54 protein-coding genes are annotated in these 57,671 nt (G+C 52.6%); 27 read left to right on the top strand and 27 right to left on the bottom strand.

The window, feature by feature from the left end:
• Positions 1 to 17 precede the first annotated feature (17 nt).
• Positions 18 to 413 (bottom strand): hypothetical protein, encoded by a 396-nt coding sequence (locus CFLAV_RS13040; protein WP_007415200.1) that lies wholly within the window; start codon positions 411 to 413, stop codon positions 18 to 20.
• Positions 414 to 498: 85 nt separating this feature from the next.
• On the bottom strand, positions 499 to 1,275 hold the full coding sequence (locus CFLAV_RS13035) for a dienelactone hydrolase family protein (protein WP_040548525.1): 777 nt from the start codon (positions 1,273 to 1,275) through the stop codon (positions 499 to 501).
• 94 nt (positions 1,276 to 1,369) lie between these two features.
• Here CFLAV_RS13035 and CFLAV_RS13030 point away from each other — a divergent pair, with 94 nt between their 5' ends.
• Together CFLAV_RS13030 and CFLAV_RS13025 are read left to right on the top strand one after the other, a co-directional pair.
• Positions 1,370 to 1,873: a hypothetical protein gene (locus CFLAV_RS13030; RefSeq protein WP_007415198.1), complete on the top strand. Its 504-nt coding sequence runs from the start codon at positions 1,370 to 1,372 to the stop codon at positions 1,871 to 1,873.
• Between the two features lie 86 nt (positions 1,874 to 1,959).
• Complete coding sequence (locus tag CFLAV_RS13025) at positions 1,960 to 3,087, top strand: sulfite oxidase (protein ID WP_007415197.1); 1,128 nt, start codon at positions 1,960 to 1,962, stop codon at positions 3,085 to 3,087.
• Between the two features lie 66 nt (positions 3,088 to 3,153).
• On the opposite strand, the gene CFLAV_RS13020 is transcribed toward CFLAV_RS13025, so the two are convergent.
• Genes CFLAV_RS13020 through CFLAV_RS13010 form a run of 3 tightly spaced genes read right to left on the bottom strand, consistent with a single transcriptional unit; the run spans position 3,154 to position 4,982 of the window.
• Entirely contained in the window at positions 3,154 to 4,161 is a 1,008-nt protein-coding gene (locus tag CFLAV_RS13020) for a methyltransferase (protein WP_040548519.1), read from the bottom strand.
• Between the two features lie 22 nt (positions 4,162 to 4,183).
• Complete coding sequence (locus tag CFLAV_RS13015; protein ID WP_007415195.1) at positions 4,184 to 4,768, bottom strand: c-type cytochrome; 585 nt, start codon at positions 4,766 to 4,768, stop codon at positions 4,184 to 4,186.
• 34 nt (positions 4,769 to 4,802) lie between these two features.
• Positions 4,803 to 4,982 carry a hypothetical protein gene (locus tag CFLAV_RS13010; protein ID WP_007415194.1) on the bottom strand — a complete coding sequence of 60 codons (180 nt, stop codon included), beginning with the start codon at positions 4,980 to 4,982 and terminating at the stop codon, positions 4,803 to 4,805.
• A gap of 221 nt (positions 4,983 to 5,203) precedes the next feature.
• Between CFLAV_RS13010 and CFLAV_RS35515 the strand changes: the two genes are divergently transcribed.
• Together CFLAV_RS35515 and CFLAV_RS12995 are read left to right on the top strand one after the other, a co-directional pair.
• Entirely contained in the window at positions 5,204 to 5,494 is a 291-nt protein-coding gene (locus CFLAV_RS35515) for a histidine kinase (protein WP_040548510.1), read from the top strand.
• Positions 5,491 to 6,144, top strand: a complete 654-nt coding sequence (locus tag CFLAV_RS12995) for a response regulator transcription factor (protein WP_007415192.1) — start codon at positions 5,491 to 5,493, stop codon at positions 6,142 to 6,144. Before CFLAV_RS35515 ends, CFLAV_RS12995 begins: the two co-directional genes overlap by 4 nt.
• A gap of 1 nt (position 6,145) precedes the next feature.
• On the opposite strand, the gene CFLAV_RS12990 is transcribed toward CFLAV_RS12995, so the two are convergent.
• Entirely contained in the window at positions 6,146 to 6,895 is a 750-nt protein-coding gene (locus CFLAV_RS12990) for a 3-keto-disaccharide hydrolase (protein ID WP_202796895.1), read from the bottom strand.
• A gap of 182 nt (positions 6,896 to 7,077) precedes the next feature.
• On the opposite strand from CFLAV_RS12990, the gene CFLAV_RS12985 reads away from it, so the two are divergent.
• The gene (locus CFLAV_RS12985) at positions 7,078 to 7,890 is read left to right on the top strand and encodes an ABC transporter ATP-binding protein (protein WP_007415190.1); all 813 of its coding nucleotides are present in this window, start codon (positions 7,078 to 7,080) and stop codon (positions 7,888 to 7,890) included.
• On the opposite strand, the gene CFLAV_RS12980 is transcribed toward CFLAV_RS12985, so the two are convergent.
• Entirely contained in the window at positions 7,887 to 9,314 is a 1,428-nt protein-coding gene (locus CFLAV_RS12980; protein WP_007415189.1) for a hypothetical protein, read from the bottom strand. The genes CFLAV_RS12985 and CFLAV_RS12980 overlap by 4 nt on opposite strands.
• Positions 9,315 to 9,524: 210 nt before the next feature.
• Here CFLAV_RS12980 and CFLAV_RS12975 point away from each other — a divergent pair, with 210 nt between their 5' ends.
• Entirely contained in the window at positions 9,525 to 10,862 is a 1,338-nt protein-coding gene (locus tag CFLAV_RS12975; protein WP_007415188.1) for a PQQ-binding-like beta-propeller repeat protein, read from the top strand.
• A gap of 787 nt (positions 10,863 to 11,649) precedes the next feature.
• Here the strand turns inward: CFLAV_RS12975 and CFLAV_RS12970 are convergent.
• The gene (locus tag CFLAV_RS12970) at positions 11,650 to 15,153 is read right to left on the bottom strand and encodes a pyruvate carboxylase (RefSeq protein WP_007415187.1); all 3,504 of its coding nucleotides are present in this window, start codon (positions 15,151 to 15,153) and stop codon (positions 11,650 to 11,652) included.
• Positions 15,154 to 15,313: 160 nt separating this feature from the next.
• Positions 15,314 to 15,544, bottom strand: coding sequence for a hypothetical protein (locus CFLAV_RS12965; RefSeq protein WP_083808900.1), 231 nt, complete (start codon positions 15,542 to 15,544; stop codon positions 15,314 to 15,316).
• Positions 15,545 to 15,659: 115 nt separating this feature from the next.
• On the opposite strand from CFLAV_RS12965, the gene CFLAV_RS12960 reads away from it, so the two are divergent.
• The 3 genes from CFLAV_RS12960 (at position 15,660) to lepB (ending at position 18,028) form a co-directional block, all read left to right on the top strand.
• A complete protein-coding gene (locus CFLAV_RS12960) occupies positions 15,660 to 16,427 on the top strand; it encodes a DUF72 domain-containing protein (protein ID WP_007415186.1) in 768 nt (255 codons plus the stop codon).
• Complete coding sequence (locus CFLAV_RS12955) at positions 16,424 to 17,200, top strand: SDR family NAD(P)-dependent oxidoreductase (RefSeq protein WP_007415185.1); 777 nt, start codon at positions 16,424 to 16,426, stop codon at positions 17,198 to 17,200. Before CFLAV_RS12960 ends, CFLAV_RS12955 begins: the two co-directional genes overlap by 4 nt.
• 126 nt (positions 17,201 to 17,326) lie before the next feature.
• Positions 17,327 to 18,028 (top strand): signal peptidase I, encoded by a 702-nt coding sequence (gene lepB, locus CFLAV_RS12950; RefSeq protein ID WP_007415184.1) that lies wholly within the window; start codon positions 17,327 to 17,329, stop codon positions 18,026 to 18,028.
• Positions 18,029 to 18,148: 120 nt separating this feature from the next.
• Here the strand turns inward: lepB and rpoD are convergent, their stop codons facing one another.
• On the bottom strand, positions 18,149 to 19,993 hold the full coding sequence (gene rpoD, locus CFLAV_RS37135; RefSeq protein WP_007415183.1) for an RNA polymerase sigma factor RpoD: 1,845 nt from the start codon (positions 19,991 to 19,993) through the stop codon (positions 18,149 to 18,151).
• Positions 19,994 to 20,379: 386 nt separating this feature from the next.
• On the opposite strand from rpoD, the gene CFLAV_RS12940 reads away from it, so the two are divergent.
• The 4 genes from CFLAV_RS12940 to CFLAV_RS12930 all read left to right on the top strand — a co-directional run bounded on the left by CFLAV_RS12940 (position 20,380) and on the right by CFLAV_RS12930 (position 22,803).
• A complete protein-coding gene (locus tag CFLAV_RS12940; protein WP_040548570.1) occupies positions 20,380 to 20,565 on the top strand; it encodes a CsbD family protein in 186 nt (61 codons plus the stop codon).
• Positions 20,566 to 20,769: 204 nt separating this feature from the next.
• Positions 20,770 to 21,456, top strand: a complete 687-nt coding sequence (locus tag CFLAV_RS12935; RefSeq protein WP_007415181.1) for a hypothetical protein — start codon at positions 20,770 to 20,772, stop codon at positions 21,454 to 21,456.
• A gap of 122 nt (positions 21,457 to 21,578) precedes the next feature.
• Entirely contained in the window at positions 21,579 to 21,713 is a 135-nt protein-coding gene (locus CFLAV_RS36925) for a hypothetical protein (RefSeq protein WP_272941462.1), read from the top strand.
• 412 nt (positions 21,714 to 22,125) lie between these two features.
• On the top strand, positions 22,126 to 22,803 hold the full coding sequence (locus tag CFLAV_RS12930; RefSeq protein ID WP_160164571.1) for a glycosyltransferase: 678 nt from the start codon (positions 22,126 to 22,128) through the stop codon (positions 22,801 to 22,803).
• A gap of 66 nt (positions 22,804 to 22,869) precedes the next feature.
• Here the strand turns inward: CFLAV_RS12930 and CFLAV_RS12925 are convergent, their stop codons facing one another.
• The 4 genes from CFLAV_RS12925 to clpS all read right to left on the bottom strand — a co-directional run bounded on the left by CFLAV_RS12925 (position 22,870) and on the right by clpS (position 25,423).
• Positions 22,870 to 23,835 carry an MBL fold metallo-hydrolase gene (locus tag CFLAV_RS12925; protein WP_007415179.1) on the bottom strand — a complete coding sequence of 322 codons (966 nt, stop codon included), beginning with the start codon at positions 23,833 to 23,835 and terminating at the stop codon, positions 22,870 to 22,872.
• Positions 23,836 to 23,946: 111 nt separating this feature from the next.
• Positions 23,947 to 24,600, bottom strand: coding sequence for a leucyl/phenylalanyl-tRNA--protein transferase (aat, locus tag CFLAV_RS12920; protein ID WP_007415178.1), 654 nt, complete (start codon positions 24,598 to 24,600; stop codon positions 23,947 to 23,949).
• 34 nt (positions 24,601 to 24,634) lie between these two features.
• Positions 24,635 to 25,117, bottom strand: coding sequence for a hypothetical protein (locus tag CFLAV_RS12915; RefSeq protein WP_040548498.1), 483 nt, complete (start codon positions 25,115 to 25,117; stop codon positions 24,635 to 24,637).
• A complete protein-coding gene (clpS, locus tag CFLAV_RS12910) occupies positions 25,118 to 25,423 on the bottom strand; it encodes an ATP-dependent Clp protease adapter ClpS (protein WP_007415176.1) in 306 nt (101 codons plus the stop codon). It lies immediately after the preceding gene.
• A 920-nt stretch (positions 25,424 to 26,343) separates the two neighbouring features.
• Between clpS and CFLAV_RS12895 the strand changes: the two genes are divergently transcribed.
• Both CFLAV_RS12895 and CFLAV_RS12890 read left to right on the top strand, forming a co-directional pair.
• Positions 26,344 to 26,661 (top strand): transposase, encoded by a 318-nt coding sequence (locus CFLAV_RS12895; RefSeq protein WP_007414157.1) that lies wholly within the window; start codon positions 26,344 to 26,346, stop codon positions 26,659 to 26,661.
• Entirely contained in the window at positions 26,658 to 27,500 is an 843-nt protein-coding gene (locus CFLAV_RS12890) for an IS3 family transposase (RefSeq protein WP_007414158.1), read from the top strand. Before CFLAV_RS12895 ends, CFLAV_RS12890 begins: the two co-directional genes overlap by 4 nt.
• A 271-nt stretch (positions 27,501 to 27,771) precedes the next feature.
• Here the strand turns inward: CFLAV_RS12890 and CFLAV_RS12885 are convergent, their stop codons facing one another.
• Both CFLAV_RS12885 and CFLAV_RS12880 read right to left on the bottom strand, forming a co-directional pair.
• Positions 27,772 to 28,215 carry a hypothetical protein gene (locus CFLAV_RS12885; protein ID WP_007415173.1) on the bottom strand — a complete coding sequence of 148 codons (444 nt, stop codon included), beginning with the start codon at positions 28,213 to 28,215 and terminating at the stop codon, positions 27,772 to 27,774.
• A gap of 77 nt (positions 28,216 to 28,292) precedes the next feature.
• Positions 28,293 to 29,225: an LURP-one-related/scramblase family protein gene (locus CFLAV_RS12880; protein ID WP_007415172.1), complete on the bottom strand. Its 933-nt coding sequence runs from the start codon at positions 29,223 to 29,225 to the stop codon at positions 28,293 to 28,295.
• Positions 29,226 to 30,027: 802 nt separating this feature from the next.
• On the opposite strand from CFLAV_RS12880, the gene CFLAV_RS12875 reads away from it, so the two are divergent.
• The 4 genes from CFLAV_RS12875 (at position 30,028) to CFLAV_RS12855 (ending at position 32,786) form a co-directional block, all read left to right on the top strand.
• Positions 30,028 to 30,303 (top strand): hypothetical protein, encoded by a 276-nt coding sequence (locus CFLAV_RS12875; protein ID WP_007415171.1) that lies wholly within the window; start codon positions 30,028 to 30,030, stop codon positions 30,301 to 30,303.
• A gap of 117 nt (positions 30,304 to 30,420) precedes the next feature.
• Positions 30,421 to 30,837, top strand: coding sequence for a DUF4019 domain-containing protein (locus CFLAV_RS12870; protein WP_150107403.1), 417 nt, complete (start codon positions 30,421 to 30,423; stop codon positions 30,835 to 30,837).
• 174 nt (positions 30,838 to 31,011) lie between these two features.
• Positions 31,012 to 31,671: a hypothetical protein gene (locus CFLAV_RS32270; RefSeq protein ID WP_007415168.1), complete on the top strand. Its 660-nt coding sequence runs from the start codon at positions 31,012 to 31,014 to the stop codon at positions 31,669 to 31,671.
• Between the two features lie 26 nt (positions 31,672 to 31,697).
• Entirely contained in the window at positions 31,698 to 32,786 is a 1,089-nt protein-coding gene (locus CFLAV_RS12855; protein ID WP_150107402.1) for a P1 family peptidase, read from the top strand.
• On the opposite strand, the gene CFLAV_RS12850 is transcribed toward CFLAV_RS12855, so the two are convergent.
• Positions 32,770 to 33,702 carry an aminotransferase class IV gene (locus CFLAV_RS12850; protein ID WP_007415166.1) on the bottom strand — a complete coding sequence of 311 codons (933 nt, stop codon included), beginning with the start codon at positions 33,700 to 33,702 and terminating at the stop codon, positions 32,770 to 32,772. The genes CFLAV_RS12855 and CFLAV_RS12850 overlap by 17 nt on opposite strands.
• Before the next feature lie 494 nt (positions 33,703 to 34,196).
• Here CFLAV_RS12850 and CFLAV_RS12845 point away from each other — a divergent pair, with 494 nt between their 5' ends.
• From CFLAV_RS12845 to CFLAV_RS12830, 4 genes are read left to right on the top strand one after another with little or no spacing between them, the layout of a single operon-like run.
• The gene (locus CFLAV_RS12845) at positions 34,197 to 35,570 is read left to right on the top strand and encodes a DUF1501 domain-containing protein (protein WP_007415165.1); all 1,374 of its coding nucleotides are present in this window, start codon (positions 34,197 to 34,199) and stop codon (positions 35,568 to 35,570) included.
• A gap of 3 nt (positions 35,571 to 35,573) precedes the next feature.
• Positions 35,574 to 38,006, top strand: a complete 2,433-nt coding sequence (locus CFLAV_RS12840) for a DUF1549 domain-containing protein (protein ID WP_007415164.1) — start codon at positions 35,574 to 35,576, stop codon at positions 38,004 to 38,006.
• 18 nt (positions 38,007 to 38,024) lie between these two features.
• A complete protein-coding gene (locus CFLAV_RS12835; protein ID WP_007415163.1) occupies positions 38,025 to 39,446 on the top strand; it encodes a c-type cytochrome domain-containing protein in 1,422 nt (473 codons plus the stop codon).
• A 2-nt stretch (positions 39,447 to 39,448) separates the two neighbouring features.
• On the top strand, positions 39,449 to 41,827 hold the full coding sequence (locus tag CFLAV_RS12830; RefSeq protein WP_007415162.1) for a PPC domain-containing protein: 2,379 nt from the start codon (positions 39,449 to 39,451) through the stop codon (positions 41,825 to 41,827).
• Positions 41,828 to 41,861: 34 nt separating this feature from the next.
• On the opposite strand, the gene bamJ is transcribed toward CFLAV_RS12830, so the two are convergent.
• Entirely contained in the window at positions 41,862 to 42,716 is an 855-nt protein-coding gene (bamJ, locus tag CFLAV_RS12825) for a BamJ family beta-barrel-assembly machinery protein (protein ID WP_040548491.1), read from the bottom strand.
• 185 nt (positions 42,717 to 42,901) lie between these two features.
• On the opposite strand from bamJ, the gene CFLAV_RS12820 reads away from it, so the two are divergent.
• Both CFLAV_RS12820 and CFLAV_RS12815 read left to right on the top strand, forming a co-directional pair.
• Entirely contained in the window at positions 42,902 to 45,376 is a 2,475-nt protein-coding gene (locus tag CFLAV_RS12820) for a carboxy terminal-processing peptidase (protein ID WP_150107401.1), read from the top strand.
• A 411-nt stretch (positions 45,377 to 45,787) separates the two neighbouring features.
• Entirely contained in the window at positions 45,788 to 46,405 is a 618-nt protein-coding gene (locus CFLAV_RS12815; protein ID WP_007415159.1) for a hypothetical protein, read from the top strand.
• 79 nt (positions 46,406 to 46,484) lie between these two features.
• Here the strand turns inward: CFLAV_RS12815 and gap are convergent, their stop codons facing one another.
• The 8 genes from gap to CFLAV_RS12775 form a co-directional block, all read right to left on the bottom strand.
• On the bottom strand, positions 46,485 to 47,534 hold the full coding sequence (gene gap / locus CFLAV_RS12810; RefSeq protein ID WP_007415158.1) for a type I glyceraldehyde-3-phosphate dehydrogenase: 1,050 nt from the start codon (positions 47,532 to 47,534) through the stop codon (positions 46,485 to 46,487).
• A 175-nt stretch (positions 47,535 to 47,709) separates the two neighbouring features.
• Positions 47,710 to 48,789 carry an ABC transporter permease gene (locus CFLAV_RS12805; protein ID WP_007415157.1) on the bottom strand — a complete coding sequence of 360 codons (1,080 nt, stop codon included), beginning with the start codon at positions 48,787 to 48,789 and terminating at the stop codon, positions 47,710 to 47,712.
• Positions 48,782 to 49,717, bottom strand: a complete 936-nt coding sequence (locus CFLAV_RS12800) for an ABC transporter permease (RefSeq protein ID WP_202796894.1) — start codon at positions 49,715 to 49,717, stop codon at positions 48,782 to 48,784. Before CFLAV_RS12800 ends, CFLAV_RS12805 begins: the two co-directional genes overlap by 8 nt.
• Before the next feature lie 29 nt (positions 49,718 to 49,746).
• On the bottom strand, positions 49,747 to 49,935 hold the full coding sequence (locus tag CFLAV_RS12795) for a hypothetical protein (protein WP_150107400.1): 189 nt from the start codon (positions 49,933 to 49,935) through the stop codon (positions 49,747 to 49,749).
• 109 nt (positions 49,936 to 50,044) lie between these two features.
• Positions 50,045 to 51,466 carry a peptide ABC transporter substrate-binding protein gene (locus CFLAV_RS12790; protein WP_007415154.1) on the bottom strand — a complete coding sequence of 474 codons (1,422 nt, stop codon included), beginning with the start codon at positions 51,464 to 51,466 and terminating at the stop codon, positions 50,045 to 50,047.
• Between the two features lie 9 nt (positions 51,467 to 51,475).
• On the bottom strand, positions 51,476 to 51,901 hold the full coding sequence (secG, locus tag CFLAV_RS32265; protein WP_007415153.1) for a preprotein translocase subunit SecG: 426 nt from the start codon (positions 51,899 to 51,901) through the stop codon (positions 51,476 to 51,478).
• A gap of 12 nt (positions 51,902 to 51,913) precedes the next feature.
• Positions 51,914 to 52,678: a triose-phosphate isomerase gene (tpiA, locus tag CFLAV_RS12780; RefSeq protein WP_007415152.1), complete on the bottom strand. Its 765-nt coding sequence runs from the start codon at positions 52,676 to 52,678 to the stop codon at positions 51,914 to 51,916.
• Between the two features lie 67 nt (positions 52,679 to 52,745).
• On the bottom strand, positions 52,746 to 54,002 hold the full coding sequence (locus CFLAV_RS12775; RefSeq protein WP_007415151.1) for a phosphoglycerate kinase: 1,257 nt from the start codon (positions 54,000 to 54,002) through the stop codon (positions 52,746 to 52,748).
• A gap of 627 nt (positions 54,003 to 54,629) precedes the next feature.
• Here CFLAV_RS12775 and CFLAV_RS12770 point away from each other — a divergent pair.
• Positions 54,630 to 55,739 (top strand): hypothetical protein, encoded by a 1,110-nt coding sequence (locus CFLAV_RS12770; protein WP_007415150.1) that lies wholly within the window; start codon positions 54,630 to 54,632, stop codon positions 55,737 to 55,739.
• Between the two features lie 293 nt (positions 55,740 to 56,032).
• Here CFLAV_RS12770 and CFLAV_RS12765 read toward each other — a convergent pair whose 3' ends face one another.
• A complete protein-coding gene (locus CFLAV_RS12765; protein WP_040548487.1) occupies positions 56,033 to 56,245 on the bottom strand; it encodes a hypothetical protein in 213 nt (70 codons plus the stop codon).
• Between the two features lie 479 nt (positions 56,246 to 56,724).
• On the opposite strand from CFLAV_RS12765, the gene CFLAV_RS12755 reads away from it, so the two are divergent.
• A complete protein-coding gene (locus CFLAV_RS12755) occupies positions 56,725 to 57,390 on the top strand; it encodes a hypothetical protein (protein ID WP_007415148.1) in 666 nt (221 codons plus the stop codon).
• The last annotated feature ends 281 nt before the right edge of the window (positions 57,391 to 57,671 follow it).

Genomic DNA, 57,671 nt, shown 5'->3' with positions numbered 1-57,671 from the left:
CCGCAGGACCACTTTGATTATCCTCCGACCAAAGGCATGAGTTTAACAAAGCTCACCTCGGTTTCCACTTTGACTTCGAATTCCTCATCCAGACTCTCGGCCTGCCGGTCACCTATCAGAATGAAGAATCCATTCCGCTGAAACGCCTCCAGGGCTTTTTGATATTGCTCTTCCCAATCAATTTTCCGCCGCCGTTTCAGCTTATACCCATTTAAAACCTTCTCAGCTTCTGCAGGTTCCACCAGTCCCTGGAAATATTCTGGAGCCTTGAGATTGTAGTCCTGCACCTCCTCATAAATCCTTCCCCGGATCAATTCCCGAACAGTAATTCGTTCGGTAAGGAAATCGAGTGTAAGACTGTTGGTCCGCTTTCCGGACGTGGTCTCGTCATGAATTGTTAATGTCGTCGGCATAAACTCTCCTGTTGTTGGACGCAGGAGAGTATTAGCCTTTGCCGGCCACGAGGTCAATCATTGCATGGCGCAATGCAGAACCAGCTTACTTGAATAGCTCGTTGAAAAAGTCCTGCATATACTGCCACGAACGCTTGTCAGCCTTCTCATTGTATGCAGCGCCTTTGGAGTTGTCAGTGCCTGCCGTCCAATCTGTGAAGCTGTGCACCGCACCACCGAACTTCACCAACTGCCAATCCACCTTGGCGTCGCGCATCTCATCTTCAAATGCCGCCACATCCTTTGCCGGCACATACGGATCATCCGCTCCGTGCAACGCAAGCACCTTGCACTTGATGTTCTTTCCATCTTCAGGCTTCGGCGAATCCAGTGCACCATGGAAGCTCACCACACCTTTGACATCCGCCCCGCTCCGTGCGAGCTCGATCACCGTAGTCCCACCGAAACAGTATCCAATCGCCGCAACGTTCTTTGTGTCGGTAAATTTTTGTTTCTTCAAGGCTTCCAGTCCGGCATTCACACGCTGACGCAAGAGCTGGCGATCCGATTTATATTTTCCCGCCAGTGCACCGGCTTCCTTTGTATCTTGCGGCCTTATGCCTTTGCCATAGATGTCGCACGCAAAAACGCTATACCCGAGTTTAGCCAGCATCTCCGCCCGCTTTTTCTCATAATCACTCAGCCCCTTCCATTGGTGCACAATCAACACCGCTGGACGCTTGCCCTGAATGGAATCATCATAGGCTGAAAAACCTTCCAGCACGGTGTCCCCGTCCTTGTATTCGACAGCTTGGGTATGAATTTCTGCATGCATAGATAATGCGCAACAGAGTGAAAGCAAGACCGGTAACAATCGTTTCATAGTTGCAATCCATCATAGCGCGACTTTTCCAAAATTCCAGTTCACATATTCATTATCTATTGCTTGATTGACATACAGTTTATCATCTCTCTCAATGCAAAAGCTTGAGCCACCTGATTCACACTTCCTTTCCGCTGCGGAAGGTTGGATCGAATTGGGTAATTTGGCCGAGGCCAGATCTGAGCTGGACCAAATCTCGGCTGCCAACCAAAACCATCCTCTCGTTCTGGAAGTGTATTGGATGCTTCACGCCCAGGAACAGGACTGGATGAAAGCCCTACAGATTGCCCGCACGATTCTGCACATTGCGCCAGAGGAATGCTTCGGCTGGCTGCACCAGGCCTACGCCCTGCGCCGCACTCCCGCCGGCGGTCTCCAGGCCGCGTGGGATGCCTTGCTCCCAGCTATGGAGCGTTTCCCTAAAGTCCCCACCATTCCCTACAACCTCGCCTGTTATGCCTGCCAGATGCAGCGTCTCGACGAAGCCCGCCTCCTCTTAAAACGCGCCATCGAGGTGGCTGGCCAGGAACAAATCAAAACCATGGCTCTGCGCGATCCCGATCTGAAACCACTCTGGCCTGAGATTCGCGAATATTAATAATCCCGCGCCGCTCGGATTTGGTTTGAGTTTCTCCTCTTTTTTTGCATCATTCTCTTGTGTCCAATCCCCTTTCTCGTCGTGCTATGATTAAAGGCAGCGTGGCCACGGCTGCGCTTGCCCTCTCACAGTTTCCGCTGCGCAGCTTCGGCCTGCCGGAGCCGGAGGAAAACGAAATCCTGATTCCTTTTACCGACAAACTCCCGGCCACGCCTAACCGCCCCATGATCCAGTGGGAGCAGCTCACGGAATGGATGACGCCGGAAAAGGATTTCTTTGCCGTCAGTCATTACGGCCCCGCCAAGGTAGATGCTGAGAAGTGGAACCTGGAGGTTTCCGGCCTCGTCAAACATCCCAAAACTTTTTCCCTAGCCGGAATCAAAGCCCGCAAGCGTCGCGAAATCACCGCCACGCTGGAGTGTTCCGGCAATGGCTCTTCCCCTACTTTCATGGGTGCGGTAGGCAACACGAAATGGGCTGGCACGCCCCTTGGCCCTTTGCTCAAGGAGTGTGGTTTTCAAAAGGGCGCAATCGAAGTTGCCTTCTTCGGCACCGACGAAAAGAAGGAGAAAATTAAGGACAACGAATATCTGCAAAACTTCGGACGAAGCCTGACCATCGCCGATGCCCTTGATGACCGGATTCTCCTGGCTTACGAGATGAATGGCAAGCCGTTGCCCCCCGAACACGGCTTCCCGTTGCGGCTCATTGTTCCCGGTTGGTACGGTGTCGCCTGGGTGAAATGGCTCAAGCGCATCGAAGTGTTGGACCACCGTTTCATGGGACGCTTCATGGCGCGGGACTATGTCACCATTCGCGGCGAGGAACGCCCGGATTGCACCATCTGGCGCGAAACCAGCGTGACAAAAATGAACGTAAAATCCGTCGTCGCCCGCGTGGTTCGCCGGTCAGACGGTTCACTGCGGATTTCGGGCGCAGCCTGGACCGATGGCACGCCACTGGAGCGAGTGGAACTCAAAATCGACGATGGCTCCTGGATCGAAACGCATACTGATAAGCGGAATCAATCGAAATACGCCTGGACTTTCTGGCACTACGATTGGCAGCACCCCCTTTCAGGCGAGCATACCCTCGTCTCCCGCGCCACCGATGCCAATGGTGTCATTCAACCCTCCGCTGATGACCCGCGCATCAAATTGAAGAAAACTTACTACGAAGCCAATCAGCAATACCCCCGCAAGTTCAGTATTTAAAAGCAAAGGGAGACGAGGACCGCCCCGTCTCCCGCACGTATCAACCACCCACCTAAAAACGAATGGCTATTTGATGCCGATCACCATCGAGTCCGGCCCGATGAGGTGCTCCACCCGCGTTTCACGAAATCCCGCTTCACGCATCCACTGACAACACTCAGCACCGGTGTAATCGAAACCTCCGGTTGTCTCAATCAACATATTCAAGCTCATGATCAAGCCAAACACGTTGTTGCGGCGTTCATCATCGATAATGGCTTCGTAAATCAAAACTGCACCGCCCGGCTGCAAGGCATCATAGGCTTTTTTCAACAACATCTTTTTCTCTTCCAGATTCCAATCGTGAAGAATATGCCCCATCACGAGGACATCGGTTTTAGGCAGGGGATCCTTGAAGAAATCGCCTGGCGCAAACTTCAACCGATCACTTAATCCATTAGTGCGAATATAGCGCTCGTAAATCGGCCCCACACACTCCAGGTCGTAACCCAGGCCGGTCAGATGTCCATGTTTCAAGGCCACCTGCACCGGTAGCGCACCCTGCGCGCAGCCCACATCCACAAAGGTCTTATAATTATCCCACGGAAACTTTTCCGCGATCGCCCTGCCGGTTCCGAGGCTGATTCCGGTCATGGCTTTAAGAAAAGCCTCCAACCGCTCAGGATTGCTATAAAGAACCTCGAAAGCATTTCCACCAGCCTTTATTTCGTTTTGTGGTTTTCCCGTCCGCAACGCTTCCGTGAGTGAGCCCCAAAAGGCGTACAACCTGGCATTCATCATTTCCAGCAGGCCGCCCATGTAGGTTGGCTTCGCCCGATCGAGATACAAGTCCGCCTCGGGCGTGTTGGAATAAAAACCACCTTTTCGATCCAGCATTCCCAAGGCTACCAGAGTATCAAAAAAATCCCGCGCAGCTCGCTCATTCAAACCTAACTTCGCCGTGAGGGATGCGGCGTCTCCGGGCGACTTGGCCAATTCGGTGAAGAGCCCAAGTTCAACCGCGCTCAGCAACGCCTTTGATGACGCAAAGCCAAATGCGATTTGACCAATCTTATCTGGAGTAATGTGAGGCATAAAAATGTATTTGGAATTATGATCAATCAAATTTGTTCTTCGCGGAAGCCACCTCACCCGGCGCTTGCGGTTCCGGAACATGGTTCTTCACTGCCGGTACTGATTTCAAATAAGCAAAAATCGCTTTAAGATCTTCGTCCGAAAGCTTCGCCACACTCTGCCATGGCATTGGCGGCAAAATATCCCGCGAGGTGCCATAATGCTTTCCGGTCCTGATCGTTTTGACGAAGATATCTTCGGTCCAAATGCCCAGAGCAGTATTTTCGTCGGAGGTGATATTGGCACTATAACTGATGCCCCATGGCCCCGACCAGGCTGTGCTGCCGGTCGTGACTGCCATCCAGGGTCCCGGTGCAAGTTTTGGAGGCGGCGGCAACTTTGCATTCTCAGGATGGCCCGCGAGATAAAAGGCCATATCCGGTTCCGGTCCCTTTGGTCCCATCTTCATCGGCGTATGGCAATCCGTGCAACCGCCCGCTTCCACCAAATACTTGCCCCGTTTGATTTTTTCATTATGCGCCTCTTTCGAAGGCTTGCCCGCCAATGTCAGGCCAAGCACCGGCATCAGAACCAACGGCATCACAATCCATTTTGTTGAACTTTTCATAAATTATATTCTCCTCTTGCTTTTAAGATCAGGGTCAAATTCCCAATGTTGCTGCCTTCGGTTTGATCAGGCTTGTGGCTTGCCCCCTCCAGGTGATAACCAGGGACGCGATACGTCTCTTTTCCTTCGCCAGCGAGGCCGCAATCAATTGATCGTATTCCGAAGCTCTCCAAGGCGTGAGTCTGGCTCTGGAAGTCTGAAAACTCGCTCTCATAAAAATCTCTCAATCCACAAAGGTTCGTGCTGCACCCGCATCAATTTGCCAGCGGACAATCCTTGACGCCGTGTCGACTCCAAGGAAAATAGCCTGCGAGACCATGCCAGCTTTTCCTCCGCCATGCGCGCTGGCTTCTGCGACCCTGCTTGTCGCAGTTGCCGCGGGTGTCGCCTTTCTGGCTGGAATTCGCCCTTGCACGGTCATGAAGCTATGAGCAGATGCCCAAACCAACAATGGAACGAAAGGTCCACTGTTTCCGCGAATTCAGGGCGAAGCGGCCTGCCCGGTTTGCCGACGAGGGAATTGGCATTCACGAACCGGATTTGGCATGGTCGATCAAGGCTTTCCATCGTGCTCGAAATGTGGGTAATATTGCGGGAACCAGTTTGGATGGGCGATTTTGCAGCGTTGCATGGCAGTACAGGTGTCAAATCATGGTCGAGAGTGCTGTAGACAAAGGCACCACCCTAACTGTGAAATTCGGCATTTTGGCCGGGAATACATTATGAAAAAAATTTTGGTCATTGAAGACGAGCCCGAGATGCGCCGAAACCTGGTAACCATCTTGCGCCTCGAACAATATCAACCGCTCGGCGCTGAGAACGGCCGACTGGGTCTCGAACTCGCCGCAAAGGAAAAACCTGACCTCATTCTCTGCGACGTCATGATGCCGGAATTGGATGGCTACGGGGTCCTCAAAGCTCTCCGGGAAAATGCGGCAACAGAATCCATCCCCTTCATTTTCCTGTCTGCCAAGGGAGAAAAAATTGACCAACGCAACGGCATGAATCTGGGTGCGGATGATTATTTGACCAAGCCCGTGGCCAGGGCGGAATTGCTGGAGGCCATCGTCGCCCGGTTTCGTCGGCAGGAACAGCAGGCCAGGCCTGAATTCAAGCCCAACTTTTCCTCGCACGAACCATTACTCTCGCTTGGCCTAACACCACGCGCCGCAGAAACCCTTCTCTGGGTCGCTCAGGGCAAGACCAACCTGGATATTGCCACCATTTTAGGCATCAGCGAGTCCACCGTAAAAAAGCACCTGCTCGAAATCTTCGACAAACTGAATATTGAGACGCGTAGTGCAGCCACACTGCGCGCCCTGGAAGTTCTGAATTCGCCTTTGCCGAAGGTGAACAACAACCCTGCCAAGTCTTAAATTACAGTTCGCGGATCCAAATATTGCGATAGCGAACTGGATTATGGTGATCTTGCAACGCCAGTGGCTCCTTCAAGGCATGCGCCGCATATTTGGGAGCGCCAATATGGCTGGTACCACCTAAAATTTCAGCGTTGTCCTGCACCAACACACCATTCTGTAAAACCGTCACGGTGCCAGGTTTCGTCAACTTGCCATCCGCATCAAATCTCGGCGCATGATAAATAATATCATAAGCCTGCCATTCACCCGGCTTGCGGCAGCAGTTCACCAGCGGGGCATGTTGCTTGTAAACGGACCCGGCCTGCCCATGGAAATACGTCTTGTTGTTATAGGAATCGAGCACCTGGATTTCATAGCGACTCTGCAGGAAAATCCCGCTGTTGCCGCGCCCCTGCCCCTCGCCTTTTACTTCAGCCGGTGTTGCCCACTCGACATGCAGTTGGCAATCACCAAAGCTTTGGGTCGTGTGGATACCACCAGTTCCGTTAATGGTCACCACTCCATCCTCAACCTTCCACTTGGCAGGACCGCCCTTGTCACCCTCCCACTTGGACAGGTCTTTGCCATCAAACAGAACAATCGCATCGGAAGGCGGCGGTCCGGCATCAATCACCTTCGGCTCCTCTTTTGGCGGCGGCAGCTCTTTTCCTTCATCCGCCGCGGAACCGGTCAAGGTCAACATAGAAAGGCCAACCATCACACTCACCATGCGGGTCGCAAAACAATTTGGGAGAGAACAAACTTTCATAGATAAGTTATTGCATTTGCCGTTAGTTGGGTCAGACGCGGACTTGTATATCGAAATTCGAACAAATCGCAATCCCAAAGCCAATCCCTTGCCCACGATTCTTTCATTCATGGCTTGCGCTGAAGTCCCATGCCGATTTACAAACTCCCAGTCGTATCAACAACCAGCGTCGGCTCATACACATGCCATCGAAGTCATCAATAATTCTGGAAGTTTCCAACCTGCGCATTCAGCGTGACGGCACGGTTATTCTGAACGAAGTGTTCTGGCGCGTCGAACGCGGCCAGCACTGGACCATTCTCGGGGCCAACGGTTCCGGCAAAACCTCCCTGTTGAGCACCTTGACCGGCTATCTCATGCCTACCGCAGGCGAAGTTGCTGTGTTGGGCCAGCGTTACGGTGAGTCGGACTGGCGCGAACTCCGCAAGCAAATCGGCCTCGTGAGCTCTTCCATTCGACAACTCATGGCGGACAGCGAACCCGCCCTCGATACCGTGGTCAGTGGCAAATACGCCATGATTGATTTCTGGGGAACACCCAGCAAGGCAGATCGCGCGCGCGCGATGCGCATCCTCAATCAAATTGAATGTGCCTACCTCGCCGACCGCCCGTGGCTTTATCTCTCGCAAGGCGAACGCCAACGAATTCTCATCGGCCGGGCGTTGATGGGCAATCCGCGCCTCCTGATTCTAGACGAACCCTGCGCCGGCCTCGATCCCGCGGCACGCGAACATTTCCTCCAATTTCTACAACGCCTCGGTCGCAACAAAAAAGCTCCCACGCTGGTTTTGGTGACTCACCATGTGGAGGAAATCATGCCGGTGTTTTCACACGCCCTCGTTATTAAAGAAGGACACATTTTGGCGGAAGGCCTCAAGGAATCTGTGCTCAACGCAGAAATTCTCACCAACGCCTTCAACACCCCGGTGAAGCTCACCCGGGCTGCCGGGCGCTATCACCTGACCGTCACCGGCAAATCGCAGTCCGTAATTTAAATCTGATCGCAATCCATCGAGGAGGACTGGTAGCCAAACAGCCGGTTCTTCTTGATGATTTCAACGATGGGCGGCGGCACCATGCTTTCCCAGGTGCAATTGCCGGTCTGGATCCTCGCCAGCACATCACGCGAGAAAATCGGCAGATACTCCACGTTATGCTTGGTGATCGACTCGATGCATTGGTTCTCCAGCAGATAAGCGTAAAGATGTTTCAAATGCGGTGCCACCTGCATGTTCTCGGCCGTAACCACCTGCCCGTTGGACGGATCTTTCCATGGATAAACGTAAAGCTTCACTTCGGCTTTAAAGAGCCTGCCCAGCGATTCCAGCAACCCGCCTTCCAGGTCCGTGTAAAACTTCTCATCAAAAATCTCCTTCAAACTCGGCACACCCAGCACGATGCCAGTCTGCTTGTGCGTATAGCGCGAGAGATAGGATACCAGGCGGTAATAGCGGCCGAAATTGGAAATCATCACCGTCTTCCCCAGCGCACTGAGAATATCCACGCGCGCCAGAAAGTCCTTGTGATCAATCCCGCTCTCGGAGAGTAAATTGCGCAAGGTCATTTCCATTAACACCAGCGGCTGCTCCCCTTTCATGCTCGGCTCCGCCATGAATTGCTCCTGCGCCCGTTCCAACATGTCCAGCGTGGTATTGATGATCGGACGAAAACTGCCACGCTCGACCAACACTGCTCTTTTATAAAGCACGTCGGATGGTTGCACGACTTCGCCCTCGGCCGTGAACATCGCGGCATCGGTCAACCCCTGCTGCACCAATTGCAAGCTCATCAATCGGTTGTCAATCTTGGCAAAGCACGGCCCGGAAAACCGGATCATGTCCACCTCGATCCGCTCACGACTCAAATCGTCCAGCAGCGAAGCGATCAATATTTCAGGCTGATCATGATAATAAAAAGCACCGTAAATCAGGTTCACCCCCATGATTCCCAACGCCTCCTGCTCGCGCACATTCTGCGTATCCAACATCCGCACATGAATGATGATCTCCGATGGCGCACCATGGCACTCAGTTTGGAAACGAATGCCCATCCAGCCATGTCCCTCTTCCTTGCGGGTAAAACTATGGGTGGCAACGGTATCCGCAAAAGCGAAAAATGTGCAACGGTCGCCACGTTTGGTGTTCAACCGCTCGAGCAACAGGTTGAATTCATAATCCAACATCGATTGCAGGCGTTTCCCGCTGACATACCGATCAATGGGACCGTAAATGGCGTCGCTCACTCCCATGTCATACGCAGAGATGGTCTTGGCCACTGTTCCGGCGGCGCCACCCACGTGAAAAAACCAGCGTGCCACCTCCTGGCCCGCGCCGATTTCTGCGAAAGTTCCATACTTCTTCGCATCCAGATTGATCTGGAGCGCCTTCTGGTGGGTATCCAATTTCTCAGTATTGTTCATGTCTCAAGCCGCCGCATCGTGGCAGCACTGCTGCTGAAAAGATACATAAAAAAACCCAATCACTCCAGCCCCCTTCTGTTTTTAGAAATAATTATAATCCATGATTAGTCACGTTGAACTCATAGGCATCAAGGTAATCCTCCGGATTCTCAATTCATTCCCCAATTCAACAGGCTGGCCCTCGCCCAGTCCCCCGTGTATGCTCCCGGCATGAGCCCAAACTGGAGACCAATCCTCGCCCTGACGCTCTCACTGATTTCCGCACCGCTCTTTGCCGATGATTGGCCGCAATGGCTCGGCCCCGAACGCGATGCCGTCTGGCGCGAAAAGGGCATCATTGAAAAATTTCCTGCCGAAGGTCCCTCCGTTCGTTGGCGCACACCCATCGGCGCAGGCTATTCGGGGCCGGCGGTCGCCAAAGGTCGCGTGTACGTCATCGATCGCCAACTCGCCAAGGATGCCGCCAACCCCAGCAATCCCTTTCAACGTGGCGAAATCCCCGGCACCGAACGCATCCTCTGTCTCGACGAATCCAACGGCAAAATTCTTTGGCAACACGAATACGATTGTCCTTACACCGTAAGTTATCCCGCCGGACCGCGTGCCACACCGCTCGTCAGCGATGGCAAGGTCTACACGCTCGGCACCGAAGGCCACTTGTTCTGCTTCAATGCGAAGGATGGAAAAGTCCTTTGGGCACACGACTTCAAAAAGGATTACAACATCCCCACGCCACTCTGGGGATTTTCCGCCAATCCGTTGCTTGATGGCAAAAAGCTGATTTGCCTCGTCGGCGGTTCGAATACCACCGCCGTCGCCTTCAACACGGACAGCGGCAAGGAAATCTGGCACGCCCTCACCTCCAAGGAACCCGGCTATTGCCCGCCCACGCTCATCACTGCTGGCGGCAAGCGCCAACTCATCATCTGGCATCCGCAGGCAGTGAATTCGCTTAACCCAGAAACTGGCAACGTTTATTGGTCACATCCTTGCAACATCCAATCCGGCATGACCATCCCTACTCCGCGCAAAATGAATGACCTGCTTTTCTTCACCTGCTTCTACAACGGCTCCATGATGTTTCGTCTCGCGCCGGATAAACCCGACGCCACGCTCCTCTGGCAAAGCAAAAAGGTAAGTGAAAAAAATACCGACGCCCTGCATTGCACCATGAGCACTCCATTTCTTGAAGACGGCTACATCTACGGCCCCTGCAGCTACGGCCAATTCCGCTGCCTGAAAGCCGACACCGGTGAGCGCATCTGGGAAACCATGAAAGTCACCACCCACGACGAAAAAGAAATGCGTTGGGCCAATGCCTTCATCGTAAAAAACGGCGACCGCTTCTTCCTCTTCAACGAAAAAGGCGACCTCATCATCGCAAAGCTCAGCCCCAAAGGTTACGAAGAAATCAGCCGCGCCCACATCCTCGACCCCACCAACACCGCCGCCGGCCGCGACGTCGTCTGGACCCACCCCGCCTTCGCCAACCGCTCCGCGTATATCCGTAACGACAAGGAGATTGTCTGCGTCAAACTCACCCAGTAGAACCTCACTCCCTCACACAACGTGAAAACGTATCTTATTACCACTGGCACACTCTTCGGCCTCATGGCGTTGGTGCATGTTTGGAGAGCTATCGCTGAATGGCCATCACAAGGCGTGAGCATCGGGTTTCTTCTGGGTATGACAGCCTTGGTTGGAATACCAGGAGTCATGTCGTGGTGGGCTTGGCAATTGCTGCGTAAATTGTCGAGCAATCACTTAAAGTGTGTGGCAGAAGAGAAGTGAAAATAGTTGGTATTTTGACGGAGTTTAGCGATTAAAAATTTTGCAGTATTTAACAAGATGGATAGACTGAGAAAGGTTAGGCGTCATCGAATGTATGGAACACCATCCCTATCCCCGCCGCAAGATGCGCCCCATTTGGCACTGGCTCAATACGGTGTGCGTCATCTCCTGTTTATCGTTTTTCGCGTTCTTAGCATGGCGAGATTACAAGCAACTTTCTGTGCCATACTGGCCTTGGATCATTCTCTTTATAGTCGTTGGACTTGTCAGATTATACTTAATTCGATTTGTTTGTTGCCCGGTCTGCAAGCGAAGGGTCCGATCACGGATAGTAGAGAGAGCGGATTCTCGGCGCTATTACTATGACTGTGCGGACTGCCGAATCACATGGGACTCCGGGTATGATGAAGACACTTCACCTTCATCAAGCTAAAGAATAAACTAAGATACGGTCTTCAAAAGAGGTTTGCGTCGCCACATCCTCCTGCATTCGCTGTGTGACGGGAAAGAGTAAACCTTTCCCGTCTTGCCGTAATTGCCTGCCTTACGCCTTGATCAATATCAGCAAATCCTTACTCTCCACCGTATCGCCCACTTTCACATGGACGTCCTGCACGGTGCCGTCGCAGGGAGCATAGATGGTGGTCTGCATCTTCATCGCTTCGAGGACAAGGAGCTTGTCGCCTTTGGCCACTTTCGTGCCGACTCCGACGGCGAGTGAGGTGATCAAGCCAGGAATGGGCGCGCCGACCTGCGTGGGCACAGCTGGATCGGCTTTGATGCGGGCTTTCACGGCGGATTTCACCGAGCGATCCTGCACGATGGTTTGACGCGGCATGCCGTTCAATTCAAAGAGAATCGTGCGGCGTCCCTCGGCATCCACCAGACTGACGTTCACGAGCCGGATGAACAGCGTCTTGCCCTCTTCAATGTTCACCGCAATTTCTTCGCCGAGCTTAAGTCCGTAGAAAAATGCACCCGTGGGCAGGACCGACAAATCGCTATAACTATTCACCTTCTTGGCGAACTCCTGGAAAACTTCGGGATACATCAGCGAACTGTACAGATCGTCATCAGTGACGTCCCGCTTGAGCTTGGCCGCCAGTTCCGTCTTTGCTTTCTTGAAATTAAGCGGTGGAATGTCTTCACCGGGACGGCCCTTCAACGGCTTGCGGTCGCCCAGCACCACTTTCTGCACCTGCTTCGGCCAACCGCCTACAGGTTGCCCCAATCCTCCCATCAACATGTCGATGACGGACTCAGGAAACGGCGTTGCGCCAGGTTCCAGATTCACCACATCCACCGGCTTGATGCCGCGCGTGATGAGGAACATGGTCATGTCACCCACCACCTTGCTGCTCGGCGTCACCTTCACGATGTCGCCAAACAATTGATTTACTTCAGCGTAAGTGCGGGCAATTTCCGGCCAACGATTTCCCAGGCCCATACTCGCCGCTTGTTCCTTTAAATTCGTATACTGGCCACCGGGCATCTCGTGCAAATACACTTCTGCCGTACCGGATTTCGGTGCGGTATCAAATGGAGCATAAGCCGCGCGCACCTGTTCCCAATAATCCGAAAACTCGTTCAACGCATCGAGGTCCAATCCGGTATCACGCGGCCCATTCTGCAACGCGGCGACGATGGAATTCAGGTTCGGCTGACTGGTGGAACCGGACATTGAAGCCAGCGCCAAATCAACCACGTCCACCCCAGCATCGTTCGCTTCCATGATCGAAGCCGACGCCACACCGCTGGTGTCGTGCGTGTGATAATGAATCGGAATACCGATCTCTTCCTTCAACGCTTTCACCAACTGATAGGCGGCATAAGGACGGCACAAGCCGGCCATATCTTTGATCGCGAGGAAATGCGCCCCCATCTTCTCCAGTTCCTTCGCCATCTTGACATAATATTTGAGCGAATACTTGGTGCGCTTCGGATCAATGATGTCTCCGGTGTAGCAAATAGCCGCTTCACAAATCGCATGCGTCTCCTGCACCGCTTCCATCGCCACCTTGAGGTTCGGCGTATAGTTCAGCGAATCAAAGATGCGGAAGATATCGATGCCTTGTGCCGCTGCATGCTTAATAAAACCTGCAACGACGTTATCCGGATAATTGCTGTAGCCAACCGCATTGGAACCGCGGAACAACATTTGGAAACAAATATTGGGAATCTTTTCGCGCAATAAACGCAAACGCAGCCATGGGTCTTCATGCAGGAAGCGCATGGCGGTGTCGAACGTCGCGCCGCCCCACATTTCCATGCTGAACAACTGCGGCGTTCTTCGCGCGACCGCATTGGCCACGGCCAACATGTCGAAGGAACGCACCCGTGTGGCCAGCAGGGATTGATGCCCGTCACGGAAGGTTGTGTCGGTAATCAGCAAACGCTTCTGCTTCGCAGTCCATTCCGCAAATTTCTTCGCTCCCATTCCCAGCAACAATTGGCGTGTGCCGGATGGGGGCACCTGCTTCTGATCGTAACTCGGCGAAGTGACTGTGGGCAGCGCCGACTTTAAAACATAGCCCTTGGATTGCGGGTTGCCATTGATGACCACATCTCCAAGAAATGCCAGCAGCTTGGTCGCCCGATCCCGGCGCGGCTTGAACAGGAACAACTCCGGCGTGGTATCGATCAACGTCGTCGTCGCCTTGCCGGAACGAAAAGTCTCGTTGTGAATGACGTTTTCCAGAAACGGGATGTTTGTCTTCACGCCCCGAATACGAAACTCCCTTAAGGCGCGGTCCGTCCGCTGCAACGCAATATCAAAACTCCGCCCGGAAGCCGTGACCTTGACCAGCAACGAGTCATAAAATGGTGTGATAACATTTCCCGCCACACCCATGCCGCCATCCAATCGAATGCCAAAACCACCGGCGGAACGGTAGGTATAAATTTTCCCGTAATCCGGCGTAAACTTGTTTTCCGGATCTTCCGTGGTAATGCGGCATTGCACGGCATAACCGTTGCGCGGAATGTCCGCCTGCTTGGGCATGTCTATTTCGGGTCCAAACAGATTAAAACCTTGTGCCACTAAAATCTGTGCCCGGACCAGGTCGATGCCGGTGATGACTTCCGTAACAGTATGTTCCACCTGAATACGCGGATTCATCTCAATGAAGAACCACTGGTTGGTATCCAAATCCAGGAGGAATTCGACTGTGCCCGCGTTATCATAACCAATTTCACGCGCAATTTTGGAAGCAGCTTCACAGAGCTCTTCGCGAACCTTGACATCCAGCCCAACTGATGGCGCGATTTCAATGACTTTTTGGTGCCGACGTTGCACGGAGCAATCGCGCTCGTGCAAATGCAGGACGTTCCCAAAACGGTCACCCATCACCTGCACTTCGATGTGTTTGGCGCGGGGAATATATTTTTCGAGGAAGACGGCGGGATTACCAAAAGCACGCCCGGCTTCGTTGCGCGCTTCATCCAAAAGATCCACCAGATCAGCAGACTTCGTCACCACCCGCATGCCGCGACCACCACCACCGAAAGCCGCCTTGATGATCAACGGGAAACCAATGTCCTTGGCGATCTTTAAAGCTTCGGTCCTATCTTCGACCGGATTCTCAGTTCCCGGCAAAGTGGGCACACCTACTTTATCTGCCAAAGCCCGCGCAGCCGTCTTATCACCCATCAACGCGAGTAACTCAGGTCGCGGACCAACAAAAGTAATTCCCGCCTCCTTGCAAGCCTTGGCGAATTCCGCATTTTCGGAAAGAAAACCATAGCCGGGATGGATCATATCCACGCCCTTTTCCTTGGCTAGGGCCACGATGCTGGGGATATCGAGGTAAGCGCCAACCGGCCCCTTGCCTTCACCTACAAGATAGGCTTCGTCGGCCTTAAACCGATGGACCGATAGCTTGTCCTCCTGCGCGTAGATCGCCACGGTTCGCAGGCCCAGTTCAGTGGCCGCACGAAAGACACGAATGGCAATTTCACTGCGGTTGGCCACCAGCAGTTTTTTGAATTGCTTCGCTGGTGAATTGACGGTTTCTGACGGTGCCGATGATTTAGCTTTGCCTGAACTCATATTGATTGTCGCGCGGTGTTTATAAACGACCAGCCTGAGAATGGCAAAGAAATGATAACACCCGTTTTGAAGTTCAGCACTCCGGACCGCCCCTGATCAGGAGATAAAACCAAACTTTCCGCAGTGAGGTTGCGGTATTAACCAAAAAATGCTCGCCTGCTTACAATCTCGAGGGAGGCGTATCAAAAACATCCGGGGTCGCTGGGTCGCCGGGAGCAATCGTCACGCTGGGACCGCGCTTCCTGGGAGGTGGTGTTCGCAAGGCCTTTCGCCTTTCCTCTTCGGTTTGAACAGCTTGGGTTTTGGCAGCAGGTTGTCCAGACAGGGCTTGCAGTTCTTCAGCTTGGTCCGGCGCAATTCCTTCCGCCGTTTGTGGCTGTTTCTCGTTCATAAATAAAAATAAGTGCGAACCACCGAAGTGCCAAACGCAATTTGCTTTTTTCAGAATGGAGTTACTTTTTATCAGCGTCTGGATCACCTTCCGACTGCTCAGGAGGAAAAGAAGCATGAAACCAGTGTACATCGGCACCAGCGTCTGGTCTTACAAGGATTGGGGAAGCGCATTTTATCCTGGGAACCTTCCCCAAACCCACCATTTCGCCTATTACGCCACCCAGTTCCCCACAGTGGAGATCAACAATAGTTTTTACCGGCTGCCCACCCCCAAGACCGTTGCTGGTTGGCGTGATAGTGCTCCTGAAGCATTCATGTACGCCGTCAAAGGCAGCCGTTTTATTACGCACATGAAAAAGTTGGCCAATCTGGGTGGCGCCTTGGACACCTTTTTCGAACGGATCGAGCCCTTGCAGCAAAAGATTAGCATCATCCTGTGGCAATTACCCCGCCTCCTTCACAAAGACGTTTCCCGCCTGGATGATTTTCTAGGCCAGTTGCCAAACCATTACCGGTACGCCGTCGAATTCCGGCATGTCTCCTGGGAGGATGAGGCCGTTTTCAAGGTTCTGAAAAAGCATGAAGTTACACACGTTAATTTGAGCTCCGCCGGAATGCCTAAAAACCTGACCGTAACATCTAATATAATCTATATCCGCTTCCACGGACTTGCCGGGGGTGCCGCGCATAACTATACCCGACATGAGCTCGAACCTTGGGCGGAGTTTATCCAGGACCACCCGCATCATAAGGTCTATGCCTACTTCAACAATGACGTCTGCAGCCGGGCGCCAAACAACGCCAAATTGCTCATGGCCATGGTCGGAGAACGAGCTGAACGCGCAATTTCCCACGATTATGCTAATATGAATTCCAGATGAAACAATGGGCTTTGATTACGGGTGCATCGCAAGGTATTGGCTACGAGTTCACGATGCTTTTTGCCGCCAATGGCTACAATCTCATATTGGTTGCCCGAGACCAAAAACGGTTGGAAGAAGTGGCAGACGAGGTGAGTTCAAAATACAAAGTGACTGTAAAGGTGATCCCCAAGGACCTGTCGCAACCCGCTGCAGCACTGGACATATTTAATGAAATCAAAGGCGATGGCCTCGAAGTCGAGGTGCTCATCAACAACGCCGGCTTCGGGTTGCAAGGTCCTTTCACCGAAATTGAACTCTCAAAGCACCTGGCTTTGATCCAGGTAAACATTACTGCCTTGGTGGAACTCACGCACCTTCTTGCCAGGCCCATGGTAAAACGCGGTTCAGGCCGCATCCTGAATGTTGCCAGCACTGCCGCCTTTCAACCGGGACCGTTCATGGCTATGTATTATGCCAGCAAGGCCTTTGTTTATTCCTTCTCGTGTGCGCTCGCCAGGGAGTTGAAGGGAACCGGCGTCACCGTCACCACTCTGAATCCCGGCATTACCCGCTCGCAATTTCACAGCCGCGCCCACTTAAAACGGGATGTGGGCATGGTGATGATGGAGGCGGATCAGGTGGCAAGGATTGGATATGACGCGCTCATGCACGGCAAACCCAACATCACCGCCGGTTTCATTAACAAGCTGAGTTCCAGCGTATCCAAGGCGCTGCCAACCCGTTTCACTACGAACATTGCCGCCAGGTTGAACAGGCAAAATGGCGGCTAAAGTTGCGTCTATACCGATAACCAGCGGCCATAAGCCAAGTTTTATTTGGACGACCACGGCATCAAGCCAAAGCCGGTCTGCCGTATTTCATTGAACGCGAAGCGCACCCCTTGTATCCAAGACCCCATGGATAAGACTGCAATGAGGGAAAAGGTCGTAAAATTCTGGCGGAAAGAGGCAAAACCGCTGCTCATCATGGTGATAGTGCTATTCGCATTTCGGTCGGCCATCGCCGATTGGAACGACGTTCCGACCGGTTCCATGAAACCTACCATCATCGAAGGGGACCGGGTGTTCGTGAATAAGCTGGCCTACGATTTAAAGTTCCCTTTCACCAGTTGGCACATGGTCCAGTGGGACAATCCGAAACGCGGCGAAATTGTTGTTTTTTTCTCCCCTGCTGACGGAATCCGCCTGGTGAAGCGCGTCATCGGTGTGCCCGGAGACAAAATTGAACTGAAAAAAAACAAGCTCTTCGTGAATGACAAGGAAGCGAATTACGACGGGCTCGATCAAAAGGTGATTGATGAAATTCCCGCCACTGAACAACCAGCTCACAGCTTTGCCCGGGAAACCGTCCAGGATAAATCCCACGCTGTAATGAGCACTTTCGGACTTTCTGGCGCTCCAAACTTTGGCCCAATCACCATTCTTGAAGGGCAATATTTTATGATGGGTGACAATCGCGACAACAGCTTCGACTCACGCTTTTATGGTTGTGTTAGTCGCAAAGCAATCGTTGGCCGCGCCAGTGCCGTAGTCATTTCTTTGAATCATCAAGCCCACTACTCCCCTCGCTGGCATCGCTTCTTCAGCAAGTTGCTTTAACCCTCGTTTTCGAGACGGAAGGATTCGCAATCCAGCTTTGGATTGTAAAAATCCTCTTCAATGCAACAAAAAACGGAGCAAGCTTTCGCCTGCTCCGTTTTGTAATCGTTGTTAAACAGCTTACGCCGCTTCTTCCATTTCAAGGAAGCCCTTGAGGTGGCGGACACGTGTCGGGTGACGCAGTTTGCGCAATGCCTTCGCCTCGATTTGGCGAATACGTTCGCGGGTCACCTTATACTGCTTGCCCACTTCTTCCAAAGTGCGGGCATAACCATCCACCAAACCGAAACGCAATTCTACGATGCGACGTTCGCGTTCAGTCAAGGTCGCCAGCACATCATTCAGCTTGTCTTTCAACAGGCTGTAGCTGGTCATATCAGAAGGATTCTCCGCAGACTTGTCTTCGATGAAATCACCGAAGGTCGCATCATCGCTGTCGCCAACACTGGCCTGCATCGAGATGGGCTGCTGCGCCATCTTGAGAATCGACTTCACACGCTCAACGGAAATCTGCATTTCATCCGCAATTTCCTCAGGCGTGGCTTCACGGCCAAACTCCTGCAGCAACTGCTTCTGTGCGCGCATCAACTTGCCGATGATTTCGATCATGTGCACCGGGATGCGGATCGTGCGGGCCTGATCAGCAATCGCGCGAGTGATGGCCTGGCGAATCCACCAAGTGGCATAAGTCGAGAATTTGTAACCGCGGCGGTATTCGAACTTCTCAACACCCTTCATCAAGCCCATGTTGCCTTCCTGAATGATGTCCAGGAATGCGAGACCACGATTGGTATATTTCTTGCCGATGGAGATCACCAGACGCAAATTGGCTTCCGCCATCTCAGTCTTGGCTTGATGCGCCTTGGCGGCATACTGGTTCAGCGCTTCGAAATTCTTGAGATATTCGTTATTCGGCATCCGGGCGAATTCTTCGAGCGCATTAATCTTCTGCCACTCCGATTTTAGAATCGCCTGCTGCTGGTCAGACTTCCGGGCCTTCTCCAAATCCACCGTCGTGCGAAGGCTGGCCTGGATCTTGTCATGGATGTTTTGCGCCACGAGGATCATTTCCTCGATGACCTTCTGCTTGTAATAAAACTTGGGGAAAGTGTCTTGCAGTTTCTTATCCAGCTTCTTGAATTCCGCGAACACCTTGTCCTTGGCAGAAACCTTTGCCTCGCGCCATTCAGCATACTTCTCGTCGACTTCCTGGTCCATTTCGCGAACCTTTTTAACGAGTTGACGGAGCGCCTTCAGGTGGCGATCACGGCTATCGATCTTCTTATCAACGATGACGCGGTCGAAACGTTCCTTGGGCGGTTCAGAAATCAACTTTTCAGCCAGGGCAATGTGTTCCTTGGCGGCGAAACCGAAGCTGTAAATAATCCGGCGCTGTTCGTTTTCGGCTTCTTCAATGCGCTTGCAAATGGCCACTTCCTGTTCGCGGGTCAGCAAGGGAACTTTGCCCATCTGACGCAGATACATGCGAACGGGGTCATCCAAAATATCGAGGCGCCCCTTCTCATCTTCCTGCTCTTCAGCCTCCGGCTGTTTAACGCGATCCACTTCGGCGGCATCAACAATCTCGATTTCGAGATTGTTCAGCTTCGTATAAACCTGGTCGAGATCATCCGGCGTGACGACCGTATCAGGCAGGGCATCGTTGATGTCGTCGTAGGTCAGGTGACCTTGCTCCTTGGCGAGCAGAACCAATTCCTTGACCTTCTCTGTCAGGTCCACTCCAGCCTTGGTCGTAATGGAACCAGTATTCAGGTGACCTTCAGCACCATCAGCGGTCACAGCAGTCTTGGAAGCGCCGTTGCCATTCGCAGAGTTGGCTTCCGTAGCCTTCCGATCCTTCTTCGTATCATCGGCAGCAGAGGTGTGCGGGCGGTTGGTACGTTTACGCGCGCCTTTCACTTCGGCAGGCTTGGATCCAGACTTCTTTATTTTCGTTTTCACCATATTAGATCGATTTCTCAATTAAGAGACAATAACAGCCCCCCAGTGTCTCAATAGATTCCCTTCTAGTCAAACAAGATATTAAGCTCTTAATACCGGGTTGACGGGCCCCAGGAACGGCTGCTCAGCACCGCCCGACGCATCCAGCTTCATAAGCTGACGGTCTTTTTAACCATCAACTATTCAGCGATGGTTGCCAGAAAGGGACAATTCTCGCATATAATCATTCAAATGCCAAAAATTTCTCTGGCTTGATGCCGGGCTCTTTGCTGAAGAATCGGCGGCTCTGACAACCCGGGAACGCATCATGTTCAAGCATTTAAAAGAGTAGTTCACCCCATATCACGCCGTATTTAATGTGGAATGTTCTTTTACGCATCAAGTTAATTATGAAAACCAAAGAGAATATCAAAGACCGAGTCAAAGGCAGCGCCAGGGAAGCCAAAGGCAAAGTCAAAGAGGTTGCTGGCCGGGCAATGAAGGACCGGAATTTGGAAGGCAGAGGCAAGGCCGAAAAATATGCCGGCAAGGCTCAGCGCAAAGTCGGCGAAGTTGAGAAGGTTTTCGACGCCTAATCCGCGTCGTGGGTAAGTGGGGAACAACAACCCGCCAGGATCGAGGTTGTTGTTGGGGATGTTAGTGTTAGTGGTAAATAGTGTGCTGCCCAAATTATAGCTTATTTGGACAGCACATTTTTTTGAGTAAGTGGAGGATTGCTTTTTTATCAGCTTCTGGCAGGCTTTCTTCAGATAAGTTGGTAAAACCAAAACGAGGTAACTATGCACTTCCGGACTTTTAAAATTCTCACGAGCTGCACCGTATTTGCTTCCATTACACTGCTCGCATTGCCCGCAACGGCTGATGTCTTGCAGCTCACCAATGGAGACCATTATTCTGGCACCGTTATCTCAATGACCACCAGCAACTTACAATTTCAAAGCGAAATTCAAGGACTGGTCAAAATCCCCCGTGATAAGGTCGCCAACATAACTTTGCGCCCGCTCGCTTTACCTGCCCAGGCTAGATCGGCAACCGTGCAACCTGCCACACCGAACGCCTTGGCAGCAACACCACCAAGTGTTTTAGGAGTTCCGACGCTCTCTGCCTCCAATTCAAATGCTTCCTCTGCTGCTGGCATCGTAAAGCAATTAAAGGCTCAAGGAGGTGTAGACAAAAATACAGTCGACGATCTCCAAAAACAGTTAATGGGAAGCTCAAGCCCGGAAGTCACCAAGATGTTCAACGAAATGGTCGGGGGGCTCATGAATGGCAAACTTTCAGTGAACGACATACGGACCCAAGCCAGAAGCTCGATTGCCCAGATTCAAGCGGCCAAGAAGGATCTCGGCGGCGATCCGGATACCAGTGAGGTGCTTGACGGGTATGTTGGTATTTTGGAAAAATTCCTGTCTGAGTCGGGATCTTCCGATCCCACCCCTGCCGCCAAACCTGCCCCGACAAAGTAATCTGTTTCGTAATCTCAGGTCTCATGGCTTGCACGCTGAAGATGAGAATCCATTAGAATAAGTTGCCCAAACGGTTTCCTTAAACCCGAGGCAATCCACGAACCGGCTGAATTCTATACCGAATGCCGAAAGAAATTTCCGAATGGCAGGAGGGATTTTGGTTTGAGGCAAGGCGGAGCCCGCAGGCGCTATCAGTAGATAGCGACCAGGGCGACAACGCCGCCTCAAATCAAAAGCACCCTGCAGCCAACGACTAATGAATTTTCTTGTCCCCAAAGCCATGACTTTTCAGTCTCCATTTTCCTCAAATTTATTTCCTTCATTCATTCTGTTTCTTTTCCCCATTTCGGAAATTAATTTTGGCATTCGGTATAAATCCAACTTCAGATTTCAACGCAAATCTCCCTTTTAAAGTTTGTTACCCCATACGGCTGAATCCACTCTTTGCGCCATTGGCGATTAATTTAACCCTTCTTCCATGGGGAAATTGCAAGCTCTAGGGTTATCCCCCTATTGAAAAGGCACTTGGAAATAAGGAGTTTGATCATGGGTATGGACGGTAAAAAACTATTTGCTAGAAGTACGTTGCAAACCATTACGGAGCTAAAAAGACCGGGCATAACTGTCTTTAAGCGTGCGCACAAGAAGCCAAAATCCACTTGCGGCAGGATGATTTCCATTATCATTCCCGCCCATAATGAAGAGGACTATATCGGCTTAACTCTCAATGCTCTTAACCGCCAAAACTATCCCAACTTTGAAACGATTGTGGTTGCCAACGGCTGCACTGATAGGACTTCCGCTTATGCTCTGAACAATTGCTCTCGCCTGGTCGTGCTCTCGAATAAAGGGTTGGGCATCTCACGTAACTTGGGCGCGAAGCTGGCCCAGGGTGATATCCTGCTTTTTTTGGATGCCGACACCTTGCTCGAACCCGGCGCATTGGAAACCATAGCGAACAAATTCACTCCCGACTATGCAGCGGGAACCTTGAAGGGTAAACCGGACAATGAACGGTTCTCACATAAAACCATCTATTGCGTTAAGAACCTGATTCATCGCACTGGAATCCACAAAGGCAGCGCAGGTGCAATTCTCTGCTGGAGGGAACATTTTGTAGCCACCCGGGGCTTCGACGAAGGTCTGCAGGTCCGGGAGAACAGCGAGCTGATCAAGCGCTTGCGCAAGTTTGGCAAATACCGTTACATCGGCGACACCGCAGCCATTACCTCCATGCGTCGTTACGAGCACGGCGGAACACGAAGAATCATGATGCTTTGGTTCAAGATTTGGATGCAGTCCCTCTTCACTGATCTACATCACAAAAACTACGAGACGATCCGGTAATCTCTGTCAAAGAACAACGCAACCCCGTTTCCAGGATTGCGTTCACTATTTCTCCATTGGAAAAATCTAGGCCATCGAGAAAGTCTCACCAATGTCCTTCAAAGCAATTCGCTCAGGCTCGGACGCCAGCGCCTTCTGCAGTCTTTCAATTGGTTCATGAGCCCCTTCCCGGCCAAGCTTAAAGGTCTTATGATGGATCGGCAGAATATAATTCGCGCCTGCATCATTGGCCATGCGCAACGACTGCTCGGGCGTGCAATGCGAGCATTCCCAAGGCTGGTAGGCACCAATGGGCATGATTGCCAGATCGTAAGGCCCCCGACTGCGCAACGGCTTGAACGTATCTGTCATCGCCGTATCGCCGCCGAAAATCACTTTCCTGCCTTCCCGCTCCAGGACGTAACCATTATATCCACGCTGGGTATCGTGACGCCAACGCGCGCCCCAATGTTTCACCTCAAAAGCCTGCACGTTCACTTCACCATTGGAGGTCCTGACGGTTGTCTTTTCGCCCCAGGCCAGTTCCTTGGTTTTCGTGATATTCGTATATCCGAAAAGATCACTCGTCGCTTTGGCAGTCACCGCCGCAGTCGTGTCCGGCATTTGCTTCAAAGTCGCCATGTCGAAATGATCCATGTGCGCATGCGACATCAACACGAGATCGATGTGCGGCAATTGCTTCACCGAAAGCGCAGGAGCCACCAATCGCTTCGGGCCGACCGTCGCCAAACCGAGATCCGCACCAACGCGCATGCCCAACACCGGGTCCGTCAAAATGGTTACTCCGTAGAAATTCAACAATACCGAAGAATGGCCCAACCAGGACGCAGTGATGGCATTATCCAGCCAGCGCTTCGGTTGCGGCTTGTGTGTCGGAGTTAAAATGGATCGACCGGCATCGGCAACCAGCTCCCGCATCATTTTGGGAACGTACTGTTCGGAATAGGCCATATAGAGACCCATTGCTCCCACAGCTCCAAGTGCCAGGAAATTACGCCGCGTGTGATGATTGTGTTTATGGTTTTGAGTCATTTACAAAAAATTTTGCCTCGGAGTATATCACTATTTCCCTCTCAAAATGGAAGTAAAAAGTGTATTTCCTCCAATAAAGCGTGCCGTTAACGCTAACGACCAGCCTCACTATCAAAATGTGCAATCTTGGACAACCGACTGCGCTAAACGTTTCAAATAATCTTCCCGGGAAATCGAAATTCCTCCCAAGTGCTTGGTAGTAGGCGTGATAGTTTGGATGTCAAAAAGGGTAAATCCCCGATTTTGCAAATGTTCGGTCAAATAGTACAAGGCAACTTTGGAAGCATCATTCGCACGGCGAAACATCGATTCTCCCGCAAAGAATCCGCCCATGGCCACCCCATAAATTCCACCGACCAGTTTCCTCTCCTGCCAACATTCCAGGCTATGGGCATAACCACGCTCGTGCAGACGAGTATAAGCATTGATGAACTCCGGCGTGATCCAGGTCGTCCTGCGACCCGGAGCCGCCTCGGCACAACCTTCCATCACTTCCTTGAAAGCCCGATCTCTCGTGATTCGAAACAAGCCTTTCTTAAGCGTCTTGCCCAGGCTTTTGGACACATGGAATCGGTCCAATTCCATCACCCCACGCGGATCTGGCGACCACCAGGTAACGGGCTTCACTGTCCACGGAAAAATCCCGTTGCGATAAGCCGATAACAATCGATCCATCGACAAATCACCGCCCACAGCCACCAACCCCTCCGGATCAGCGCCACGCGGGTCTGGAAAAGGCATCTCATCCTTCAGCAGTACGACCATAAATCATCCCATTATCCCATGATCCTTTTTATCCCTAACTCCCCAACTCGCCCTGCTCAGTCAACGCCTGCAACAACGTCATCTGAAAATGTCCCGCCACCTCCATCGCCCAATACGACGGTGCCGTCTCTTCATCCAAAGCCGCAAAGCTGTCATTAGTTTTATCCGGTGATCCCAACTGCACCCACGCCCCCACCCGAATGTCATTCAACACCTGCAACAACCAATCCGCATCGGAAATCTTGATCGAAAACCTATACACGTCATGCCCTTTGATCTTCTGAAATCGCGATTTGCTGCTCATCAGCGCATCCAAAGCCTTCTTATTCTCCGACCGGCTTTCCGCCAAAGCTTCTTCAAGCAACTGTTCGTTCTCCGCATTCTTCTGCGACTTGCTCAACGGCTGATGACCGCCCTCCAACACCGGATACAGCTTCAGCGTCTCCAAAAGCAATCGCATTTCGGTTTTATCGATTAGAAAGGCAATCCTGCCCTTGGCACCTTTGATCGGTTTCAATTAATCGCGCTCCATTGTCGCGTGCAGACTGTATTTTTGCAATTGATGCACAAAATGCTCCGCCTTCTCCATGCTCTCACGCACCAGCACACTCTTACCCTGATTATGCACCTCCAACATATGCTGCTCCGCCTTTTGCCGATTCCAGCCGAACACTTTCTGAAACACATGACTCACATAATCCATCAAATTCACCGGATCATTCCAACAAACCACCAAATACCCCGGCTCCAACTCCGACTTCGAAGCCGCTTGTTCCTCCTGCTCCACGTCAGGCATTATCTCAGGTGTCGCCGTCTCAGCCATAAATGTTTAATTCAATCAGGCTCAAAATATAAGCTTCCCCCAACCTTGTCGAGAGAGGGACAACGACCAACCCCCGTCAAAACCCCCATCACACCCCTCCCCTTTTCGCATACCTCGCATACCTCGCGGTTCATTCTCTGACTCTTGACTCCTGTCTTCCCCATCCATCCCGAAAAATTTTTTAACCGACCGATACCGTCCATTGGCGTCCGTTACCGACCGAACCCCCAAAGACGTATTAAATTTTGACCGTCTATTACCGACCGAATTCTGACCACCATTTCCCGCTTCGTCCGCCGACAATCCGATGATCGTCACCGCTTCATTAACCACCAGAAAATTTTTCTTAACCTTCCGATACCTTCTAATACCTTCCAGTGGCTTCCGATACCTACCGAACCGCATCCCATCCATCCCATAAGCCCGACCCACCGCCAAGCAACCCACAGCAAATGCGCTGAAATTAGTTTGAAATGCTTTCACGTCGAATTCCTTGATAGAAAACTAACCATTAAGTCATTAACTCACTCATGATTATTTTTATTCGTTCTTAGTTAGCTCAATGACCACCCCATGTCAATAACTATTTTTGACTGTTTAATCATTATGTTAGAATTGTCACAGTTATTTGCGCCAGCTTTAAACCCAAGACTCCATTCCCCCGCGCCAGCATCGTGGGTAGGGCGAACCAGTCCCGTGGGCGCCGCACTAACATGGCCCGCGACATCGATCCCTCCTATGCCCCCATTCGCGTACGCGACCCAAGCCTCCATTCCCCTGCGCCAGCAATCAATTAAATGGTGGAGTGAGATTGCTTTGCGCGAAGCGCACGTCTCCTATTGGGCAACTAACTCGCAAGGCTTTGAGGTTTCTTCGATTTTGTTGAGAGGGCTTTCGGGTGTAGAAAGGAAGGTATGGAAATGAAAGGTAAGTCTTCTCGGCGCTACGACGCTGAGTTCAAACAGAACGCGGTGGCACTGGTGCGGTCTGGTCGCAGCATCAGGGAAGTGGCGGGTGATCTGGGCTGTTCCAGTTGGTCATTGGGGCAGTGGGTGGCTCGCGTCAATCAAGGTGGCAGCTTCTCCGAACCCAAAACGCTGGCTGCCGAAACTCCCGAACAAAGGGAAAATCGCCGGCTTAAACAGGAACTTGATTACCTCCGCCGGCAAAGGGACATTCTAAAAAAAGCCTTGGCCATTGTCTCGGATGGGAACCTGCCCGGCGCTTCCAACTCATGAATACTCTCAAAGCCGATTATCAGGTCGAGGAACTGGCCCACGCATTGGAAGTCACCAGCAGCGGGTTTTACGCGCACCAGCACAAGCCCGAGGGGGCGCGTCGCCAACAGGATCAAAAGCTCCTAAAACGAATCCAGCCGATCTTCAAGGAAAGCAGAAGCACCTACGGCAGCCCGCGCATTCATGCTGCCTTGAAACGACAGGGCGAGCCTTGCAGCAAAAACCGCGTGGCCCGCCTCATGCGTCAAAACCACCTGCGGGCACGGCAGAAACGACGTTTTGTCCCGCGCACCACCCAGAGCGATCATGATCTTCCCATCGCGCCCAACTGGCTGGCCAAAGTCCCGACGCCGGACCGGCCCAATCGGGTCTGGGTGGTGGATATCACTTACATCGCCACTGCCGAAGGCTGGACTTATCTGGCGGTCGTCCTGGATGCCTGTTCGCGCAAGGTCGTCGGTTGGTCCATGGCCAGCTCCCTGGAAACCTTTTTGGTGACAGAAGCCCTGGCCCGCGCGCAAAAAGAGCGACTTCCACAGCCCGGGCTCCTGCACCATTCCGATCGCGGAGTACAATATGCCAGCAGCGCCTACCGCGCGCTACTGGCCGATTATCAAATCACCCCCAGCATGAGCCGGGCGGCCAATCCCTACGACAACGCACTGGCCGAATCCTTCATGGCCACGCTCAAAACCGAATGTTTTGACAAGCCCCCGAACACACACGGCGAGGCCAAACTCATGATCTTCGATTACCTCGAAACGTTCTATAATTCAAAGCGGCTCCACAGCGCCTTGGGTTACCAATCACCTGTGGAATTTGAAAACCAATTCAGTTAACTTGAAAACAAGAAATCACTCGGAAGCCCAATCCACGTTTTCGAAGAAAGATCAGGATCTAACTTTTCCCCTTGCCTCCGCCCGCGCACGCGCCCCACAGCTTAATCCCACCAGACACCTCCCCTTCCCCTTTCGTGTACTGGCCCCGTCCGGAAGGACTTTCGTGGTTAAAAAACTCCCTCCCTTTTCATGGCCTCGCGTCCCCCCAATCAAAACTCGCAAATCGATAATCAAAAATTCCCCCTCTTGCCCCAAACCAGCCAGCGGACAATCACGTCAATCGCGTGCCGCCCTTGGTAATCCTCATCACCAAACTTCTTAAGGGCTGAAAGTCCGCCATGTGAAAGCCTGGGGTGAAGCGCACAGCGAGCCCCAGGTAATCGTCCCCAATCCAAAAACACTTTGCCGCCTCCGGCGGCGCGAGCCCAGCGAGCATCTCCCCCTCGTTTCCCCTCTCCCAAACCTGAAAATCCGATAATTTGAAAATCTGATAATCAAGTTCCCGTCTTGCTTCCTCCCAGCTCCGCACTGATCTGTCCTGAGACCAAGTCTTCCCGCCCGACGACACCGCCTCCACCCTCAACCCCGGCGACCACACCGCCGTCAACTTCCCCCAGAACGGCCACGGCAGCATCAAACTCACCGTCCTCTTCAACGCCCCTACCGACCCCGAGTAAATTAATTTGAAATCAGCCAACCTCGAAGCGGCTGCCATACGCAATGGTTCTGGCCCAATTTCTGGCCCGTTGCCGCGTCTTTCCTCACGCTTTGGATTGAAGTGTTTGATTATCGTCAATTGAATCGGAGACGCTCGCGATGAATGAACGCAAGGGCAACCACCAGTTGGGGATTGTCCGCCTTTGGGTCAATCAGCACATACCAGACGTTGTGAGAGTGGAGGCGAACTCGAATTGCCTCACCCGTTTCCGACAAACCTCCGAAACTTACCGTGAATAACGGCATGCGGAAAACCCATTTGTGTCCGTTTACGAAATCGAGCGTGAATTTGTTACGCAATATGCTCCGCTGTCTGATGGTGGAGACGGGCAAACCGTTTTCGAGCATCTCGAATTCAGCAAGTGCCCATTTCCGCTCAAGCTTTATCCTGAACAACTCTTTACCTGCATTGTCATGCACAACAAAGTCGGGCAATCGAAAAAAGCCATACGGATAGTGCGGGCGAGCGTGCAATGTTTTGAAGCGCCAAATAATTTCTCCGTTGGAATTGTATATCTCTCCATCGCCTTCATAGCTGCACCTGAAGCAATATTTACCGTCTTCAATCGGTTGGACTTTCTTCTCTTTTGCCCTGACGCGTGAATTTACGAAATCTCTGACAGCAACGTAGCTGGTCATGTTGGGCAACAGTATGGATAGAATCTCAGTTGTGCGGTCTTTGGTTCGTAAATGGAAAATGGTCATCCTTGGCCCCACGACCTCCCACGCTTGCTCGATGTCGGCATACGGAATCCTTGTGACTCGCGCCTGAAAAAAGCCAGTGCAAACCGAAAATGTGTCTTGCCCCAATTCCAGAAATCGTGGAAAGACCAACCGACGTACAGTTCCCACCAACGCAAAACACAAAGGCAAAAAGCTTAGTGCTATGCCGACTGTAGGAGATACGAAGTGGACACCAGCAAGAGCTAACAATGCGATTCCCGCTACAAAGAAATAAAAAATGAATTTCCATTGAGGACCGTAGGCAAATTGACGTGGCAAATCCATTCCTCAATAGCGGTTGACGGTGTTAAGCGTTACATGCGTTCACCGCAAATCCGTGCGTCGGCGGAATTCTGGAATGTCACTAAATTCATCCGGAAGATTCTGTTCCTTTACTTGCAGGGGGGAAAGTGAAAACCGCGTTTGTTTTATGGCACGCTGCCGCTGCCGAGCAATCCAAAAGGCCAGCCGGTTTCCTCAAAAAGTGACAGGGGGCGGATTGTCTGGCGTCGTCGGTTCTGACGTTTGACGCAGAAGGGTTGCCGGATTGCGCCAGATTCATTGACCGACAGCCCAACCTAAAGGGGCTGCCGATAGATGCTGATATCAACAGTCCAAACGTTATCAGCCTCAACTTTTCTGGTTGAGTTGCCTTGACGGCCAAAGTGTATCCAGAGCTGCTCTCGATCCTTTCATTTCGTGCACCTGGATTTCGAATGCTTTTGCATTCAAAAAGCAATTCGGTCAGTCCCTATCTGGTTCTGGCGCGTGCTAAAAGGACCAAAGGTCCGCACCAAACCAGCCTGGGGTGAAGCGCACAGCGAGCCCCAGGTAATCGCCCCCCAATCCAAAAACACTTTGCCGCCTCCGGCGGCGCGAGCCCAGCGAGCATCTCCCCTCTTGTCCTAATCTGATAATTCGCTTCCCATCTCCCCCTCTCCCCGCCAAGCCTGGTCATTTCCGCTTGACCGCGTCCTTTCCAACACATAATTCTACCTTCAGAATGAAACGAGGAAACGATTCCACCTTTGTCGCCCATTATCACCTTGGTAGGAATGCTTTCTTTGTAATTTAATAGTTGGATACAATGAAAAAAACATATGCCTATGAAGCAGTGGCCGTGTGCGCTGGCATCGTGGGCGCATTCGTGCTGGTGTCCGGGCTGATGCCGATTATTAATCCCGGGTTGGTCGATGTGAACAAAACCAGTGAGAACTCGTCAAGAATTACCTTCCTCGTGCCGACACTGCTCTCTCTGCCAATACTGGGCGTATCTTGGCACTTCAACAAGAAGGCACGGGCAATCAGACGAGAACTGGGGAGGCCTTCACACGTTACGGAGGGTTCACGGGAAGGAAACTGAAGTGGATCGTCTGCGGGATTTTGATTCTCTTGGTAATGCTCGCGTTCCTATGGTGATCCAACCATGACACTGGAGCGAGCCGCCACTGAGGCTTGCGTTTTCCCGTTTTATAAAATTATGAAAACATTATCGTTTCTGCTCATTCTCACCATCGCCGTAGTCGCCTCCGGCTGCGGAATGTTCAAAGGCAAGGAAGCCGCCGAACAGAGCGTGGCTGATTTTCATAAGCTGTACAATGACGGGAAACTCACCGAGATTTACGCCGCAGGTCATTCCAAATTAAAAGGTGCCACTACGGAGAAGGAGTTTCTCGAGTTTGTAGGGGCCGTGCACCGGAAACTCGGCAAGGTCACACAAACCACGAACGCCGGCTTCAATGTCCGGACATTCAATCTCACCACAACTGTCGTCATGACACAAAAAACGACCTTTGAAAATGGGAAAGGAACTGAGACCTTCACGTTCCAAATGGACGGCGACAAAGCGGTACTTGTTGGCTACAACATCAACTCGAAGGACCTGATCCTGAAATGAGGCCCAACCAAGTGCAGCAGCGAGCCCAACTGCTAACTGCGTTGCGCATGAATTTTCTTTCACGCTTTTTTGGCCCTGTTCAAAGCAAAATGTCTCTTCCGATGACATCCTTCATTTTTAAAGGCACCTTCGGCGATGACTATATAAATGGATTGCACAAACAACAGGTCGCACATGAATAGTTCCGCATCACCAGACTCCGGCGATATTTCAGCCCTCCAAAAGCAGCTGGAGTCAGCTCAGCAACATCTCAAGCAAGCTCTCGATAAATCGAGAGCCAAGCTTAATGTTAATTTAGGGGAAGCTTTCGAGGCTGTGACTTCGGCGCAGGTAGCCTTGGCTGCAGCCAAAGGGGAAGAATATGCAGTGCCACTCGACATCGGCTTCTTGCCTGAGGCCGCTGTTTCAGAGCCGGTTCTACTTCAAACAGACTATGCCACCATTCTCACGTTTAGCGCCGTGCGTCGGACCCCGGACGGGAAACGTGAGGATGCTGGCTACGGAATTATCGAGCTGGATTTGTGTTGGGTTACAAAGTTTGGATATCCCAACGACGAGGCGCTTCCCGGTCATCCGCTATCTGAAACAGGGCTCGACGCTTATGGTGTTTACGAGGTTCGCAACTCCTCGTGGGTGAAGCTGATCACCGAGCAGAATCGCGTAGCTTTTCCAAAAACTCCTGACTCGAAGCAGCGGCATTTTATTTTCACATTCCATGATAGCACCTTGGAATGCATTGCTCGTGGATTGCGGCCATCTTTGAGCACAAAACCATATGGGGAAATATTTGAGGACATTCGGAAGCGAGTATTCAATCATGAGTTGAACGCCTGATTTTCACCGCGCTGCTGACATTTTTTATGACACCAGTCTCTACCAACCCGATGCGCCCTCGCATACGCGAAGCAGGAATCATGATCGGCTCACTCCCGCCAGGGCCATTGAACGCAATCACGGATGTGCCAGGTGTGCGCGTCGGCCAAACCACGGTAATTGAGGGCGATTCTGTGCACACCGGTGTCACCGCCATTTTTCCACATGGCGGCAATCTCTTTCAGGAACGTGTCCCGGCGGCGATTCATGTTGGCAATGGATTTGGCAAATTGATCGGCGCAACCCAAGTCCAGGAACTCGGCGAACTGGAAACGCCCATCTTATTAACCGGCACCTTGAGCGCCTGGAAAGCCGCCGATGCGATGGTCGCGTGGTTGCTCGCACAGCCGGGCATGGAGCAGGTTCGCTCGATTAATCCGGTGGTGGGCGAAACCAACGACGGACTTTTAAACGACATTCGTTCGCGACCCATTCGCCCGGAGCATGTGACGAGCGCGCTGGAAAAAGCTTCGGACGGCAAAGTGGAAGAAGGTTCCGTAGGCGCTGGCGCCGGAACTGTCGCCTTTGGCTGGAAAGGCGGCATCGGCACCAGTTCACGCCAGTTACCGGCCAACTCCGGCGGACACAACGTCGGCGTGCTCGTGCAAAGCAATTACGGAGGCGACCTGACAATTGCCGGCGTGCCAGTCGGACGCGAGTTATCGCGTCAGCAAAAAGAGAACAACTCAGGCGACGGCAGCATCATGATCATCGTGGCAACCGATGCGCCGTTGAGCGCGCGGAATTTGGAACGCCTGGCCTCACGGGCGCTGGTCGGCCTGGCACGAACCGGTTCAAACATGTCCAATGGTTCAGGGGATTACGTCATCGCATTTTCCACCGCGCTGGAATGCCGGCGTCGTGCTGACGAACAACTGCACCACGTCACCGAACTTTCCAATCCGGCCATGTCGCCACTCTTTCAAGCCGTGGCGGAAGCGACGGAAGAGGCGATTTGCAATTCAATGTTCCAGGCCACGAGCGTCAAAGGATTTCGCGCCACGGTCGAAGCCCTGCCGCTGGAGTCCACCCTGGAAATCCTAAAGAAAGCAGGCGCAATCAAGGCACAAGCTTAGCGCCGATTTTCAACTCCGGATGGCCCGCCTGATACTCCCGCACCCATTCTTTAAAAGCCTCGCGTAATTTTTGTGCGACACCGTTTTCACCGATCGCAAATTTCACTTCGTCAATCGCTGCCACCGAAGCAATTTCTTTCGTTGTCGAGGAGAGGAAACATTCCCGAAAAGCTTTCAATTCTTCGACCCGCACGGTCTCCTCGCGCACTTGAAGATTCGCCCTTGGCGCCGCTTGTTCAATGATGAAGCGGCGGGTGACCCCGGCAAGAATGCCGGCAGATAATGGAGGCGTAATCAATATTTGGTCCCGCACGAAAAACAGGTTCGACACGGCGGCCTCGGTGATCTCTCCCGCGAGGTTCGTCATCAACACTTCGTCAGCGCCACGTGATCGAGCTTCGCGCAGGCAGAGAATGCTGTTGAGATAATTGCCGGTTTTCCATGCCGGATTAACGGTGTCGGCATGCAACCGATGCAGGCTGGTCGCCACGCTCAAGCGCATGCCGCTTTGCTGCCATTTCTCTGGTTGCTCCTTGAGCGGTTGCACCAAAATGACGTAACTCGCATGGTCCGCCAATCCCGTATCCAATCCAATTGCGCCCGCGCCGCGGCTGATTTGCAGCCGGATGTAAAATTCAGTTGCCTGCCCGTTGTTTTCAAAAAACGCCTGCACCGTGCGACGGACTTCTCCGAGAAACCGCGCCCGGTCGAGCGGCAATTCCATATACAGGGCGCGGGCGGACTGCTCCAATCTCTGCCAATGTTCCTCGAAGGCAAAAATAGTGCATCCATAAGTGCGCCACACTTCGTAAATCGCGTCGCCATACAGAAACCCTCTATTCAAGGGGCTGATGGAAGGTTCACTGGCCGGATGCAATCGCCCGTCGGTATTAGCCTGAATGTAATGTGTTCCCATTTACGAAAGTATTAAAACCACAGGCGAACACGGATGAACAGAGCTAACTTTTCCGGAACCGAGACCTTGTTTCCCGGATAATAAAAGAGGCGTAAAGGGCGGCTCTTGATATTTACAATGCATTGCACTGAACTCACTTGGTCATCCAGCCTCCTCCAGAAATCCGTTCAGCGTCCACTGCAACATCCAAAGGTCTTTAATGAGCTGCGATATCATATACCGAATACCGGAAGAAATTTCCGAATCGCAGGAGGGATTTTGGTTTGAGGCAAGGCGGAGGCCGCAGGCACCATCCTTTAATGGCGACAGGCTGGCTCTAGCGAGATTTAGGAGGGCGCTTTCTTGTGGCCACAATCTAACGAAACATACTCAGGTATTAAATAATCACCCAATCATGTAACCCACCCCACACAAGATTTCTTTTACTCTGTCGCCCGAATGGCATAAATTACCATGAATTAGCTGGATGAAAGTGCGTCAAACCCTGTACCGCCATGCTTAAATTCTCTGGAAAAGGTTCGATTACAACTTGCGACGGCGTCACCCGTCGCGATTTCCTCCAGGTGGGGGCGCTCGGGGCCATCGGCCTGACCATGGCGAAATTCGCCGCGCTGCAGGCCATGGGCGCCACCAATCCCAAGGATGACAAGGCCTGCATCATGATCTTCAACCTGGGCGCTCCCAGCCAGATCGATACCTGGGACATGAAGCCCAACGCCCCGTCCGAGATTCGCGGTCCCTTCAAGCCCATCCGCACCAACAACCCTGACATCCAGATCTCCGAGATTTTCCCGCTGCACGCCAAAATCGCGGACAAGTTTTCCCTCGTCCGCAGTTGCTACCACACCGCCGCCGCCGTCCATGATACCGGCCATCAAATGATGCAGACCGGTCGCCTCTTTACCGGTGGCATCATTACCCCGCACGCTGGCTGCGCTTTGGAGTTTCTGAAAGGCCGTCGCAACGAACTGCCCGCCCACGTCCTCCTGCCCGAGCCCATGGGCCCCACCGGCGGCAACATGCCGCACGGCCAGGAAGGCGGCTTTCTCGGCAAGGCCTACGATCCCTTTGTCCTGAATTCCGATCCTTCCAAAAAAGATTTCAAGGTGCCCGACCTGCTCCCGCCGACTGAAATCGGCGAAGTCCGACTCGAACGCCGCCGTGAATTGCGCGACGTCGTCGATGATGCCGTCAGAAATTTCGAGGCCAATCCGAGCGCGCAATTGATGGATACCAATTTCGCCTCCGCCTATCGTCTCATGACCAGCACCAAGGCGCGCGAAGCCTTCGATCTCACCAAAGAGCCGCTGAAAGTCCGCGAACGTTACGGCATGACCCGCTTCGGCCAATCCTGCTTGCTTGCTCGTCGTCTCGTCGAGGCCGGTGTCCGCTTCGTCACCATCAATACTTTCATCACCGTCTTCGGCGAAATCACCTGGGACATCCACGGCTCGAAACCTTTCACCTCGATCGCGGGCATGAAGGACATCGTCGCGCCGATGTATGACCAGGGTTACAGCGCCTTGATCGAAGACCTCCACCAACGCGGTCTTTTGGACAACACCATGGTTTGCAACCTCGCCGAGTTCGGCCGCACTCCCAAGGTAAATCCTGCCGGTGGTCGTGATCACTGGCCACAGTGTTGGACCATGTATTTCGCAGGCGGCGGCGTCAAAGGCGGCCGCATCGTCGGCAAGAGCGATGAAATCGGCGCTTACCCTGCCGAACGCCCGGTGAGCCCCGCTGAAATCGTCGCCACCATTTATCATTCCCTTGGTTTGGACCTGACCACCCACCTGCCCGGCCCGCAAGGCCGCCCGTTCTCCCTCGTCGATTACGGAACGCAAGCCATCAAGGAACTTTTCTAGGCCATGTTTTCCAAAAGCATCCATGCCCTTGCGTGTTGTCTCGGCGTCTTGATTTCCCAACAGGTCCATGCCGCTGACTCCATCGCCATCCTTCCCTCCAAATTCCAACTCAGTGGCAGCGCCGCCCATCAACAACTGATTGTCGAGAACTTCAAGGACAACCAATTCGTCGGCCAGTTTACCAACGCCATCACGTTCACATCCAGCGATCCCCACATTCTGAAAATCCAGGATGGCATCGCCCTGCCGCTCAAAAACGGCACCGTCACCATCCAAGCCAGGGTCGGCAAACAAACCGCCAAGGCTGACGTCACGGTCACGAACATGGACAAACCGTTCGAGTGGAGCTTCCGCAATCATGTGCAACCAGTCCTCGCCAAGGCTGGATGTAGCGCCGGTGCCTGTCATGGTGCGGCTGCCGGTCAGAATGGTTTTAAACTCTCCCTGCGCGGCTACGATAACGAAGGCGATTATCTCACCCTTACCCGGCGCGCCATCGGTCGCCGCATCGTCCCCAGCGATCCCGGACGCAGCCTCATCCTGCTCAAGCCCACCGGAACCGTGCCCCACAAAGGCGGCAAACGTTTCGAAGTCGATTCCATCGATTACAAAATCCTCGCCGACTGGATCGCCTCCGGCACTCCCGGCCCAAAAGAAAACGAACCACGCATCGAGCGCATTGAATTCCTGCCGGAACACTTCATCGCCACGCCCGGCGCAACGCAACAGCTCAATGTCCTCGCTCACTTCTCCGATGGCCACACCGAAGACGTCACGCACTGGGTCAAATACACCTCCGCCAATGGCTCTGTCGCTCAAGTCGATGACAACGGCCTCGTCAAGACCATCGGCTTCGGTGAAGGTGCCATCACGGGCTGGTACTTGAGTCGCATCGCCGTTTCCACCGCAACCGTTCCTTACACAAACAAAGTGGAGAAAAACCTCTTCACGAAGGCAAAAAAGAGGAATTTCATCGACCAAATGGTCATGGCGAAGCTGCAGAGCTTGAATCTACCGCCTTCTCCCAAATCCACTGATTCCGAGTTCATCCGCCGCGCGTTCATCGATACCATCGGCATCCTCCCCACCGAAAAGGAAACCCGAGATTTTCTCACGAACAAGGATTCCAAAAAGCGCGACAAGTTGATTGAAACGCTCCTCAACCGCTCTGAGTTTGTCGATTACTGGAGCTACAAATGGTCCGATCTCTTGCTGGTCCAAAGCAAGAAACTGAAGCCCGCCGCTATGTGGTCCTATTACAATTGGATTCACAACAACGTCGCGGCCAACACTCCCTGGGACAAAATGGTGCGCGACCTCATCACCTCGCGCGGCAGCACGCTTCAGAATGGTGCTGGGAACTTTTACGTGCTGCATGACGATCCCCGATTGATGGCGGAGACTGCCTCCCAGGCTTTTCTCGGCATGTCAATCGGTTGCGCCAAGTGCCACAACCACCCCATGGAGAAATGGACGAACGATCAATATTATAAAATGGCGAATCTCTTTGCGCGCGTCCGCACCAAAAACGGCCCCGTCGAAGGCGAAAACATTGTCTTCGCCGCCAGCACGGGTGATTTAATCCAGCCTCTCACCGGCAAGCCCCAACCTCCCGAACCTTTGGACGGCACACCAATGTCCTTGGAATCCACCGAAGACCGTCGCAACCACTTTGCCGATTGGCTGGTATCCCGTGACAATCCCTACTTCACTCGCGCCATCGTAAACCGTATTTGGAAAAACTACTTCGGCGTCGGTCTGGTGGAAAATGTGGATGACTTGCGTGTCACCAATCCCGCGAGTAATGAAAAACTCTTTTCCGCCACCGCCAATTATCTTGCAGACCAAAAGTTCGATTTGAAAGCCTTGATGCGGACCATTTTGCAATCGGAAACCTATCAGCGCACCAGCACCCCACTGAAGGAAAATGAGGATGATAGCCGCTTTTACTCTCATTATTACCCGCGCCGACTCATGGCGGAAGTGTTGCTCGACACCCTCTCCGAGGCCACCGCCACCTCTGGTGACTTCAAGGGTTATCCCAAAGGCTGGCGAGCCATCCAACTGCCCGATTCCAACGTCGATTCCTATTTCCTAAAATCCTTCGGCCGTCCCGACCGGGAGAAAACCTGCGAATGCGAACGCACTGCCGAACCCAACGTGACCCAGATCCTGCACATCGCCAACGGCACCACTCTCAACAAAAAATTGGAAGCCAAGGAAAACATCATTGCCAAATGGATGGCCGACAAGATTCCTGCAGACAAGATCATCGAAGATGCCTACCTCACCTCTCTCTCCCGCTTTCCCACGGCTACGGAAAAACAAAAAATGGTGGCGACGATTGATCAGGCCGGGGAAAAAGACAAACGTGCCGCTCTGGAGGACATCTATTGGGCGCTCCTCAGCAGCAAGGAATTTCTCTTCAACCATTGATATTAATTGCCATCACGGATGAACCTTCACGGCACAAAGCTGTTTCTCGCTTCCAGCACCTTGCTTTCCATTTTGTCTCTCATCTGCGTTAACGCGGAAGCGGAAAATTCCTCAACGAACGATTATGCCGCCGTGGATGCCATTTTCCAAAAGCATTGCCTCGATTGCCACGGTTCGCAGGACCCCGAAGGTAAACTGGTGCTGGAGAATTTCGAGAGCCTCATGAAAGGTGGCGAAATCGGTGCGGCACTGGTCCCCAGCAAAAGCGCGGATAGTTTGCTCGTGCAAATGATCGAAGGCCGTTTCGAAAAGGAGGGCAAAAAGAAGATCATGCCTCCGGGTAAACGACCGAAACTGGATGCCACTGAAATCGCCGCCATCAAAGCCTGGATTGACGCTGGCGCGCACGGTCCACCGCTCGGCACGATTGCCACCAGAGAATTATCAGTGCCCAAAATTGCCCTGAAGGTTGCTCCACGCAAGCCGATTATGTCGCTTGCCTACGCGCCAAATCTCGAACTCCTCGCCGTTGGCAGATATGGGGAAGTGGAACTGCGGTCTTTGAAGGATTCCGCTCCTCGTAAATGGACAGGTACGGGTCCGCGCGGCAATATAAATGGCGTCACTTTCTCGCCCGATGGGAATTTTGTCTTCACTGCCTCCGGCGAACCTGGCATTTACGGAGAGGTGCATCAGTGGAAGGTGGCTGATGGCTCGGTAGTCCACCGTTGCACCGGCCACAAGGATGCCATCTATGCCCTCGCACTTTCACCTGATGGTAAAATTCTCGCCACCGGCAGCTATGATCAGAAAATCATTCTTTGGAATGTCGAAACCGGCAAGGAAATCAAAACTCTCTCCGGCCACAACGGCGCCATCTTTGGTCTCGCCTTTCGGCCCGACGGCAAAATCCTCGCCAGCGCAAGCGCCGACCGCACCGTGAAACTCTGGGATGTCGCGACCGGAGAGCGACGCGACACGTTATCCCAACCCACGAAGGAAGTGTACGCCGTCGCCTTTAGCCCCGATGGCAAGCGCCTCATGGCGGGCGGCGTGGATAACCGCATCCGTATTTGGCAAATCAGCGAAACTGCCGCGGAGACCACGAACGAGCTGCTCGACTCCAAATTCGCGCATGAGGGCTCCATCTTGAATCTGGCTTTTTCCAGTGATGGAAAAACCCTGGTTTCTTCCGCCGAAGATCGCACGGTAAAACTTTGGAACGCAGACAAGCTGACCGAACGTGCGCTGATCGAAGTCCAACCGGATTGGGTGCGTGCCGTGACCTTCGTGGCAAACGACAAAACCCTCGTGGTGGGCCGCATGGATGGCACCATCGGTTGTTACGACACGACGACCGGCAAGCTGGCTTCAGATTTAACCGCCCAGCTTGAGCCCGCAGCAAACGCCCAAACCAGGGTCGCCACTAGTTCCCAATAGCCATGCATGTTCTGACAAAATCATTGATCATCTGCCTGGCTGCGCTGCTAGCCCTCAACACCTCCGCCGCAGCAAAAGCCAAGGCGGCCAGGGAAGCCAAGGAAGCCGAAAAGAGGATGAAGGTTCCACCCGGCCAACCGGAAATCTTCCAACTGGAACCGCGCGGCATTCAGCGAGGCAGCAGCGCCGAAATCAAACTCATCGGCACGAATCTTGTCGACCTCACGGAATTAAAGTTCTCCAACCCCAAGCTCAAAGGTGAATTCATCCGCACGGCTGAGACCACAACCAATTCGGCCTGGATCAAAGTGATCGCCCCGGCCGACCTCCCGCGCAACTCATACGATCTGTCGGTTAAAAATGACAAAGCCGAAAGCAGCAAGATGAAACTTTACGTCGATGACCTGCCACAAGCTTATGAATCGACAACAAATAAAAGCCCGGTGCTGAAGCTGCCAGTCAGCTTCTGGGGCATCCTCGATCCCGCGGGAGATGCCGATGAAGTCCAATTCGAAGCCAACGCGGGCGAAACGATCGTGTTTGATGTAAATGCCAAAAGCATTGGCTCAAAGGCCGGTGCGGCGTTGAATCTCTTCAATGACAAAGGTGTGTTGCTGGCCTCCAACAATGGTTTTGATGGTGGCGATCCATTGCTTCACTTCCAGATCCCCGCCCGTGGACGTTACCACATTCGTGTTACCGATGAAATGGCCACTGGCTCGAAGGAGCATTTCTACCGTCTCTCGATGGGAAGTTTTCCGGAGGTCGTGGGCTGCTATCCGTTAAGCGTGCCCGCAAACCAGGAATCAGAAGTGGAGTTGACTGGCTTCAATCTCCCGCCGTCCCACAAAGTAAGGGTAAAGGCTGGAGCCAGTGGCGAAGTAGAGGTCCCGGTAAGTCCTGAGCAATACCGCAGCCGCAAAAGCTTCAAGGTCCTCACTGGCAACGAAGCCGAGTCAGTCGAAACCGAGCCAAATGACACTCCTCAACAGGCCATGATGATTCCCGCGCCCGGTGCCGTTGATGGACGCATTTGGAACAACTCCGGTCAACCGGACGCCGACATCTATAAATTCGCAGCTAAAAAAGGCCAGCACTGGATCATCGAAACCGTCGCTGCCCAGCGCGGGTCACCGACGGATACCAAAATTGAGATCCTGCACGAGGACGGCAAACCCGTGGAACGCTTGGAACTTCAGGCAGTCCGCAACTCAGCGATCAATTTCCGCGCCATCGACTCCAATGGCGCGGGCATGCGCCTGGATAACTGGACCGAGATGGAGCTGAACGAATACTACTACATGCAGGGTGACGTTAGCCGCCTCTTTCGCATGCCCCAGGGACCAGACTCCGACATGCTGATGTACACTGCCAATGGCAAACGCCGGGCCTACTTCGACACCACCGCCACTTCCCATGCATTGGATGAGGTGGGCTATATTGTTGAACCACATCAGCCGGGCGAAAAGCTGGATAACAATGGTCTGCCCATTTTCCCGGTTTATTATGAAAACGATGATGACGGAGAACGCCGGATTGGTACCGACTCCCGCCTTCACTTCAACCCTCCCGCTGATGGCACTTATCTGGTGCGGGTAACCGACACCCGCGGCCTGAGCGGAGATCGCTTTGTATATCGTCTGGTCCTTCGGGAAGCAAAGCCGGATTTTAAAGTCACTCTCAACGGCGCAAACCCCACCATTCTTGCAGGCAGCGGCCAGGCCTTTTCCGTCTCCGTGGATCGCATCGATGGCTTTGAAGATGAAATCCGGGTGGACATAACCAACCTGCCCCCCGGCTATATCGTCTCAACGCCCTTGGTGATCGAAGCCGGTCACAACGAAGCCAAAGGCACCCTCAATGTCACTTTGGATGCCGTCCAGCCAAACGAAACCAATCAACCGATGACCGAGGTAATCGCTACCGCGATGGTCGATGGCCAAAAGATCACCAAAGAGGTAAACAATTTCGGAAAAATTAAGCTGGGCGAAAAACCGAAACTTTGGGTGATGCTGGAACCCGCCGCCGGCCCGGGAATCCTGCACACAAATTCAGAGGCCATCCCGAAACCCTTCGAACTCACCATCGCTCCCGGCCAGAGCATCCCTGCCTGGCTCAAAGTAATTCGCAACGGACATGAAGACCTGATCACCTTCACCGTTGAAAACCTGCCTCATGGCGTCATCGTGGATAACATCGGCCTGAGCGGCGTTCTCATTCCCAAGGGCGAGAGCGAACGTCAAATCTTCCTGACCGCAGCCAAATGGGTTCAAGACATGGACCGCCTTTGTTATGCTGTCGAGAATCAAGCCGGCAGGCAAACCTCCGTGCCCCTGTTGCTCCATGTACGTAAAAAAGCCGCCGTTACGGCTTCAAAGTAACGGCGGCTGAAATCAGACCGAATTCGAAGGAAGCTTACTTTTGGTTGGCTTTTTCCTTCGCCTTTTCCTTCTCGATATCTTCAGGCTTGATCGTTTCGATCTTGGCGCCCTTCTTCAACTCTTCAGCCGAAGGCACCTTGATGATATCACTCGTCAGAGGCTGGCTGGGAGCTGGCGCCTCGGGCTTTTTGAAAGAGAGCAACTCAACTTCAAAAATCAAGGTCGAACCAGCCTGGATTTTTGGTGGTTTGGGCGTATCACCGTAAGCAAGATCAGCAGGAATGAACAATTGCCACTTGGAACCTGGCTTCATCAACTGCAGCGCCTCAGTCCAGCCTTTGATGACGTGGTTCGCCGGCGTGCTGGATGGCTGATTTCTCGCATAGGAGCTGTCAAACTCAGTGCCATCGATCAAGGTACCGCGATAGTTGACCGTGACTATGTCATCGCTCTTCGGAGATTCGCCTTTGCCTTCGGTAATAACCTTATACTGCAATCCGCTGGGAAGGGTAATCACTCCGGGTTTGGTTTTGTTGGCAGCTAAAAAGTCAGCGCCAGCCTTTTTGTTCTTTTCAGCTTCGGCCTTGCGCTTTTCTTCGGCTTTCGCACGCATCTGTTGGTTCAAGTTGCCGAAAACCTCACGCATCTCGGTTTCACTCAGAAGGCCTTGGCCCGCAATGCCATCTTTTAACCCCCTTACAACCGCATCCACATCTACTTCAAGGTCATTCCGTTTGATATTGCCGCCGGTGCTCAGCCCAATGGCATAGCTCACCTTTTCCTTGTCATCCTTGAAGGCCGCCTTTTTGTCGCTGGCCTTCTGGTCTTCGGCGTGAACAGCACACGTCAGAAGACCAACCCCTAACATTGCTAAAAGTTGTATTTTCATATCGATTGGTGAATAGTTCCTCGAAAGTCGGCCAACTTTCAATCGAATTATTCGCTCTTGGCGGGGTAAAGCGCAGATTTAAAGGGGGCATACCCTATCAAATAATTGTTTCGATTGTGAACAACTGGGTTTATAATCAGTCAAATAGGCTGCATTACTATACTTTGATATCTAAATCATTAATTGTGAGAATTTTACTTATTCTACTCTGTTTGGAATTTGCCGCCCCCTTGTTTGGGGCCGAATCTCAAATCCAACTCAAGACCTCGGACCAACCGGCTCAGACTAATGAAAATCTGAAGCCACTCATACCGGTCAAATTGGCACCCCAACCTAATGATGGGTGGATCGCCGACCTGACTGCCCGCATGCTGGAGCAATTGCATTTCCTCCATCAGCCTTTGGACCAAAAAATTTCCAGCAAGTTCCTGGATCGCTACATCGATACTCTCGATCCGCAGCACATCCATTTTCTGCAGTCCGATATCGCTGATTTTGAGAAATACCGCACCGTCCTGGGCGAACTGACTCGCAAGCAGCACGATACCTCCCCCGCTTACGTAATTTTCAATCGCTTTATGCAGCGACTCGATGAGCGGGTGGCCTATGCCAACGGATTGCTGAAGAACGATCAATTCGATTTTACCGGCAGTGACCGCGTTTTGTTGGTTCGCAAGGAACAGCCTTTTCCCAAGGATATGACTGAAGCCAAACAATTTTGGCGGGACCGGGTGCGCTATGAATACCTGCAGGAAAAACTCAATAAGGAAGGTCGCGAGGAAATCGGGAAGCTGGTGGCCAGCCGCCCAACACCCGTTGCAGCTGCCCTTACCTGGACTGATTTCCATAAGGATATCGTCGATATTATTTCCCATCGTTACAGCCGGATTCAGCGCACATTCCGTGATTGGGATGGTGATGAGGTTCTACAGGCTTATTTGACTGCACTGGCGCATGTCTATGATCCTCACTCGGATTACTTCGATAAATCCCAATTGGAAAACTTTTCCATTGGCATGAGTCTTTCCCTTTACGGAATCGGAGCGGTGCTTACCTCTGAAGATGGATACTGCAAAATCAAGGAGTTGAACCCGTCCGGCCCGGCTTTCAAGAGCAAGAAATTTAAGGCCAATGACCGTATTGTGGCTGTTGCGCAAGGCACCAACGAACTGGTCGACGTGGTGGATATGCCCCTGACCAAGGTGGTTGAAATGATCCGCGGTCCAAAAGGAACCGATGTGCGCCTGACGGTCATACCAGCCGATGCCACTGATACTTCCACACGAACCACCATCAGTCTGACGCGTGATGAGATTAAATTGGAAGATCAACAAGCCAAGGCCAAGATAATCGAGGTTCCCGGCGACAAAGGCCAAACTCTCCACCTGGGAGTCATTGATCTGCCTTCGTTTTATGCCAGTTTCCCCTTGGTGGGCCATGAGCGAGCACCTGTCAAAAGCACCACTGTTGACGTCGCGAAACTGCTGGCCAAATTAAAGGAACAAAAAGTGGATGGTGTCATTCTTGATTTGCGCCGCAATGGTGGCGGCTCTCTTGAAGAGGCCATCAATCTTACCGGGCTCTTCATCAAGGAAGGTCCAGTCGTTCAGGTGAGCGATCCCGATGGCAAGGTGCAGGTGGACGAAGACACAGATCCCTCCGTCGCTTATGATGGCCCGCTGATTGTTTTGACCAGCCGCTTCAGTGCTTCGGCTTCGGAAATTCTGGCTGGAGCATTGCAGGATTATGGACGCGCACTCATCGTGGGCGACTCATCCACTCACGGCAAAGGTACCGTCCAGAGCCTCAACCAATTGGCTCCTTTCATGTTCGGACATTTGCCGAATCTCTCGACGAATGATCCAGGTGCTCTGGGTGCGTTGAAGCTGACCACCCGCAAATTCTACCGTGCAAGTGGCTCCTCCACCCAGTTGAAGGGAGTCATTCCTGACATTGTTTTGCCATCAATCAACGATTATCTGGAAGTCGGAGAATCATCCCTCGAGAACCCGCTTCCTTGGGACACGATTTCCACTGCCAAGTTCGATAAAGTGAATCGCGTTCAGCCTTACCTTTCCGAACTGTCCAAACGCTCAGTGAACCGCGTGGCTTCCGAAAAGGATTTCGCCTACGTCCGGGAGGATATTGAACAGGTGAAGAAAATCATGGCTGAGAAATCCGCCTCTTTGAATGAAGCACAACGTCTTAAAGAAAAGGAAGAGTCAGACGTTCGCCAAAAAATTCGTGACCGGGAACGCAAGGCGCGGAAACTGGTGGATCAAAAGGCGTTTGATGTAACCTTGACCAATGGCACACCCGTGGTAACTGCTGCCAAATCATCAGCCACCAATCTGGCCGCCACCGCCAAACACACCGCAAACGCGGTTACGTTGGATACTAAACAAGGCCAGGTTAATGCGACCAATAGTTTGGCCCAGGCAAACCTTCCTGACGCAAACAAGTCTGGTTCCGGTGATCATTCTGAAATCAGTCCTGCAGCACTGGCCCAAGGCATTGCCACAGGTGAAGGAGATACCGAAGACTTCGCAGATCCAGACAAGGCTCCTGCGGTTGATGCCCATCTTGAGGAAGCGGAACATATTCTGGTGGATTACATAGCTCTGATGGGCAAAATACCCGCCCTCACCGTGAATCACTAAAGGTCACGCTTTAATTATCAACCCCGCTTCTCATAAGGAAGCGGGGTTTTTCTTTATACCGAATGCCAAAAGAAATTTCCGAATGGCAGGAGGGATTTTGGTTTGAGGCAAGGCGGAGGCCGCCGGCGCTATCTGGAAGATAGCGACAAGGCCGACAACGCCGCCTCAAACCAAAAGCACCCTGCAGCCAATGATTAATGAATTTCTTCGCCCCACAGTCATAATTTTTCAGCGTCCACTTTCATAAAACTTTTTACCCTCTTTGATTCAGTTTCCTTTCCCCATTTCGGAAATTAATTTTGGCATTCGGTATAGTGTGCCCTGAAACGCACACGTTTGCCACCGTGAAGCAGAATTGACATTCCAAACGGTGGGACGCAGAGTGAAACAAAACCAACCTTTGGAATCGATATGAAACGAGTTCTTGTTCTGAGCCTCTTTACGGCCTTGTTTGTGAGTCACTCTTTCGGACAGGGTGCACAGGAAATGATCAAACAAAAGGCCAAGAATTTCCGGGATCAAAACAATGCACAGCAGGGAGTTCCGCCACCCCAGGCAACCCCTCCTCCCGCAGCTCCCGCTCAACCAATCGCACCTTCGGGTCCTCAGGGTATCAGCCAGGCCCAGCAGCAGAATATTGATAAACTTTCAACCGATCTAAGCGTCATCAAACCCGGCTCAGAAGCAACCGCGGAACAAAAGCAGCAGCTGGTCACCGACCTTCAAACTCTGGCAAAGGGGGTTTCCAAGCCTTCAAAGGAGACTCTTGCCAAGCTGGCCAACAATCTCTCATCTGCCCTGGGTGACAAGGGCAATTCCACAACTCAGCAGGCTCAACTTGCGAAAGCCCTGAATGTCGTCCTTAACAGCGGCAATCTTTCTGCCGCTCAAGCCCAGGCATTCATCAAATCGGCGCTCGATAGCCTTAAGGCTGGCGGAGTAAGCGAAGCCCAATTGCAAGCGATTGGCGGCGATCTTAAATCCATCGTTACCGACCTGCAAAAAAGCAAACCCCGGCTTTACCAGTAATCTCGCTTTAAAAATAAAAGCAAAACGGCGGTCCATTACTGGATCGCCGTTTCTGTTTTAGATTTTTACTGACTGGGAATTACAACCCCTTCTGGATGATGTACTTCAGCAAGTCACCCACTCGGTTGCTGTAGCCCCACTCATTGTCATACCAGCTCACGAGCTTGAAGAAGCGCTTATTCAATTCAATGCCCGAACCATTGTCGAAAATGGAGGAGGAAGTGCTGTGAATGAAGTCGCTGCTCACCACTTCGTCCTCGGTATATTCGAGGATGCCTTTGAGATAGGTTTCACTTGCCTTCTTCATCGCCGCGGCGATTTCAGCATAGCTCGTATCCTTCACGGTCTTGAAAGTAAGGTCCACCACCGAAACGGTTGGCGTTGGAACGCGGAAAGACATGCCGGTCAGCTTGCCCTTTACTTCAGGACAAACCAGCCCGACTGCTTTCGCAGCGCCGGTGCTGGAAGGAATGATGTTGATGGCCGCACTGCGTCCACCCTTCCAATCCTTCTTGCTGGGACCATCAACGGTCTTCTGGGTCGCCGTATAGGCATGCACCGTGGTCATCAAACCTTCCTCGATGCCAAAACCTTCCTTCAGCAACACGTGCACCAGGGGAGCAAGACAGTTCGTAGTGCAGGAGGCATTTGAAATGATGTTGTGCTTGGCCGGATCATATTTGTCCTGGTTCACACCCATCACGAGGGTGATGTCTTCACCCTTGGCCGGTGCGCTGATAATGACCTTCTTGGCGCCGGCGGTGATGTGACCCTTGGCCTTTTCGGCCTCGGTAAACAAGCCGGTGGATTCAATGACAATATCCACTCCAAGTTGCTTCCAGGGAAGTCCGGAAGGATCCTTGGCGCTGACCACAAAAATATCGTTGCCATTGACCACGAGCACATCGTCTTCCGCTTTGTCAGGGGAGGATTTCTTGGAGCCAACCTGGCCCTTGAACCGACCTTGGGTGGAATCGTACTTAAGCAAATATGCCAGATTGTCGGCCGGGACAATGTCACCGACGGCGACTACCTGAACTTCCTTGCCCAACAAACCCTGTTCGGCGATGGCGCGAAACACAAGGCGACCAATGCGACCGAACCCGTTAATTGCAACTTTAACTGCCATATTTTTTTCGATTTCAGTTTACCAAAACTTAGGTCGGGGATGTTACCTGCGAAGCCCCAAGCGTCAACGATGAATTATTCCCAATCCAGCCTTCATCGAAGTTTTATAGTAAGCCAGATATTGTTTGAAGCAAGTTGTACTGGTGATTTCGCCCGGCACACCCGGCCAAGGGGCGTTATTTATCGTCGCCTCGCACATCCCACGCATCCCGCAACCCGTCACCTAAGAAGTTGAGCGCGAGCAGGGTAAAAATCAAAATCGTGCCCGGATACGCCAGCAACCACCAATAAACCCGGATGGTGTTGATCTGATCAGCCCCTTCCGCAATGAGGGAACCCCAACTGGCCATGGGCGGCTGAATGCCCAACCCAAGAAAACTTAGAAACGATTCATACAAGACAATCGCAGGCACAGTTAAAGTAAGATATACGATCACCACTCCAAAAACATTTGGCAAAATGTGATGCCGGAGAATATGCCGGTTCCGCGCACCCAACGTCTTGCTCGCCTCCACGAAGGAACGACTGCGAAGAACCAGCACCTGGCCACGAACAATTCGCGCCATGTTCAACCATGAAACGGCGCCCAATCCGATGATTAACAAAAATAGTCTGGTGAATTTCACCAGATTATTGGCAAGTTCAGGGTTGCTGCCGGCAAGGTGATCAAAGAAAAAAGTTCTGATTCTGCCTTCAAAAGCGGTTATTAGCACGATGACGAAAATGATCGAAGGCAGGGAATAAAGGATATCCACCACGCGCATCATGAAATTATCCCAGCGTCCACCAAGATAACCCGCAATGGCTCCCCACAACACGCCAATAATAAGACTGATCAGCGCCCCAAAGCCGCCAACCAGCAACGAAACTTGCGCCCCGTAAAGAATGCGCGACACCAAATCTCTTCCATGCACATCTGTGCCGAACCAATGCTGCGCACTGGGCGGATCAAAGGAGGAATCGGTAAGCTTGTCCGGATCAAACTGCACCGCAAACGCCAAACCCCTCGGCCCCGACTTGCTGGCGACTTTCAGCACCATCGGCCAGGCGATCACCACTATCACCAGAATAATCAGGAACCAGGCTCCAATCACTGCGGGACGATTACGTTTGAACCGCCGCCAGGCCTTTTGGTTCGGGCTGAGATGAACCTGCGGATTGTTGTTCAACTTCGGTTCTGGAGTCAAAGATGCTCCCGTGCTGCCCGGCAATGTTGCCGCGGGCTTGGGTTCCGGGCTGATCAGCGGCTCACTCATATTTCACCCTCCGATCGAGTGCCAGATAGGCCAGATCCACCAAAAGATTAAGCGTCAGCAGTAACGCAGCGTAAAGAATTACCAACCCCATCTGCACGGTGTAATCACGGTTCAAAAAACTGTTCACGAAAGGCGTGCCCAACCCGGGAATCTGAAAAATATTTTCGATCACAAACGACCCGGTTAGCAAATCTGCCAGCATCGGTCCGGCATAGGAAACCACCGGCAGAATCGCGATCCGTACCGCGTGCTTGAGCAACAGCGTGGTCTCGCTCATCCCCTTCGCCCTGGCTGCGGTGATGAACTCGGACTGCATTACATTCAACATTCCTTCCCGCATCAATCGAGCTATGCGGCCTGAATAATAAATCCCGAGCGCAATCATCGGAAGCACGGCATGCCATGACGATTCCCACAGTGCCACCGGGAACCAATGGTAATGGATTGCAAAAACCACCACTAGAACCGGTCCCATGACAACTCCCGGAATACAAATCGCCAGAATCGCCAGAAAACTTCCGGCATAATCCTCCCATTTCCCCCGCTTCACAGCGGTCAGAAAACCCAGCGGAACACCGAGGCCAAGTGCAAACCCAAAGGCCATGAAACCCAACGGCAGTGATACCGGCAACCCCTGTGCTATGATGTCGTTTACCGAATGATTCCGGTAAATCAACGAAGGCCCGAGATCGCCTCGAATCAAACCACCTTCGAACCAGTGAACATTTCCTTTTTCATCCTTATCATAACCCACTCCCAAATAGCGAAGATACTGCCTCCACAAGGACTCATCCGTGTGAAATTTTCTCGCAATATTCCGCTCCACTTCAGGCGTGGCCGGCTTCCGCTCACGATCAAAAGGCCCGCCAGGAACCAGATGCAGCAAACCAAATGCAAGCAGGCTCACCACCAGCAGCAAAGGTATCATTATCAATAGGCGACGAATAAAATACATACCTAGTGAATGGCCGCCTCCCGACTGTTGCCACCAGCTTTGGACTTTGACTCAACCTTGACCTTCGAGATCGCATTCAACGGATGCGAATCCAGAATGTTCGGATAAATCCCTTTGATGCTGTTCGTGTTGAAGTAACTGAAACCCACATAGAAATACAATGGTATGATCGGATTTTCATCCCGGATCAAAATAGTTTCAGCCTCTTGAAACAACTTTTCGCGCTTGGCCAGATCATTCTCCTTGTCCGCCGCACGGATTAACTCGTCATAACGGGCATTGCTCCAACCGGTCCGATTGTTACCGTTCCCGGGTCATGAACATATTCAGGAACGTATCCGCGTCGTTGTAGTCGCCAATCCAGCTCGCACGACAGGTATCGAAAGCGATTTTGGATTGATTCGCCAGATACACCTTCCATTCGACCTGGCGCAGCTCCATCTCTATGCCCAGCTCATCACGCCACATCTGTTGAATCTCCACCGCAATCTTCGCATGTATCTTTGCTGCACCACCTGCAGAAGCATTGAACATATATTCAAAACGCGGGAATCCCTTGCCGCCCGGAAAACCAGCTTCCGCCAAGAGCTTCCGCGCCTTCTCCGGATCGTACCCCAAGCCTTTGGGAGCGTGATAGCGGGCAGTGCCTGGAGGAGTATAATTCTCCGCCGGTTCCTCTCCCGCCTTGGTAAGTTTTTTTGTAATCCGTTCCTTGTTAAGAGACAGGGCCAATGCCTGGCGCACGCGCACGTCATTGAACGGCTTTTTATTTACATTAAAACGAATAAAATATGTGCCCAGGATTGGCGCTACATGAAAATCCGGCCGCTTAAGCAGCACATCCAACAATTCCACCGGCACCAAATCCTTGTCCCACACAATGTCCGTGCCACCGGTTTCATAAAGATTCAACGCCGTGGTTGGCGAACCAATCGGCAGAAAGTCAACCAGGTCAGTCTTTGTATTCGCAGCATCCCAATAGCGCGGATTTTTTCGCACACGAATTTTATCGTTGATGCGCCACGCCTCCAAAGTATATGCCCCACTCACTGGCAATGGCCGGGCCATCAACCACCGGTCACCATACTTTTCAATGCATTGCCTGGGAACCACCGCGAGGGTCGGAAACGCGCATAGATCCAGAAAGAATGCCGTGGGATTATTAAGTTCAACGCGCAGGGTGTATCGATCCAGCGCATGCACTCCGACTTTGGAAGTATCCTTTATTTTACCGCTGGTATACGCCTCGCCATTTACCAGATAAAACAGCTGCCCCGCATAATCACTGGCCGTGTTCGGATCCAATGCCCTTAACCACGAATAAACTACATCGTCCGTCGTGATCGGCTCGCCCGTGGACCATTGCAGGTTTGTCCGCATATGAAACGTATAGATACGTCCATCGGGTGAAATCTCCCATTTTTCTGCCAACCCGGGAATCGGCTCGGCAGTCACCGGATCCAACCGCGTCAACCCCTCGAACAACGACGAGACAATCCGCATTTCTGCGACGCCTGTGATAATCGCCGGGTCCAGCGATTCCGGTTCAATCCCATTTACGATGACAATATCCGCGCGCGGCTCATGCCGGACACAGCCAGTGAAAACCACCAGGGAACAAAGAACCAGCAGAACCACGCTCACCAACTGGCTCACACCTTTCCAATAAAAAGGACGAAGCGCCCCCAATGTTTTTTTGGTGGCGCTTGTCTCGAAATTCATCGGGCAAGGTTATTTGGCCGGGGCGTTACTACCGACTTTCGGGGCAACCGGAGTCGTCGAAACTGAATTGCTTGTAATCGTCAAAGGAATCGGCGCATTACTGCTAACCGTTGGCGCAGTCGCAGGCACTGCCGCTGGAGCGCTCGCGCCCGCTTTCTCAACTTGCTTGCGGAACTCCAAATCACTTTGCTTGCGAGCATGCGAATTCACAATCGAGAGGAAAAACGCTCCCAGGAAGAAAACACCCGCCGCATACTTGGTCAGCTTGGTCAAAGCCGTGCCGGAACCCGCGCCGAACAGCGCATCTGCCGTGCCGCCACCGAAAGCCATGCCCGCTCCCGCTTCCTTCTTTGGCAACTGCACCAAAACCAGCAGGATCAGGAACAAACAATCAATGACCAAAATAATGCTTAAAATAACGCTTAGGAATCCCATACTCGTCTCTTTCTATATTGAATTTTTAATAATGTCACCAAAACTTCTCACTTCCAGGCTCGCACCACCCACCAACGCGCCATCCACATCCGGCTGGCTCATCAACTCCCGCGCATTCGAGGCCTTCACGCTGCCGCCATACTGAATCCGCACCCGCCGCGCCGTCGCCTCATCATACAGGCTCACCAGCAACTTGCGAATAAACGCGTGCGCTTCCTGTGCCTGTGCAGAAGTGGCCGTCTTTCCGGTGCCAATCGCCCAAACCGGTTCGTAAGCAATCACCGTCTCTTCCATCTGCTGCTTGGTCAAGCCCGCCAGGCTGCCGCGAACCTGCGTGTCCAAAACCTTTTCCATCAATCCACCTTCACGCTCCGCCAGCAACTCACCCACGCACACGATCGGCTTGATCGATGCCGCATGCGCCGCCAAAGCCTTCTTCGAAATCAACGCATCCGACTCCTTCTGATACTGCCGCCGCTCCGAATGACCTAAAATAACATAACGCACCGAAAATTCCTTGAGCATCCCCGCCGCAATCTCACCCGTATAAGCCCCGGACTGATGCTCGTTCATGTTCTGCGCGCCCAGGCGAATGTTCGAATGCAAAATCACTTTCGAAACCTCGCACAACGCCGTAAATGGCGGACACACCACGATATCCACCTCTTTGATGCTGGCCAACTCCATTTTCAGGTCGCTGACCAAATCCAGCGCCTCGGCAACCGTCTTGTTCATCTTCCAGTTGCCCGCGATGATCAGCTTGCGTTCTTTATCCATACGTCAAAAAAATATTTACGTCTCGTTAGCTCCCGTTAACTCACGGTAACTCCCGTTAGCTCACGGTTTACTTGTCATTCAACACTGCCACACCCGGCAAAACTGTTCCTTCCAGGAACTCCAAACTCGCTCCACCACCAGTACTCATAAAAGTCACCTTATCGCCCAACTTGGCTTTTTTGACAGCTTTAACGCTATCGCCGCCCCCAATGATGCTCTTTGCACCATTTTTCCCGGTTGCTTCGGCCACTGCGCGACCCACTGCAAACGATCCTTCGGCAAATCGTGGGTCTTCAAAAATCCCCATCGGCCCATTCCACAAGATGGTCTTGGCCTTCGAAATCACATCACTGTATTGCTTGATGGTTTCCGGCCCGATATCCACACCTTCTTCGTTATCCGGAATGTCCAAACCGCTGTTCGTACGCGGATTCGTCAAATCAATGATCGGCTTGCCCTTCTTGTTCAACTTATCGGTCATCACCGGCGTCGCAACGGTATTATCCACCGGCAGAAGGAATTGCACACCCTTGGCTTTGGCCTTGTCCAAGGCTGCCTTCGCCACATCCACCTTATCCGCCTCCACCAACGATTTCCCAACCTTCTTGCCCAATGCCAGGCGGAAAGTATAAGTCATCGCCCCGCCAATCAAAATCGTATCCGCTTTGTCCAGCAGGTTGTCGATCACCTTGATCTTGTCCGACACCTTCGCCCCGCCCAAAATCACCACGAATGGCCGCGCTGGCTTTTCCAATTCTTCGCCCAAAAATTTCAATTCCCGCTCCATCAGCAGGCCCGCAGCCGCCTGCCCGCCCCGCTTCGTAATCACCCGGGCCACACCTTCCGTCGAGGCATGAGCACGATGCGCCGCGCCGAATGCATCGTTCACATACACATCGCCCAGCTTTGCCAATTTCTCTGCAAACACCGGATCATTCGCCTCTTCCTCGTTGTAATAGCGAACGTTCTCCACCACCAAAACATCCCCTGGTTGCAGGGCATTCGCCGTTTTTTCGGCCTTCTCGCCAATGCAATCATCCACAAACGCCACGGGGCGACCCAACAAATCCGCCAGCTTCTTCGCCACCGGACGCAAGCTCATCGTCGGCTCCTTCGTCCCCTTCGGACGCCCCAGATGCGCCATCAAAACAATTTTCGCCCCTTGACCAATCAAATATTCCAACGTCGGCAGGGTCTCCTCGATACGCGTCGCATCGTTGATCACCATTTCCCCGTTCTTTTCTTCCATCGGGACGTTATAATCCACGCGCATCAAAACGCGTTTGCCACGAACATTCAGATCTTTTACCGTCAGTTTAGCCATAAATCAGCAGGGGCGAGAAGATACCTTAGCCACCCGGCGAGTCAAAGCCAATTCGCACCCCATTTTTACTGCCTAAAAATAGCCAATACACAATTCCAACTCCCCATAAAATTTTTTTCAACCTTCCGATACCTTCTAATACCTTCCAATGGCTTCCGATACCTTCCGAACCGCACCGTTTCCGTCCCAGATTCCAGTTCATACAATGGTTTTTGTGGGAATTTTGATTGCTGGCTAGGCGCGAGGAAGGAGCATCCCCTAATGGGGCTGCGACTGACGAGCAACAACGCCAGCGATCAAAAGGCCCACAAAAACGGGAGGGGCGATTATTGTTGTGTATAACCCGCCCTCCTCCCCGCCACTCCTCCTTTTTCCGATCTCGCCATTTGGATAATAGCTCAATCGTCATGCCCACAACCTTAGCAGGGGGGTTGGACATAGCCTGTCCACCCCCTCCTTGCATCCAAAACTATCTTCCATTGCCCATCAACCACTTACACAAACCAGATCGAAAGCCTTCAAAATTCTTTCGCACTCGCGCATAGGGATTTTCCGTTGACAAAATCGGCGATTTTCGACATCTCTACCTCGTCCCCGGACAGTCGAGAACATGCAATTGAGCCTGTCATGAAAACACACTTCTCACCTGTTGCTTCCCGACACCCATTCATCCGCATCCTCACTCTCAGCCTGATGCTCTTTTGCCTCGCCAACGACACCCATGCAGGCGGCACCATGGGTATTGATTCCGGCAGAGTGATCGACAATTCCGGCAATCCCCTCCTCACCCCGGCCAAAGCCGCCAGTCTTGTCCGTGAAAAAGTCGGATACCTGCGCATCGAATTCCGCCTCATCGGCACCAACACTGCCTGGAATGATACCATGCTCGGTTATTACGACACCGTGGTAAACAATGCGCGTGCCGCCGGGCTCCAAATCATCGGCCTCATCGACAACACCTCATGGCTGGGCACGCAATCGGAATGGAATACCAACAATTACGAATGCCAGAACGGCAACGGCCTCAACAACTACATCAACAACTACGCCGGCCAGGCAGTCGTCCCCATCGTCAAGCATTTCCATGATCGCGTCCAACTGTTCGAACTCTGGAATCGGCCCAACTACTGGACCACTCATAAGGACTGCACTTACACCGGTGGCACCTATCTCTATCCCTCCTGCTTCAGTCAATTGCTCGCCAACAGCTACGCCAATCTTGAATACAAAGGCCTCAAACAATTTGTCACCATCATCTCCGGCGGCGTTGCTGGACACAGCACGGGCGGCATTTACAGCTTCCAAAACGCCGGCGCCCAGTATCTGAAAGATACCTACAACACAGGCATCAACCACGTCGGCTCCTTTTCCTACACCCGCAAACGCTGGGGCACCTACCCGCTCGACGCCGTTGGCCAGCAAATCTACATCGATCAGGGCGGCCCCACCAGTTCCAACCAATTTCTCCAATACATCAACTGGGTGCACGATGCCTCCACCAGCTTCGAAGGCACCGCCGTCACCAGGAAAACCATCATCACCGGATTCGGTTGGAACACATCGACCATCCCCGCCCCGCTGCAAAACACCAACCTCAACATTGCCCTCAGCGTCATCCAGACCAATCCCCACCTCGTCTCCCTTGCCGTCTTGAATAATTCACCAGACAGCGAAACCAACAACAACGAACCTCTCCCCGGCAAAAGCGTTTCCAAGCAAGCCTACCCCAACTATTAGATTAGCGTACGCGACCCAATCAGGCGCGCCAGCAATCAATTTAATGGTGGAATGAGGCTTCGCCCGAATTCTAACCCCGTCGGCGACTCCATTCACCCCATCGAGCCGACACGCGGACGCGACTCACGACCTCAAAACCTCCATTCACGATTCTCCTAATTTCCTCCTCGACTCCTTGATTCATTTCCGAGAAACCTTTCCCCGTGCCCGGTGATCCACCCCAACAATCAGGAAAAGCACCTTACCCTGCCCGTGGAGTCCACATCCAATCCCATGGACCCACCATCGTATTCCTAAACCTTTGCACCGAAGACCGTGCCAAATTGCTTGCCAACGACCTCGTCCATTCCCTTCTCCTGCAAGTCTGGCAGGATTCCCCCGCTTGGCTCATCGGCAGTTACCTCATCATGCCCGATCACATCCACATCTTTGCTTGCCCTCACGACACTTCCATCAAATTTGACGACTGGGTCACCTACTGGAAAGGCCAGTTCAGTCTGCGCCACAAGTATTCAAAAATCCGCTGGCAATCCAAACCCTTCCACCATCGCTTGCGAACCCAGGAGAGTTACCTCGAGAAACTCGATTACGTCCGACAAAACCCCGTCCACGCCGGCCTCGTCCAGGACTCCAAAGACTGGCCCTACCAAGGAACCCTCAACCACCTCCGCTGGCACTAACCAAATTTCTTAAACCCACCGAACCATCCGTACAGTCGCGTAGTTCTACGCGTACGCGACATGGGCCCTTCATACCGCGCGCCAGCAATCAATTAACAGGTGGAATGAGGCTTCGCCCGAATTCAAACCTCGTCGGTGACCCTGCCAAAACCCATCGAGCTGGTCCGCGGACGCGGCCGGTGATCCAATCCCCACCACCACCCGCACCTTGTTCATCCTTCAGGATACCCGCATGGCCAAAACAATTGTATCCTTCCCTCGCCCCCGCTAAACTCACCACCGAAACAAGCAGGACACAAAATCCCATGCACCACAATTTCGCCGCCCATCTAAAACTCCAGATCATCACACTAATCCTATCTCTGTTCGCAATTCTCCCTATCACCGCCGATGCACAAACCAACCCGTCACCACCAACAGCAACCACACCCACCTGGCCTCCTGTCGATCCCGTAAAGGTCTTCGGCAGCCAGGAAAACCTCCAAACCATCCGACACCCCACCTCCGTCGTCGCCTACCGTATCGACCCACAATCCATTTACGCAAGAGAGAGACTGAAAGCGCGCAAGGAATTGGGCCAACGCCTCACTCGGCAAGAGGAGAAAAAATTACACACCCTCGTCGACCCAAAAACCGAAATCGCAGGCTACGAGATCCTGAGCGGCCCCGTCAAACTCTCCACCAATACCATCCAACAACTCACTACCATCTGGACCAACCCCAAAAGCTTTAGTCGTGTTATGACGCAATGTGAGTTCTCCCCCGGCATCGCCTTAAAATATACCCACGACAAAAAAGACATCACCCTCCTCATCTGCCTCCACTGCACCGAAGTCCAAACCATCGTGAACAACCAACCCGTTGGCGGCGCCAAACTCTTCCCCATCGAAAACCAAATCATCACCCTCGCCAAACAAATTTTCCCCAAAGACAAGGAAATCCAAAAACTCGGACAATCCTCCAGTCGGTGACTCCACTCACCGCCACTGAATGCCTCCGCGACCGATGACTCATTCCCACGCGCCAGCAATCAATTAAAGGTGGAATGAGGCTGGTGCCCGTCTGGAAAGACCCCGAATTCAAACCCCGTCGGTGACTTTATCCAGCCCATCGAGCCCATCCGCGGACGCGGCCAGCAGCTCCCCCACCGCAATCATTCCCCCCTTCACAGCAAAAAAAATTACTGCCTCTCTCCACCCCTTTGCTACGCTGACCACCGAAACAAGCAGGACATCAAATCAAATCCCATGCA

The organism is Pedosphaera parvula Ellin514, assembly GCF_000172555.1.
GTDB lineage: Bacteria > Verrucomicrobiota > Verrucomicrobiia > Limisphaerales > Pedosphaeraceae > Pedosphaera.
The sequence above is the reverse complement of the archived record's forward strand: the minus strand, read 5'-3'. Positions and strand labels throughout refer to the sequence as shown.

Bases quoted from the DNA above. Each gene is read 5' to 3' on its own strand.
- CFLAV_RS13040 (WP_007415200.1), bottom strand. From the start codon at position 413: ATGCCGACGACATTAACAATTCATGACGAGACCACGTCCGGAAAGCGG.
- CFLAV_RS13035 (WP_040548525.1), bottom strand. From the start codon at position 1,275: ATGAAACGATTGTTACCGGTCTTGCTTTCACTCTGTTGCGCATTATCT.
- CFLAV_RS13030 (WP_007415198.1), top strand. From the start codon at position 1,370: ATGCAAAAGCTTGAGCCACCTGATTCACACTTCCTTTCCGCTGCGGAA.
- CFLAV_RS13025 (WP_007415197.1), top strand. From the start codon at position 1,960: ATGATTAAAGGCAGCGTGGCCACGGCTGCGCTTGCCCTCTCACAGTTT.
- CFLAV_RS13020 (WP_040548519.1), bottom strand. From the start codon at position 4,161: ATGCCTCACATTACTCCAGATAAGATTGGTCAAATCGCATTTGGCTTT.
- CFLAV_RS13015 (WP_007415195.1), bottom strand. From the start codon at position 4,768: ATGAAAAGTTCAACAAAATGGATTGTGATGCCGTTGGTTCTGATGCCG.
- CFLAV_RS13010 (WP_007415194.1), bottom strand. From the start codon at position 4,982: ATGAGAGCGAGTTTTCAGACTTCCAGAGCCAGACTCACGCCTTGGAGA.
- CFLAV_RS35515 (WP_040548510.1), top strand. From the start codon at position 5,204: ATGCCCAAACCAACAATGGAACGAAAGGTCCACTGTTTCCGCGAATTC.
- CFLAV_RS12995 (WP_007415192.1), top strand. From the start codon at position 5,491: ATGAAAAAAATTTTGGTCATTGAAGACGAGCCCGAGATGCGCCGAAAC.
- CFLAV_RS12990 (WP_202796895.1), bottom strand. From the start codon at position 6,895: ATGAAAGTTTGTTCTCTCCCAAATTGTTTTGCGACCCGCATGGTGAGT.
- CFLAV_RS12985 (WP_007415190.1), top strand. From the start codon at position 7,078: ATGCCATCGAAGTCATCAATAATTCTGGAAGTTTCCAACCTGCGCATT.
- CFLAV_RS12980 (WP_007415189.1), bottom strand. From the start codon at position 9,314: ATGAACAATACTGAGAAATTGGATACCCACCAGAAGGCGCTCCAGATC.
- CFLAV_RS12975 (WP_007415188.1), top strand. From the start codon at position 9,525: ATGAGCCCAAACTGGAGACCAATCCTCGCCCTGACGCTCTCACTGATT.
- CFLAV_RS12970 (WP_007415187.1), bottom strand. From the start codon at position 15,153: ATGAGTTCAGGCAAAGCTAAATCATCGGCACCGTCAGAAACCGTCAAT.
- CFLAV_RS12965 (WP_083808900.1), bottom strand. From the start codon at position 15,544: ATGAACGAGAAACAGCCACAAACGGCGGAAGGAATTGCGCCGGACCAA.
- CFLAV_RS12960 (WP_007415186.1), top strand. From the start codon at position 15,660: ATGAAACCAGTGTACATCGGCACCAGCGTCTGGTCTTACAAGGATTGG.
- CFLAV_RS12955 (WP_007415185.1), top strand. From the start codon at position 16,424: ATGAAACAATGGGCTTTGATTACGGGTGCATCGCAAGGTATTGGCTAC.
- lepB (WP_007415184.1), top strand. From the start codon at position 17,327: ATGGATAAGACTGCAATGAGGGAAAAGGTCGTAAAATTCTGGCGGAAA.
- rpoD (WP_007415183.1), bottom strand. From the start codon at position 19,993: ATGGTGAAAACGAAAATAAAGAAGTCTGGATCCAAGCCTGCCGAAGTG.
- CFLAV_RS12940 (WP_040548570.1), top strand. From the start codon at position 20,380: ATGAAAACCAAAGAGAATATCAAAGACCGAGTCAAAGGCAGCGCCAGG.
- CFLAV_RS12935 (WP_007415181.1), top strand. From the start codon at position 20,770: ATGCACTTCCGGACTTTTAAAATTCTCACGAGCTGCACCGTATTTGCT.
- CFLAV_RS36925 (WP_272941462.1), top strand. From the start codon at position 21,579: ATGCCGAAAGAAATTTCCGAATGGCAGGAGGGATTTTGGTTTGAGGCA.
- CFLAV_RS12930 (WP_160164571.1), top strand. From the start codon at position 22,126: ATGATTTCCATTATCATTCCCGCCCATAATGAAGAGGACTATATCGGC.
- CFLAV_RS12925 (WP_007415179.1), bottom strand. From the start codon at position 23,835: ATGACTCAAAACCATAAACACAATCATCACACGCGGCGTAATTTCCTG.
- aat (WP_007415178.1), bottom strand. From the start codon at position 24,600: ATGGTCGTACTGCTGAAGGATGAGATGCCTTTTCCAGACCCGCGTGGC.
- clpS (WP_007415176.1), bottom strand. From the start codon at position 25,423: ATGGCTGAGACGGCGACACCTGAGATAATGCCTGACGTGGAGCAGGAG.
- CFLAV_RS12895 (WP_007414157.1), top strand. From the start codon at position 26,344: ATGAAAGGTAAGTCTTCTCGGCGCTACGACGCTGAGTTCAAACAGAAC.
- CFLAV_RS12890 (WP_007414158.1), top strand. From the start codon at position 26,658: ATGAATACTCTCAAAGCCGATTATCAGGTCGAGGAACTGGCCCACGCA.
- CFLAV_RS12885 (WP_007415173.1), bottom strand. From the start codon at position 28,215: ATGGCAGCCGCTTCGAGGTTGGCTGATTTCAAATTAATTTACTCGGGG.
- CFLAV_RS12880 (WP_007415172.1), bottom strand. From the start codon at position 29,225: ATGGATTTGCCACGTCAATTTGCCTACGGTCCTCAATGGAAATTCATT.
- CFLAV_RS12875 (WP_007415171.1), top strand. From the start codon at position 30,028: ATGAAAAAAACATATGCCTATGAAGCAGTGGCCGTGTGCGCTGGCATC.
- CFLAV_RS12870 (WP_150107403.1), top strand. From the start codon at position 30,421: ATGAAAACATTATCGTTTCTGCTCATTCTCACCATCGCCGTAGTCGCC.
- CFLAV_RS32270 (WP_007415168.1), top strand. From the start codon at position 31,012: ATGAATAGTTCCGCATCACCAGACTCCGGCGATATTTCAGCCCTCCAA.
- CFLAV_RS12855 (WP_150107402.1), top strand. From the start codon at position 31,698: ATGACACCAGTCTCTACCAACCCGATGCGCCCTCGCATACGCGAAGCA.
- CFLAV_RS12850 (WP_007415166.1), bottom strand. From the start codon at position 33,702: ATGGGAACACATTACATTCAGGCTAATACCGACGGGCGATTGCATCCG.
- CFLAV_RS12845 (WP_007415165.1), top strand. From the start codon at position 34,197: ATGCTTAAATTCTCTGGAAAAGGTTCGATTACAACTTGCGACGGCGTC.
- CFLAV_RS12840 (WP_007415164.1), top strand. From the start codon at position 35,574: ATGTTTTCCAAAAGCATCCATGCCCTTGCGTGTTGTCTCGGCGTCTTG.
- CFLAV_RS12835 (WP_007415163.1), top strand. From the start codon at position 38,025: ATGAACCTTCACGGCACAAAGCTGTTTCTCGCTTCCAGCACCTTGCTT.
- CFLAV_RS12830 (WP_007415162.1), top strand. From the start codon at position 39,449: ATGCATGTTCTGACAAAATCATTGATCATCTGCCTGGCTGCGCTGCTA.
- bamJ (WP_040548491.1), bottom strand. From the start codon at position 42,716: ATGAAAATACAACTTTTAGCAATGTTAGGGGTTGGTCTTCTGACGTGT.
- CFLAV_RS12815 (WP_007415159.1), top strand. From the start codon at position 45,788: ATGAAACGAGTTCTTGTTCTGAGCCTCTTTACGGCCTTGTTTGTGAGT.
- gap (WP_007415158.1), bottom strand. From the start codon at position 47,534: ATGGCAGTTAAAGTTGCAATTAACGGGTTCGGTCGCATTGGTCGCCTT.
- CFLAV_RS12805 (WP_007415157.1), bottom strand. From the start codon at position 48,789: ATGAGTGAGCCGCTGATCAGCCCGGAACCCAAGCCCGCGGCAACATTG.
- CFLAV_RS12800 (WP_202796894.1), bottom strand. From the start codon at position 49,717: ATGATACCTTTGCTGCTGGTGGTGAGCCTGCTTGCATTTGGTTTGCTG.
- CFLAV_RS12790 (WP_007415154.1), bottom strand. From the start codon at position 51,466: ATGAATTTCGAGACAAGCGCCACCAAAAAAACATTGGGGGCGCTTCGT.
- secG (WP_007415153.1), bottom strand. From the start codon at position 51,901: ATGGGATTCCTAAGCGTTATTTTAAGCATTATTTTGGTCATTGATTGT.
- tpiA (WP_007415152.1), bottom strand. From the start codon at position 52,678: ATGGATAAAGAACGCAAGCTGATCATCGCGGGCAACTGGAAGATGAAC.
- CFLAV_RS12775 (WP_007415151.1), bottom strand. From the start codon at position 54,002: ATGGCTAAACTGACGGTAAAAGATCTGAATGTTCGTGGCAAACGCGTT.
- CFLAV_RS12770 (WP_007415150.1), top strand. From the start codon at position 54,630: ATGAAAACACACTTCTCACCTGTTGCTTCCCGACACCCATTCATCCGC.
- CFLAV_RS12755 (WP_007415148.1), top strand. From the start codon at position 56,725: ATGCACCACAATTTCGCCGCCCATCTAAAACTCCAGATCATCACACTA.